This is a genomic window from Reyranella sp., assembly GCF_052439685.1.
Classification (GTDB): Bacteria; Pseudomonadota; Alphaproteobacteria; order Reyranellales; family Reyranellaceae; genus Reyranella.
Genome location: NZ_JBQVQG010000011.1, coordinates 1 through 55,260, shown reverse-complemented (window position 1 = coordinate 55,260; position 55,260 = coordinate 1). Strand labels below are relative to the sequence as shown.

Here is a 55,260-nt window from a genome sequence, read left to right as displayed (position 1 = left end):
GCGCCGGCCGTGTAGGTGCTGTTGCCGCCGCGCTCGTCCTCGGGAGCCGCCTCCAGCATGGCCACCGAGGCGCCCGTCTCACGCGCCGCCAGGGCCGCACACGCTGCGGCATTGCCTGCACCAACCACCAACACATCGACCTGAAAATCGTCCACGCCTCGCTCCTCGATTCCGGCACCAAACTTGCGTTACAATAGGCGCAATGGGTGATCGTTTCGACCGTCTTGCAGCCCGCCATGCAAATGTCGAGGTGCTGCTACGCCGTCCCGGCATCGGGCACAATAACGGGCCGACTTTTGACATGTCCTGGGGTGCCTGGGTATGGCGTCGCGCTGCGGCCAAGGCTTGGAAGTCACCCAGCCCGGAAGTCGCGAAAATGCGTGTCCGGCGGGCAGAACGTCTCGGGATCACCTACAAGGAACTCACTGCCTCGTTGATGAACACCGGCGCCAATTTGAGCGCCGCTGTGATGCCGCTTTCGCTGGCCGCACGGGTCCGCCGTGGACCAAACCGCGAGATCATAGTGGAGCCGCGTAATTCGGTGGCTGCACTCGTGGCCCGGTTCGGGGGGCGCCTGTTCCTGCTGAGCGACATTGATGCCGTGCCGGCCCTCACCGAGGATGAGCGCGCCCAGTTCCTGTCGACCGTCAACCGCGCCCTCGACGGCAAGGTCGAGGCGATCGGCTGGGGCCATGATAGTAAGGCGATCCGCACGATGCTCAAGGCGAATGCCGTCCCGCATCAGGAGACATTCCTCGTGGGCGCCGGCGTCGGCCATCAAGTGCTGGGCGAGGCGGCGGGCCTGCCGTTCACCAAGGATATCGATACGTGGCTCGCCCCGACGGGGTGAGGTATCTGGTGAGGCATGACCTCATCGTTTGAACCGCCGCTCAAGGGCGTCCGCGTCGTCGAGCTCACCCATACGATTCTGGGACCGTCCTGCGGCATGATCCTGGCCGATCTCGGGGCCGACGTGATCAAGGTCGAGCCGGTCGATGGCGACCGCACGCGCAAGCTGCGTGGCTTCGGCGCCGGCTTCTTCGGCTACTTCAACCGCAACAAGAAGAGTCTGGCGCTCGACGCCGATTCGCCCGAGGGCCGCAAGGTCCTGGTGAAGCTGCTCGAGAAGGCCGACGTCCTGATCGAGAATTTCGCTCCGGGATCGATGGCCAAGCGCAAGCTCGGCCCCGCGGATCTCAAGAAGATCAACCCGCGGCTCGTCTATTGCGCGCTCAAGGGCTTCCTTCCGGGGCCCTACGAGAAGCGGCCGGCGCTCGACGAGGTCGTGCAGATGATGGGCGGGCTGGCCTACATGACCGGCCCGAGCGGCCGGCCGCTGCGCGCCGGAACCTCGGTGATCGATATCGTCGGCGGCATGTTCGGGGCCTTCGGCACGGTGCTGGCGCTGAAGCAGCGCGACCGCACGGGGGAGGGCGGGCTGGTCGAAAGCGCGCTGTTCGAATCGGTCGTCTTCCTGATGGGCCAGCATTTGGCAATCACCGCGATCAACGGTGCCGCGCCGCCGCCGATGCCGGAGAGGGTGAGCTCGTGGGCGGTCTACGAAATCTTCAACACGGCCGACGATCTGCAGGTCTTCGTCGGCATCACCAGCGACGGGCAGTGGAAGCGCTTCTGCGAATTTTTCAAGCAGCCCGAGTTGGCGGCGGATCCCAAGCTTGCCACCAACAACCTCCGCATCGAAGCTCGGCCGTGGCTGGTGCCGAAAGTCGCCGAGGTGTTCAAGGCCTACACCAAGGACGCGCTCGAGCAGATGTGCCTCGAGGCCGACATCTCCTTCGCGCCGGTGGCGCGGCCGCAGGACCTGTTTGACCACCCGCATCTGCTGGCCAACGGTTCGCTGGCCCCGACCACCCTGTCGGGCGGCGTGCAGACCCGTCTGCCGCTGCTGCCGTTCCAGATGATGGGCTGGCGGCCGCCGCTCGTGTCCAATCCGCCGGAGATCGGCCAGCACAATGACGAGGTGCTGGCGGAGATCGGTTACGACGCGGCGGGCATCGACAGGCTGAAGATGGCTGGGCTGCTCGGACCCAAATAGGCGCGCGACGAGGCGCGCCTCAAGAATACACCGTCAGATTCTCCCGACGTCTTCCAGCGAGCGCACGATGTGGTCGTGCAGTCGGCGGGCCGGCGCGCCCAGGCCGCGCGCAGCGAGGAGGGCGATCTCGGTATCGTGCAGGTCAGGCAGCATCGAGCGCCGTTCCACCACGGTGAGTCCGGCCGGCACCATGTCCTTGGGCAGCACCGTCACGCCGAGGCCGGCTTTCACGGCGGCGTGCTGGCCGGCCAGGGAAGCACAGCTGTACGCGACCCGCCAACGGCGGCGCGCGCGGTTCAGACTATCCGTGGCGCGCTTGCGGTAGACGCAGGGCGGCGGCGAGACGACGAGGGGCAGGGGGCCTTCCTCGGGCAGCGCCAGCTGGCTGGCCGCGACCCAGACCAGTGGCTCGCGCCACACGCGGACGCCCCGGTTGGAGCGCTCCGGCTCGCGCTTGACCAGCACGAGGTCGAACGCGCCTTCCCGGAAACGCTCGACGAGGGTGAGCGTAAGGTCGCACGTCACCTCGAGTTGCACGGCGGGATAGGCCTGGGCGAACCGCGCTAGGACCTGCGGCAGGTAGCTGGTGGCAAAATCCTCCGGCGTGCCCAGGCGCACGGTCCCGGCAAGAGCGGGCTGCGACAGGCTCGCGACCAGGCGATCGTTCAACTCGAGCATCTGCCGGGCATGGGGTAGGAGAGCGTCGCCCTCGGCGGTCAGGCGGACGTGTCGCGTCGCGCGGTCGAGCAGGCGTTTGCCGAGCCCGTCCTCGAGACGCTTGATCTGGAGACTTAGCGTCGACTGGCGGCGCAGCAGCGTTTCGGCGCCGCGCGTGAAGCTGCCGAGGTCGGCAACCGTTACGAACGCCCGCAGGAGATCGACGTCGAGATTGTGCAGCCGGGCCATGATTTATCAATTTTCCTGAAGACTCTGTCGCCAACTATCAATTTCCCGCTCAAGGCGCCACCGCCTAATGGAGGGCACCGAAAACTTCCGGGGCCCTCATGTCCTTCTTCGATCTCGCCGGCCAGAACATCCTCTCGCCGATGGTGTTGTTCTTCGTCCTCGGCACTGCTCTCAGCCTTGCCCGCTCCGACCTCTCCATTCCGGGCTCGGTGGCGAAGCTGCTGTCGCTCTATCTGATGATGTCGATCGGCTTCCGTGGCGGCGTCGAGGTCGCCCATCACGGGTTATCGGCGACTTTGGCGGCTGCGCTGGCGGCAGGCGTGATGCTGTCTTTCGCCATCCCGTTCGTGGCCTTTGCGCTCTTGCGCGGCACCACACGGCTCTCGGTTCCCGATGCGGCATCGGTCGCGGCCCATTACGGCTCGATCTCCGCCGTGACGCTGGTCGCTGTCACGAGCGCCCTCGGGCAGCTCGGCATTCCGTTCGAGGGCTATATGATTGCTGTCGCCGCAGCGATGGAGACACCGGCGATCCTGAGCGCTCTCTTCCTCGCGCGGGGCGGACAGGCGCAAGGGCGGGGGAGCGAGTTGGTGCGCGAGATCCTGCTGAACGGCGCGGTCGTCATGCTGCTCGGCTCGTTTCTGATCGGTGTCATCACCGGCGACCGGGGACAGGTGCTGCTCAAGCCCTTCCTCGTCGATGCCTTTCCGGGCTTCCTTTGCCTGTTCCTGCTCGACATGGGACTCGTGGCCGGCCGGGGGCTGCGCGACGAGCGGCGCTCGCTCTCGCTTCGGCTCGCGGCGTTCGCGATCGTCATGCCGCTGATCGGAGGTACCTGTGCGGCGCTGCTGGCGCCCTGGATCGGATTGTCCGCTGGAGGGATGGCCGTCTTCATCACGCTCGCGGCCTCGGCCTCGTACATCGCGGTCCCGGCGGCGATGCGCCTTGCCCTGCCGCAGGCCAACGCGGCGATCCCGCTCACGCTCTCGCTCGGCGTGACTTTTCCCTTCAACCTGCTGCTCGGCATTCCACTGTACATCTCGGTGGCGCGCGCGATCGGGGAATGAGAGGGATATGCTGGATTTTATCCACAGGGCCATTTCGGAACGTATCTAGAACTCATGTCAAGAATATTAGTTCTTTCAATGGTTTGTTTGTCCCATTGCGGATCGGAACAAAATGGGTACATTGGCGCCACGGGATGACCAGATCCGCTGCGGACTTATCCGCATTGCCGCTCCTGACAGGGGCATGGGAAGAAGGAGAAAGCCAATGTCGGCGATGCTCAAGGTGGTCGAAAAAGAAGGCATGGAAAGCAAGAACAAGGCGCTGGACGCCGCTCTCGCCCAGATCGAGCGCGCCTTCGGCAAGGGTTCCATCATGAAGCTGGGCCAGCGCGAGGCGCTGGAGATCGAGGCGATCTCGACCGGCTCGCTGGGGCTCGATATCGCGCTGGGCATCGGCGGCCTGCCCAAGGGCCGCATCGTCGAGATCTATGGACCGGAAAGCTCGGGCAAGACGACGCTCGCGCTGCACGTCATTGCCGAGGCGCAGAAGAAGGGTGGTTCCTGCGCCTTCGTCGACGCCGAGCATGCGCTCGATCCGGGCTATGCGAAGAAGCTGGGAGTCGACATCGGCAATCTGCTGATCTCGCAGCCCGACGCAGGCGAGCAGGCGCTCGAAATCGCCGACACGCTGGTGCGGTCCGGCGCTATCGACGTGCTGGTGATCGACTCGGTCGCCGCCCTCGTGCCGCGCGCCGAGCTCGAAGGCGAGATGGGTGACTCCCTGCCGGGCCTGCATGCCCGCTTGATGAGCCAGGCGCTGCGAAAGCTCACCGCGTCGATCTCCAAGTCGAACACGCTGGTGATCTTCATCAATCAGATCCGCATGAAGATCGGCGTCATGTTTGGCAGTCCCGAGACGACCACGGGCGGCAACGCGCTGAAGTTCTACGCCTCGGTCCGCCTCGACATCCGCCGCATCGGCGCGCTGAAGGACAAGGACGAGGTCGTCGGCAATGCCACGCGCGTCAAGGTCGTGAAGAACAAGGTGGCGCCGCCGTTCAAGGTCGTCGAGTTCGACATCATGTACGGCGAAGGCGTCTCCAAGGCCGGCGAGTTGATCGATCTCGGCGAGAAGGCCGGCGTCGTCGAAAAGTCGGGCTCCTGGTATTCCTACGACGGCACCCGCATCGGTCAGGGCCGCGAGAATGCCAAGAATTACCTCAGGGAGCACCCCGAGGTCGCCAATGCGATCGAGAACAAGGTGCGCGCCAATGCCGGCATCCTCGCCAACGCCCTGATGGAAGGCGGCAAGGAAGACGACGACGACGAGGAATAGCGGACCCCGATCCCTGTCTCGGGGGCCCTAAGGGCGGTACCGCACCCCACGCGCGGTACCGCCCATTTCTTTGGGCGCCGTGGCGCCAAAGAAATGGGCGGTGGCGGGCGGCGGCGCCTGCAAGCGGCTTGCTACAAGCCGCGAGGCGCGGGAGCCTGCACGGTTCAGAAAGAATCCGAGCGCTGATACAGCCTTCTCAGGCGCGCTTGCTCGACATCCCCTTCAGGAATCGCTGGATCCACTCCGGTCCAGAGCGCCGCGAACCGGCCCCGGGACGGCGCTTCGCCCAGTCCATCAGCAGCGCCAGCGGGAACCATTCCTCGCGTTCGTCCTGCAGGCCGCGCGCCGCCAAGGAGACCTTGGGCACCGGCACCGGCGTCACGCCTTCCTGCTCGGGTCCGGCGCAGAGCTCGGGGGGCGAGGTGACGAGATATTCGCGACAGACCAGCGGCCGGTCGGGATGGATCGAGCAGCTCTCCTCCTCGAGGAACGGGCAGGGGATGCCCAGCGCGAAATAGGCGGTCGACAGCTCGCGGTCAGGGCGGCCCTTGCGTTCCTTGAGGTCCGCCGCCGCCAGCGCGGCCTCGGCGGCGGCGAAGCGGGCTTCGAGCACCGCTCGTCGTTCCGTGGGCAAGGCCAGCACCGTCGACAGCAATCGTTCACCCTCCGTGCGCGAGATCGGCACGAGTTGGCGGCAGCAGGCGCCGCAGCCCTTGCGGCAGGAGATCGCCTTTCCGGCCTCGGCGGCCGCGACCACGGCGTTCACCAGCCCCTGCAGGGCCGGCACCACGTCCGCCGCGAGCACCGGCCCGCTCGGTACGGTGATCGGATGGGCGATCCGGAGGTCGCCCACGGAGAGGCGAAGAGTGGCGGTAGAATGGGCCTCGGCGGCCATTTAGCCTGGGTTCCCTGTTCTGGACTTGACGGGCTGGCGCACGCTACAAGGCCGGCATGCAAAGCGTCAGCGAAATCCGTCGTACCTTCCTAGAGTACTTCCGCAAGAACGGCCACGAAGTCGTCGAGTCGAGCCCTCTGGTGCCGCGCAACGACCCGACGCTGATGTTCACCAACGCCGGCATGGTGCAGTTCAAGAACGTCTTCACCGGGCTCGAGACGCGTTCCTATTCGCGGGCTTCGACCTCGCAGAAGTGCGTCCGCGCCGGCGGCAAGCACAACGATCTCGAAAACGTGGGCTACACGGCCCGCCATCACACCTTCTTCGAGATGCTGGGCAACTTCTCGTTCGGCGACTATTTCAAGGAGCACGCGATCGAGCTGGCCTGGAACCTTCTGACGAAGGATTACGGCCTGCCCAAGGACAAGCTGCTGGTCACGGTGTTCCACACCGACGACGAGGCGGCCGGCCACTGGAAGAAGATCGCGGGCCTGTCGGACGACAAGATCATCCGCATTCCGACCTCGGATAATTTCTGGGCGATGGGCGATACCGGCCCTTGCGGCCCGTGCTCCGAAATCTTCTACGATCACGGCGAGGGCATCCCCGGTGGTCCGCCGGGCAGCCCCGACCAGGATGGCGACCGGTTCATCGAGATCTGGAACCTGGTCTTCATGCAGTTCGAGCAGGTGACCAAGGAAGAGCGCGTCGCGCTGCCCAAGCCGTCGATCGACACCGGCATGGGCCTGGAGCGGCTGGCGGCCGTCCTGCAGCACAAGCACAACAACTACGACATCGACCTGTTCCGGGCGCTGATCGAGGCGGTCGCGCACGAGACCGGCGTCGATCCCGACGGCAAGCAGGGCGCCTCGCACAAGGTCATCGCCGACCATCTGCGCGCGACGTCGTTCCTGATCGCCGATGGCGTCCTGCCGTCGAACGAGGGCCGCGGCTACGTGCTGCGCCGTATCATGCGCCGCGCCATGCGCCATGCCCACATCCTGGGGGCGCAGGATCCGGTGGTGTTCAAGCTGGTGCCGACCCTGGTGCGCGAGATGGGCGACGCCTATCCCGAACTGTCGCGCGCCCAGCCGCTGATCACCGAGACGCTGAAGCTCGAGGAGACGCGCTTCAAGAAGACGCTGGGCACTGGCCTGAAGCTGCTCGAGGACGAGACGCGGGAGCTGACCGCCGGCGGCACGCTGAAGGGCGAGGTCGCGTTCAAGCTCTACGACACGTTCGGCTTCCCGCTGGACCTGACGCAGGATGTGCTGCGCGCGCGCGACATCAAGGTCGACACCGAGGGCTTCGAGAAGTCCATGGACGAGCAGCGTGCCAAGGCGCGGGCCGCCTGGGCGGGCTCCGGCGAGACGGCGGACCAGGCGATCTGGTTCGACGTGCGCCAGAAGGCCGGCGCCACCGAGTTTCTCGGCTACGACACCGAGCGCGCCGAAGGCCAGATCAAGGCGATCCTGCTCGACGGCAAGGAAGTCCAGTCCCTGAAGGCCGGCCAGACCGGCTGGATCGTGACCAACCAGACGCCGTTCTATGCGGAGTCGGGCGGCCAGCAGGGCGATGCCGGGCGCCTGGCGAGTGGTGCCAACGAGGCGTCAGTCGCCGACGTCCAGAAGATGGTGGGCGATCTGCATGCCCATCACACCACGGTCGAGAAGGGCGAGCTCAAGGTCGGCGACGATCTGGTCATGACCATCGACCCGATCCGCCGCGCCCAGCTGCGCGCGCATCATTCGGCCACCCATCTGCTGCATGAGGCGCTGCGCCGCCATCTCGGCAAGCACGTCACGCAGAAGGGCTCGCTGGTCGCGCCCGACCGGCTGCGTTTCGACATCAGCCACACCAAGGCCGTCTCGGCCGAGGAGCTGCGCCGCATCGAGGACGAGGTGAACGACCGCATCCGCCACAACTCGGCGGTCGAGACGCGTCTCATGACCCCGGACGAGGCGATCGCCGCGGGCGCCATGGCGCTGTTCGGCGAGAAGTACGGTGACGAGGTCCGCGTGCTCACGATGGGCGGCGATGCCGACGTCCCGGGCGGCGAGAAATACTCGGTCGAGCTGTGCGGCGGCACGCATGCGAGACGGACCGGCGATATCGGCCTGTTCAAGATCGTGGGCGAGGGCGCGGTCGCGGCCGGCGTCCGCCGCATCGAGGCGCTGGCCGGCAATGCGGCCGAAACCTTCGTCCGTCATCAGGCCGACCTGCTGGCCGAGGCCGCCGCGACCTTGAAGGTGCGGCCCGAGGATCTGCCGGCCCGTCTGGCGGCGCTGGTCGAGGGCCAGAAGAAGATCGAGCGCGAACTGTCGGATGCGCGCAAGGCGCTGGCCCTGGCCGGCGGCGGCGCGGGCGGCGGTTCCGCGGCCGACGAGGTGCGCGAGGTCGGCGGGATCAAGCTGATCGGCCGCGTGCTGAACGGCGTGCCGGGCAAGGACCTCAAGGGCATGGCCGACGAGTTCAAGAAGAAGCTGGGCTCGGGCGTCGTGGCGCTGATCGGCGTCGAGGACGGCAAGGCCTCGGCGGTGGTCGGGGTCACCGAGGATCTCGCCAAGACCCACAGCGCGGTCGAACTCGTGAAGGCGGGCGTGGCGGCACTCGGCGGCAAGGGCGGCGGCGGCCGGCCCGACATGGCGCAGGGCGGCGGTCCCGACGGGACCAAGGCGTCCGACGCGCTGAAGGCCATCGAGGCGGCACTGGCCGGAACCGCATGAAAGTCGTGATCGCCCTCGTTCTGGTGGCGGTGGCGGCAATGACGGCTTGCGCGCCTCGGGACTTCAGCAAGGAAGGCGCCGACGCCGAGCAGTTCACCAAGGACCAATCGCAGTGCCGGACCCAGGTCCGCGCGAGGACCCAGCAGGACCGCGACATCGACGACCAGCGTCGGGCGATCTTCTCGGGCGAGCGCGAGCGTTTCGGTCAGCAGGAGCTGTACTCCGACATGGCCAACCAGGGGTACAAGTACAATTACGAGCGGCTGATGGCGCGCTGCATGGAAGCCCGCGGCTGGGCGCCGAAGCAGAACGGGCCGATTCCCATGCCGAAGCTATCGTGGTGAAATGGGCGTTCTGAACGTTTTCCTGCTCTATCTCGCCTGCGGCGCGGCGAGCTTTCCCCTCACCATCATGCTGGTGCGGGGGACCATCTCGGTCGCGGCGCCGTCGCGCGCGACACCCGCCTTTCATCGGCGGCTGGACAGTGCGATGGGCTGGTCGATCACGACCTGGATCCTGGGCGTCTTCGCCTTCTACGTGATCGCCCTGATGATCGAGCGGCAGAAGCCCTGCGAGGACCAGCGGACCAACCAGCTCACCTACGCGTGCAAGAAGTTCCTAGGCGCTACCCCGTAGCCCGGCGGTAGCGCGCCGCCAGCGTCCACAGTCCGCGCGCGACGAACTCGACGATCGTGCCGAACAACACCAGGATGAAGGCGTTCACCGGCACGGCATACTTGTGGCTGGGCAGGGCGAGGATCGCCTGGGCGAGGAACAGGCCGAGGAAGGCGAGCGCGACCGCCTCGATCTGCAGACCCTGCGGAACGCCAACGCGACGCCAGAGGCCGAACCATGTTGCCGCCAGCAGGTGCACCAGGCCGATCGCCAGGACGATTCCAAATGGCGGGCCGGGCTGCATGGTCGGCACGGCAAGCAACTGCAGGGCCTTCTCCCAATAGATGCGCGCCACCTCGGCCGGGTCCTCGGCGATGCGCCCGAGATAGAGCTTCCACATCATGCGGAAATACTCGGGCGAGCAGTAGAGAATCCCGGCCCGGTTCGCCAGGTCCGCGCCATACTCGTCGTCGTAGCGGATACCCCATTTGTTCTCGACGAATCCGAGGCCGAGATAGAGGGTATGCGACAGGCCGTGAGTCTGCAGCCGTTCGGCGGGCGCCATGGCAAAGGCCGCATCGCGCGCCATCACGACCCATTTGGGAGCAAGCAGCGCGCCCGTCGCGAGAACGGCGACGAGCGCCAGGCGAGGCAGGTGGCGGGCCTGGCGTGGCCGCTGCAGGGCGATCACCGCCAGGGCGCCGAGCGTGAGCGCGAACCCCATCAGACCGATCGATTCGCGGACCAGCGTCACCACGGCGAGGGCCGCGATCCCGCCGGCGATCCAGGCGCGGTGGCTGCGGGTCACGATCGCCAGCGGCAGGATGCCGGCCAGGCTCACCATGCCGATGAAGGCCCAATGCGGCGAGGTGCCCATCCACCCCAGGAACTCGATCGGCCCCTTCACCAGCAGCACGAGCGAGGTGATCCAGGCCCGCAGCGAGAACAAGAGCGCCGCCAGGGTCACGAGGCCGATCGTGTTGAGCAGCGTGTTGAGCCGCGCGACGTCGACCAGCGTGGCAGGCTCGCCCGTCATCGCGGCCCAGGCGCTCAGCAGCAGCGCGTGGCCGGGATCGTCGGCGATCGCATGTTCGGCGATCGGGCTGAGACGGCCGTCCCCGCAGATCGCGAGCCAGACGCCGCGGGATACGGTGCACGCCGTGCTGTCGAGCCAGATGTTGGTTGCAACCCACTCGGACTGCATGATGTCGGAGAAATGGCCGTAGCGCTGCCCATCCTCGAACGTGTGTCCGAACTGGGCCAGCACCAAACCCGCCACGCAAATCGCGAAGGCGAGCCACTTCAGCGCCGGTCCCATTCGTTCTCCCGCGTCCCCCAGCGGCCGTCTTCGGTCCGCCCGCCAGCGACATCTAGACCGGGACGTGAAAGCCAAGCAATAGCGCGCTAGGATATGAGCATGTTCACTAGGCCGCTCCTGGCGGTGATTGCCCTCCTGACGCTGCTGCCCGGCTGCGAGACGCGGGCGGAACGCGAAGCTGCGTTCGACAGCCAGCTGCGCGCCATGGCCGGGGCGCCGGAGGCCGGGCTGCTGAACAGCATGGGCCGCATCCCCGACAACAGCTATCAGCTCGAGGACGGTGCCAAGATCCTGCAATGGCGATGGGACACGTCGTACATCGATCCCGGCATGGCGCCGATGTATCAGCGCTTCGGCGGCTGGGGATGGGGCTGGGGTGGCGGCCTATGGATCCCGATGGGCGGCTTTCCGCCAACCCTGGTGCGGCAGAGCTGCATCGTCGAATGGACGATGGTGTCTGGTTCGGCCCGGGGCTACCGCTGGCAGGGCGCCGGCTGCCAGAAGGTCACGCCCTAAAAAACCGGCCCACCGCCCGGTGTGGGCAATGGGCCGGCATCGCGATGCTTCGTTGCCTTACCAGTAGGTCGGAACACCGTAGTACTTGTCGACCTGACGGCCGTAGTCGGGCGTCCAGCTGAAGTCCTCGGCATCGTCGTAGGTCGGCGCGCCTTCGAGGATCTTCCTGTCGAGGGCGACCACGTAGCCGCCCTGACGCTCGTCGTACTTCAGCGTCGACCACGGCAGGGGATGGTGCTTCTCGCCGATGCCGAGGAAGCCGCCGAACGACATCACGGCATAGATGGCACGGCCGCTCACCTTGTCGATCATGATGTCCTCGACGGTGCCGAGCCTGTCGCCCTGCAGATTGTAGACGTCGGTGCCGGTGACGCGCTCGGCGGCAATCAGGTTCTTCGGCGTGAGGGTCAGGTCGGTCATTTGCTCTCTCCTGCTTGGGAAGGGGTCGCCTGATGAACGCGGGCCTTCCCGGCCAGTTGCGGAGGTCGCAAACACTTCACATTGTCGCCGCCTAGTCCGTCGTCTTGCGCAGCCTGTCGCCGACCGCGGCGATCATCGCTTCCAGCGTGAGATCCTTGACGTCGGCCGCGCGGGGCAGGGCGCGGTAACGCTGGCGGCCAAACTCCGTGAGGCGCGGTACGCCGGCGTCGATCTCGACCAGCGACAGCGATGTCAGGCGCATGAGGTCGCGCGGCGCCAGATCCTTCATCGGCGAGATGCCGAGTGCGACCCGGCGCAACGTCACTTCCTCGTTCGGACTGAGTGGAGCATCCAGGCTGCGTGACATCGTCTTCCCCTCGCACAACAACTAGAGGCCCATTCCCGTCCGCAGGGCAAGATCAACTGGCCGCATCTCCGGTGCGGTTTCTGTTCTGAAGGTTAACTAGCTGACGGAAGGGGCGAGGGTATGACGTCTCCTGTGACTTTGCTGCGACCTCGGGACTGCCCTCAGGCGCGTGCGTGGGCGTGAAAGACCTTGCTGTCGATCCGCCACCCGTCCGCGCGCCGGACCATCACGAAGAAATCCGTGTAGCGCGTCCCCCGCCAGTCGAGCGCCTCGAGCCGGGCCATCGCGGCCCCGCCCGCCGCCTCGATCGCCACGATGCGGGCTTGCAGTCCGGGTGCCGGCCCGCCCTTGGCGACGGCATCGCAGAACTCTCCCAGGCTCCAGGTGACGGGCTTGCCGCCATAGCTGCCGCTCACGCGGGCGCCCTCGGCAAAAGCCGAGCGCAACAGGGCGATGTCGCCCGTTCGTGCGCCGTCGATGTAGCGCTGCAGCGTCTCGGCAATGGCGCCGGGGACGGAAAAACTCTCGATCTCGTCGTTCTGGGTCATGTGAGCCTCCTGTTAAGGGGCGCCACATTCCACCCAAGAGCCAGGGCATGTCCTTGCTTTCATGCCCTCAACAAACCGATGTGATGGCATGATGTTGCGGCAAATGAAGACGGGGAGCCGGCACATGCCAAACGACGATCTCGACGCCATCGACCGGCGAATCCTCGCAGCGCTGCAGGCCGATGGTCGCCTGAGCAACGTCGACCTCGCCGAAAAGGTCGGCCTCTCGCCATCGCCCTGCCTGCGCCGGGTCAACAGGCTAGAGCGCGAAGGCTATGTCGAGGGCTATCGTGGGGTGCTGGGGCGCAAGCGCATCGGGCTCGGCCTCACCGTGTTCGTCGGCGTGAAGATCGAGGGCCATGCCGACGACCGCGCCACGACCTTCGAGGAAGACGCCGTCGCCTTCCCGGAAGTCGTCGCCTGTCACATGGTCGCCGGCGACGCGGACTACCTGCTCGAAGTCACGGTGCCCGACCTCGACGCCTACCAGCGCTTCCTGGTGGGCAAGCTGCTCAACCTGCCGCTGGTTCGCGAGGTCAAGAGCACCATCGCGATCCAGACCCTCAAGGCCGGCGCGGTCCTGCCGCTGGGGCACTTGGCGCCGTAGAGTCTTCCTTCGCCTCGTCTCGGCCAATCCCCAGTCCACCTCACCCTGAGGAGGTCGCGAAGCGACCGTCTCGAAGGGTGGGCAACAGGCGTGGTGCTCGTTCCCATGCTTCGAGACGCGCTCCTGTGGAGCGCTCCTCAGCGTGAGGTTGAGGGTGAGGTGGAGGGTTGAGTCTCGGCGCGTCGTTACTCTGCCGCGCGGACTCCCTGCGTCGCACTCTGCGACGTCGGCGCGATGCCCTTCATCGTGCCGCCGTAGCGATCGGTGAAGGCCGTCGTGTCGATCTCCGCCAGGTCGATCTCGCGGTTGAGGACGCGCTCCTTCCACTTCAGCAGCTCGGGGTGCGCGCCCTGGAACTCGGGCATCACTTCCTTGGCGAACAACTCGAGCGATTCGCAGATATCCTCGTGGCGGTTCTTGCCGGCCTGGTTCAGCAGCACGACCTGGTCGATGTTCGACTCCTGGAACTTCTTGAGCTTGCGCCGGATCGTGTCGGGCGAGCCGATCAGGCCGCCGCGCAGCGAGGCCGCGTGCTGCTCCGGGTTGGCCTTCTTCCACTTCTCGTACTCTTCCCACATGTTGACCGTGCCGGCGGCCGGCCGGCGCCGGTCGGCCGACTGGCCGTAGAAGCGCAGCGCGAACTGGAAGAACGTGTCGCCGTCGGCGCGGGCGCGCGCTTCCTCGTCGGTCTTGGCGCACATGAAGAAGCTGACCAGAGCGATGTTCGGGTTGGTCTTGTAGTCGGCGAGCTTCTTCTGCCGCTTCACGAAGGCGTTGTAGTAGGCGTGCACCCAGGCATGCGCGGCATCGGCCGAGACGAACTGGAAGCCCAGCGCCCCCATGCCCCATTCGCCGGCCTTGGTCAGCGTCTGCAGCTGCGAGCAGGCGACCCAGAGCGGCGGGTGCGGCTTCTGCAGCGGCTTCGGCACGACCATGCGCAACGGGATGTTCCAGACCTTGCCCGCATGCTCGCTGGGCCCGTCCTTGAACATCGGCATGATGGCGCGGACCGCTTCCTCGAAGATCTCGCGCTTGTTCTCCATGGTGACGCCGAACGGCTCGAGCTCGGTGATCGAGGCGCTCTCGCCCATGCCGAACTCGCAGCGCCCGTTCGACAGCAGGTCGAGCGTGGCCACGCGCTCCGCGACCCGCGTCGGATGGTTGGTCGTCACCTGGAAGATGCCGTGACCGAGCCGGATGTTCTTGGTCCGCTGGCTCGCCGCCGCGAGGAAGGACTCAGGGGAGGGCGAGTGGGAATATTCTTCGAGGAAGTGATGCTCGACCTGCCACGCATGGTCGTAGCCCAGCCGGTCCGCCAGCTCGACCTGGTCGAGCGCGTTCTGATAGAGCCGATGCTCGTCGCCGGGCGCCCACGGGCGGGGCAGCTGCAGCTCGTAGAAGATGCCGAATTTCATGGCGTTCCCTCCTTTTGGAGAGAGCATGACGGACAATGGACCCGCCGCAAGAGGGGCGTCCTCTTATTTCGCTCCATGAAGCGACATTGGCGCGGTCCTGAACTAGAAGCGCTGCATGACCAGCAAGCCGATCACTCTCGCCGTCGCCGAGGCCGCCGACCTTCCCGCCTTCAAGAGGGAGTTGCAGGAAGCGTTCGCCGTGGCCGTCATCGAGGAATTCGGATCGCTGCCGAACGGCCCGATCCCCTCGGACGAAGACCTCGACGCCTCGATGGCCGCACCGGGCGCCGTCACCCTGCGTATCCTCTCCGAAGGCCGCAAGGTCGGCGGCGCGGTCGTCACGATCGACGAAGCCACGCACCGCAATTCGCTGGACCTCTTCTTCATCGCGCTCGGCGGTCATGGAAGAGGTGTCGGGCACGCGGCCTGGCAGGCCATCGAGGAGCGGTATCCCGAGACCCTCGTGTGGCAGACGCACACGCCGTACTTCGAGAAGCGCAACATCCACTTCTACGTGAACAAATGTGGCTTCAGGATCGTCGAGTTCTTCAACCGGCATCACCCGGACGCGCATCGACCGGGCCCCGATGACCTGCCCGGCGACGGGGAGGGCTTCCGCTTCGAGAAGGTGATGGGTTAGGGCGGCCCGCCCGGCGCAAGGGGTTCCAACGGGTCGGGGGAGTGGGTTTTTGCACGCACCGGTGGGACAAATCGGCCCGGCAGCGGTATCAGAGTACCTGTCTCGGACGTGCGACATTCATTTCGAATGTTTCGTTTATTGCGTTTATTTCAGTTAGTCGCCGCCACACCCCTAAAATAGTCCACTGATCGCAATTTCCGTGCATGATACGTAATATCGTTCAGCCATCGTACAGCTCGTGATCCGAGACGTCCCGGAAGCCCTCATCCTGGTGCTCGAGAAACGCGCCGCCGCCAACCGCCGCAGCGCCAAGGCTGAGCACTGATCTTGGGCGGCCGCCGGCCACGCGCTTCTAGCCTACCGCGTCCTCTTGCTTGGCCTTCTTGAAGGTACGCAATCCCTTCTCAATCTCCTTCTGGTAGCCGGTGAGGTCCATCCAGTGCGCGATAGCCTCTCCTGTCTTAATGTCCCAGCCGGGCTCCGTTCTTGGCACGAAGTTAACCGTATGATGCAGCTCCAAGAACTCAGTCAGCATGATCCGGTAGAGAGGGGCGGCGAATTGAGTCAGATCGTAGTTGCTGTCCGGCAATGAGAGCCGATCATCGCCAACAGGGTTTCCGTGCAGGTAATCGTTACGAGCATCGTATAGCTGCCTGTAGATTGCTGTTCTGAGCTTCTTGTCAGGGCGCTCCAAAGGCTCTTGACGCGGTGCTCTCGACTTCTGACCGCGCAAGATTTCTAAGACGTGATTCTCCGTTACGCGCACCTTGGTTCCGGTATGTGCCAGGATTTCAAATGCGCTGACCCAGAGGGCGACCAATCGGCCTTGGTCATAATAGCTGCCCGCAGTGGAGAACGGCATACGCGCTGCATGGTAGGCCATGTTCAGTGACCTGAAGAGGGCTGTATCGCTCCATAGGGGCTTGTCAGTAGCGTAGCGGCGTTCCCACCGTTCAATCAGGGAGTCTAGCAGCGGTTGGTCGAGGTGGCTCAACTGGGAGCGCGGCACGCCAGGCGAAGACTGACCGACGAATTTGGTTATCCCGTGGACATTATGAAGCGCGGGACTCATCAGCACTATGCGCTCGTAGTTCCGGTCCAGCATCCACGGATAGAAGTCGAAACTGTCCGCAAAGAAGGGACCGCCGCCACCGCGAATCTCTTGAGCAAGGAGCTGCGCTCGCTTGTACGGGATCGTGGACATAGCCAAGAGATCTCGGAGAGACGCAACGGCTCGGCCTTGCCTGTATGTCTCGGGCGATCCCTCTTTCAGTAGAACCATGCTGGGAGGGTGTTTGATCTTGAACTCATCGCAGAACTTCGCCAGGAACCGCTTGAGCATGAGATGCTTCGCCTGAAGCACCTTCCAGCGCTCGTCGCGAGGTCCAACGATCGCGGCATGCTCGGCATCCACCTTGCAAAGAATTTCGACATTCGGCATGACGACGAGAGGTATCCAGCTCATCGGACAACTCTAGGTGGCCAGCTGCTCTCTCTCAATCCCGGTTGCGCTTCTAGCACTAACTCGCGAATACTGGTTGGGTAGCAGTGGTAGAGTAGTGCAAGCACGCTATGCAGTCAGAGGTCATTGTGTCAGCACCTAAGCTTTTTATATCGTATAGTTGGTCAACTCCAGATCACGAGGCGTGGGTTCTGAATCTGGCAACCGAGCTGCGTGAGTCAAACGTGGATGCAATCCTGGACAAGTGGGATTTGCGAGAAGGCCACGACGCCAATGTGTTCATGGAAAAGATGGTTACCGACCCTCATATCAAGAAGGTCTTGCTCATCTGCGATAAGGTCTACGCACGGAAAACCGACGGCAGAAGTGGAGGCGTTGGTACGGAAGCTCAGATAATTTCTGGCGAAATCTACAAACAGCAGGAGCAAGATAAGTTTGTGGCAGTAGTTGCTGAGCGCGACGAACACGGCGCCGCCTATCTGCCAGCTTACTACAAGTCCAGGATCTACATCGATCTGAGCGATCCAAATACATACTCAGAAAATTTTGAGAAGTTGCTCAGATGGGTGTTTGACAAGCCGCTCTATCAGAAGCCGGAATTGGGTAAAGCGCCAGGGTTTCTAAACACAAGCAACAACACTCTTGCCCTTGAAACTTCATCGCGGTTCCGCCGTGCACTGGAGGCAATAAGAAACAATAGAGACTACGCCATTCCGTCGGTTGTCGAATACTTCACCATTTTAGTAGCTGAACTTGAGAAAATCCGAATTGTGGAAGGGGGAGATCCTTTTGATGAAGCTGTTCTCAAAAGCATCGAGCAATTTGTGCCTTACCGCAACGAGGCGATTGAGATCTTTTGGAATTTGGCTTTGTACCGCGATGACGCCGAAGCACGCGTTGCCCTGCACAACTTCTTTGAGCGGCTGATTCCATATTTGGATAAGCCTCCGCATCTTATGCAATGGTCGGAACGGAGCGCAGATAACTATCAATTCATTGTACAGGAACTGTTTGTCTATGCTGTGGCTTGCCTGCTCAAGCAGGGGCGATTCGATACAGTGCGTTACTTGCTGGCAATGGAGTATTATATTGAGGGGCAATCTGAGTACGGTCGAGATTCGATGGTCCCATATGTTGTGATGAAGCAACATATAAGATCGCTGGAATTCCGGAACCGTCGACTAGAATTGCGGATGCTGTCACTTCATGCGGCTATCCTTAAGGAGCGGTGTGTGGGATTGGCTATCAGCTTTCGCGACTTCATGCAGGCTGATTTCGTGCTCTTTCTTTATTCGGAACTGCATCTGCGAGAGGGCTATCGCAGTTGGTGGCCAGATACGCTTTTGTACGTGGGCCGCTATTCTGGACCCTTTGAGATTTTCGCTCGGTCAAGCTCACTAGCATACTTCGAGAAGACGAAAGCTCTTCTCGGCTTGGCATCGATTAAACCACTGCAAGAGTTGATAGCCTCTTACGCCGAGAACCGAAGGCGACTTCCTCGGTGGGAATTCGAGACTGTTAACGTCTCCGCCTTACTGGGTGTCGAGAAGATCGGCACTAAGCCTTAGATTCTCACAGATAACCACAGTAACCACTACTCCGCCGCCGCCTTCATCGCCTCCGGGTTGCGCCACTGGTGGAGCAGGTCGGCCTCCTTCTTCTTGGCCTTCGCCAGGTGCGCGTCCTTCACGTGGCCGTAGCCGCGGATATCGTCGGGGATGCTCGCGAGCTTGATCGCCAGGGCGTGGTTCTGGGCTGACAGGCCGCCCAGCAGTTCGGCGACCAGCGCCTCGTAGTCGGCGATCAGCTTGCGCTCGGTCTTGCGTTCCTCGGTGTAGCCGAACAGGTCGAACCGGGTGCCGCGCAGGCCCTTGAGCTTCGCCAGCATCCGGAAGGCGGGCAGCATCCAGGCGCCGAATTCCTGCTTGATGAGCTGGCCGGTCTGCGGGTCGCGGCTGGAGAAGAGCGGCGGGGCGAGGTGGAACTTGAGCTTGTAGTCGCCGTCGAACTGCCGGCTGAGGCCGGCCTGGAAGGCGGCCTCGCTGTAGAGCCGCGCGACCTCGTACTCGTCCTTGTAGGCGAGCAGCTTGGCGTAATAGAGCGCGACGGCTTCCGCGAGACCGGTCTGGCCGATCTTCTGTTCAGTGGCGCGGACCTTGTCGACCAGCGCCTTGTAGCGCTGGGCAAGGGCTGCGTTCTGGAAGCCGGTCAGGTGCTTCGTGCGCGAGGCCACGATCTCGTCGAGGGTCTTCGGCTGGCTGCGCGTGAAGGCTAGGACGTTGGCCTTGGTCGCCTTGGGCGCGACCATCTTCTCGACGGCGGCGCGGTCGTGGGCGGCGCGGCGGCCCCAGCGGAAAGCGGCGAGGTTCATCGGCACCGCGGCGCCGTTCAGCTCGATGGCCCGCTCGATCGATTCGTGGGAGAGGGGGATGAAGCCCTTCTGGTAGGCGTAGCCCAGCACGAACATGTTGGTGGCGATCGAATCGCCCATCAGCGATGTGGCGATGCCGGTGGCGTCGAGGAACTCGACCCCGTCGGCGCCGGCCGCGGCTTCGACCGAGAGCTTCAGCGTGTTGGCCGGGAAGGCGAGGTCGGGATGGCGGGTGAATTCGCCGGTGATGGTCTCGTGCGTGTTGACGACGGCATGCGAGACGCCGGGCTCGAGGCTGGCCAGCGCGTTGGGGCTGGCGCTGACGACCAGGTCGCAGCCCAGCAGCACGTTGGCGCCGCCGGCGGCTAGGCGCACGGCGTGCAGCGCCTCGGGGCTGGCGCCGATGCGGACATGGCTGATCACCGCGCCGCCCTTCTGCGCCATGCCGAGCTGGTCGAGCACGGTCGCCCCCTTGCCCTCGATATGGGCGGCCATGCCCATGATGGCGCCGATGGTGACGACGCCGGTGCCGCCGATGCCGGTGATGAGGACGCCATAGGGCTTGTCCTCGATCGACGGCAGGGTCGGCGCGGCCGGCATCTCCGGCTCGGGTGGCGCGACGCCGTCGGTCTTCTTAGCGGTCACCGCCTTGCCCTTCTTCAACGTACCGCCCTCGACGCTCACGAAGGAGGGGCAGAAGCCGTTCTGGCAGGAGAAGTCCTTGTTGCAGGACGACTGGTCGATGGCGCGCTTGCGGCCAAATTCGGTCTCGACCGGCACGACCGAGAGGCAGTTCGACTTCACCGAACAGTCGCCGCAGCCCTCGCACACCGCCTCGTTGATGAAGAGGCGCTTGTTGGGATCGGGGAAGGTGCCGCGCTTGCGGCGGCGGCGCTTCTCGGCGGCGCAGGTCTGGTCGTAGATCAGGACCGACACGCCCTTGTAGTCGCGCAGTTCGCGCTGGACCTCATCGAGCTGGTCGCGGTGATGGAAGCTGACATGCGGCGCCCATTCGGTGCCGAGCGGATACTTGTCGGGCTCGTCGCTCACCAGCGCGATGCGCCGCACGCCCTCGGCATGGACCTGCTGGCTGATCGTCCAGGGATGGACGTTACCGTCATGCGGCTGGCCGCCGGTCATGGCGACGGCGTCGTTGTAGAGGATCTTGTAGGTGATGGTGGTGTTGGTCGCGACCGCGTGACGGATCGCGAGATAGCCGGAATGGAAATAGGTGCCGTCGCCCAGGTTCTGGAAGACGTGCGGCATGTCGGTGAAGTGGCTGGCGCCGACCCACGGCGCGCCCTCGGCCCCCATGTGGGTGAAGGTCTTGGTGTTGCGCTCCATGCCGATGGCCAGCGTATGGCAGCCGATGCCGGCCATCGCCATCGAGCCGTCGGGCACCTTGGTCGAGCTGTTGTGCGGGCAGCCGGAGCAGAAATAGGGGACGCGGGCGAGGCCGGCCTCGTTGCGCACCTGGCGGCCGGCGCGGCGCTTCAGCGCCTCGAAGCGCTCCTTCGTGCGGCTGCTGAACGAGTCGAGGCCGAAGCGGGCGACGATGGCCGAGGCGATCTCGAACGGCGTCAGCTCGCCGTCGGTCTTGAGCAGCATCTGGCCGCGCTCGTCGATCTTGCCGACCACGACGGGGCGGCGGTCGGCCGGGGCGTTGAACAGCGCTTCCTTGAGCTGCTGCTCGATCAGGTTGCGCTTCTCCTCGATGACCAGGATCTCGCGCTTGCCGGCGGCGAAGGCGATGGCACCCTCGGTCTCCAGCGGCCACACCATGCCGACCTTGTAGATGGCGAGGCCGAGGCGCTCGGCCTCCGCGTCGGCGATGCCCAGCTCGTCCAGCGCCTGGCGCACGTCGAGATAGGATTTGCCGACCGTGACGATGCCGAAGCGGGCGTCGGGGCGGCCCAGCATCAGCCGGTCGAGCTTGTTGGCCCGCCAGTAGGCCAGCGCCGCGGGCTGCTTCACCGTGACGACGCGGCGTTCCTGGCCCAGCCAGTCGTCGGGCCAGCGGATGTGGACGCCGTCGGGCGGCAGGACGAAGTCGGTGGGGGTGTGGATCTCGACCCGGTGCGGGTCGATGTAGACCGAGGCCGAGCTGTCGACGGTCTCGCTGAGCACCTTGAAGGCGACCCACAGGCCCGAATAGCGCGACATCGCGAAGGCATGGAGGCCCCAGTCGAGATATTCCTGGACGCCGGCGGGGTGGATGACCGGCATGCCGGCCGACATGAATGCCGGCTCGCTCTGATGGGCGACGGTCGAGGATTTCGCCATGTGATCGTCGCCCGCGAGGGCCACGACGCCGCCGTGCTTGGAGGTGCCGGCATAGTTGGCGTGCTTGAAGACGTCGCCCGAGCGGTCGACGCCAGGGCCCTTGCCGTACCACATGCCGAACACGCCGTCGTAGCGCGCGCCGGGATAGAGATGGATCTGCTGGGTGCCCCACAGGGCCGTCGCGGCCAGGTCCTCATTGGTCCCCGGCTGGAACTCGATATGGCTCTTCTTGATGAATTTCTTGGCCTGCCACAGCGCCTGGTCGAAGCCGCCCAAAGGCGAGCCGCGATAGCCGGAAATGTAGCCGCCGGTGTTGAGGCCGGCCGCCAGGTCGCGCTGGCGCTGCATCATGGGGAGGCGCACCAGCGCCTGCGTCCCGGTCAGATACACGCGTCCGCGTTCGAGAACGTACTTGTCGTCTAGGGTTACCGCGAGGGGCATGGCAACCTCCCTGACATTTCAATATGGGGACGGTAGCGACGTTTGCACGCGGCAGGCAATGCGGAAGGCGGTCCCGTCGGAAAAACGACGGTTTACGTCAGGCCGGGCCGCCGGCACCCCGTTGGTGTTTCACAGTGTCACCCTGATGTGAAATGTTGTAAGCGTCCGCCGCCATGACTTCAGTCCTTGTTACAGGCGTTGCCGGGTTCGTCGGCTCTCACGTTGCCCGGGCCCTGCTCGCGCGCGGCGATAGGGTCGTCGGAATCGACAATTTCAGCGATTATTACGATCCGGTGCTGAAGTTCGCCCGGCTGAAGCCGCTGCGCGAGATGGCCGGCTTCACCTTCGTCGAGGGCGACATATCGGACCGTGAGGCGATGATGGGGCTGGCCGGCCGCCACGACGATCTCGACCGGATCGTCCATCTGGCAGCCCAGCCGGGCATCCGCCATTCGAAGATCGACCCCTACATCTACGTCCAGACCAACGTGATGGGGCATCTCGTGATGCTGGAGCTGGCGCGCCGGTTGGGATCGCAGCTCAGGCACCTGGTCTATGCCTCGTCGTCGTCGGTCTATGGCGGCAACAACAAGATCCCCTTCGCCGTCGGGGACCGGGTCGACCAACCGGTGTCGCTGTACGCCGCCACCAAGCGGTCCGGCGAACTGATGACCGAGACCTACGTGCACCAGTACGGGCTCAAGGCGACGGGCCTGCGCTATTTCACGGTCTACGGGCCGTGGGGGCGGCCCGACATGTCGCCCTATATCTTCGCCCGCGCGATCCACGAAGGCCGCACGATTCCGCTCTATCATCACGGCAAGCTGAAGCGCGACTTCACCTACATCGACGACATCGCGGCCGGCACGCTGGCGGCGCTCGACCGGCCGCCGGCGACGGCCGGGCACCGGCTCTATAATCTCGGCGGTTCGCGCAGCGAGGAAATCCTCGACGTCATCGCCCTGTTCGAGAAGGCGCTGGGCCGCAAGGCCGTCATCGAACTGAAGCCCGGCGAGCCGGGCGACATGCCGGAAACCGCCGCCGACATCGACGCCACGACCCGCGACTTCGGCTGGACCCCCAAGGTGACGATCGACCGGGGCATCCCGCTCTTCGTCGACTGGTTCAAGGAATACAACCGGCTTTAGATTAGCCCTCATCCTGAGAGGCTGGCCGGAAATGAATTGAATAGGTTCAAACACTTACCTCATCCTGAGGAGCGCCGCGAAGCGGTGCGTCTCGAAGGATGGGCAACAGGCAAGGTGCGCGTTCCCACCCTTCGAGACACATCGCGGAGTTTACCCCGAGGTAATCGAGGGGCGATGTTCCTCAGGGTGAGGTTATTGGGGCTATTCATAGCTTCTTGTTTTAGCGGCATTCATTTCCGGCCAGACTCTGAGGAGCGCCGCCCCTCGATTACCTCGGGGTAAACTCCGCAGCGCGTCTCGAAGGATGGGCCAAGGTCGATCTGCTGGAACCATGGACAACGAAAACGGAGCAGGTCTGAGGAAGGGCAGATTCATCCTCACCGGCGCGCCGGGGGCGGGGAAGACGGCGGTGGTGCGGCAGCTCGAGATCGACGGTTTCGCCGTGGTCGAGGAAGCGGCGACCGACGTCATCGCACTCGAACAGGCCAAGAGCGTTGGCGAACCCTGGACCGATCCGGGATTCATCGACCGGATCGTGGCGCTGCAGCGGCAGAGGAGACTGGCCGCGTCGGGAGACGTCCAGTTCCACGACCGGTCCGCCCTCTGCACCGAAGCGCTGGCGACGTTCCTCGGGCATCCGCCTTCGGATTTGCTTCTTGAGGAGATCGCGGCGCTGAAGCGCTCGGGCTTCTACGACCGCCGCGTCTTCTTCGTTCGGCTGATGGGGTTCATTGAGGCCACGGCGGCGCGGCGGATCGGGCTGGAGGACGCAAGGCGTTTCGAGGAAGTCCATGAGCGCACCTATCGTGCGCACGGTTTCGAGCTGGTCCCCGTCGAACCGGGAAGCGTGGTAGATCGGGTGGCTGCGATCCGCCGCCGTCTCGAGGCCCCATCCCTCTAGCCACGTCGCGGGTCGCGCCCCATATCGGGGTGGACGCAAGGAGTGCCGAATGAACGTTGTGCTGGGCGATCTTCCCACCTGGAACCTGTCCGACCTCTATTCCAGCCCGGGCGGGGCGGATCTCGGCGCCGACCTGAAGCGCGCCGCGGCGGAAGCCGGATCGTTCGAGAAGGACTACCAGGGCAGGATCGTCGGCCTCGACGGCAAGGCGCTGGGCGACGCGATCGTCCGCCTCGAGGCGATGAGCGACCTGCTGGGCCGCATCGGCTCCTATGCCCAGCTCTATTCCGCCCAGGACCTGTCCGATCCGGAGCGCAACCGCTTTTCACAGGACATTTCCGAGAAGCTGAACGATATCGGCTCGAAGCTCCTGTTCTTCCGGCTGGAGATCAACAAGATCGAGGATGCCGATCTCGCCGAGAAACTGAAGGCGCCGGAACTCGCCAAGTACGGTCCGTGGCTGCGCGACGCGCGCCTGTTCCGGCCGCACCAGTTGTCCGACGAGCTGGAGAAGTTCCAGCACGACCAGTCGGTGGTCGGCGGCAGCGCCTGGTCGCGCCTGTTCGACGAGACGATCGCGCGGCTGCGCTATCCGTTCGGCAACGAGATGCTGAGCGAGCCGCAGATCCTCGACAAGCTCTCGAACAAGGACGCCGCGGTACGCAAGGAGGCCGCCAAGTCGTTCGGCAAGGTCCAGGGCGATAACATCGCGGTCTTTTCGCTGATCACCAATACGCTGATCAAGGACAAGGAGATCGACGACCGGTGGCGCAAGTACGCACGCCCGCAATCGTTCCGCAACCTTGCCAACGTGGTCGAGGATGAGGTCGTCGATGCGCTCGCGGCCTCGGTGAAGGCAGCCTATCCGAAGCTCTCGCACCGCTACTACAAGCTGAAGGCCAAGTGGTTCGGCGTCGAGACGATGCCCTACTGGGATCGCAACGCGCCGCTGCCCGAGCATGACGACCGCACGATCCCGTGGCCCGAGGCCGAGAAGATCGTGCTCGACGCCTACAACGCCTTCTCGCCGGAGCTGGCCGATGTCGGCCGGAAGTTCTTCGGCACCGGCTGGATCGACGCGCCGGCGCGGCCCGGCAAGTCGCCGGGCGCCTTCGCCCATCCGACCGTGCCCTCGGCGCATCCCTACCTGCTGCTGAACTACCAGGGAAAGGTCCGCGACGTGATGACCCTGGCGCACGAGCTAGGCCATGGCGTGCACCAGGTGCTGGCGGCCAAGCAGGGCCCGCTGATGGCCGACACGCCGCTGACGCTCGCCGAGACCGCGTCGGTATTCGGCGAGATGCTGACCTTCCAGTCGCTGCTCAGGACCGCGCCCGACAAGGCGACGCGCAAGGCGATGCTGGCCGGCAAGGTCGAGGACATGCTGAACACGGTGGTGCGCCAGATCGCGTTCTATGATTTCGAATCGCGTATCCACATGGCGCGGCGCGAGGGCGAGCTAACGCCCGACGCGATCGGCGAGATCTGGATGGCGGTCCAGAAGGAGAGCCTCGGCCCGGCCTTCACCTTCGACGACGAGTACAAGCACTACTGGTCGTATATCGGCCACTTCATCCACTCGCCGTTCTACGTCTACGCCTACGCGTTCGGTGACTGCCTGGTGAACTCGCTCTATGCCGCTTACCAGGCCAGGCCCGACGGCTTCCAGGAGAAGTATCTCGACATGCTGCGCTCGGGCGGCGTGAAGCGGCACAAGGAATTGCTGGCGCCGTTCGGCCTCGACGCCTCCGACCCCGCCTTCTGGGACAAGGGCCTTGACGTCATCTCGGGCTTCATCGACGAGCTGGAGAAGCTGTAGGCCGCGATGGCAGATGAAGGTGACTCCCTCGGCGGGCGGCTCGGGCGCTATGCACGGGTCGGCACGTCGGTCGGCGGGCTGGCGGTCAAGCTGGCGGGGCAGCGCTATCTTGGCCTCAGTCTCGACCGCGACAAGCACGCCGGCGAGCTGAAGGCAGCGCTGGGCGGGCTGAAGGGCCCGCTGATGAAGGCGGCGCAGTTGCTCGCCACCATCCCGGACGCACTGCCGCCGGAATATGCCCGCGAGCTGGCGCAGCTACAGGCCAATGCGCCGGCCATGGGCTGGGCTTTCGTGCGCCGCCGTATGGCCTCGGAACTCGGGCCTGACTGGCAGGCCAGGTTTGCGCGCTTCGACAAGGAGGCGTCGTTCGCCGCCTCGCTGGGCCAGGTCCATCGCGCGACGCTGCTCGCGGATCATCCAATGGGTGGTCGCGAGGTCGCGGCCAAGCTGCAGTATCCCGACATGTCCTCGGCGCTGGAGGCCGACCTCAATCAGCTCAAGCTCGTGTTCGCGATCGGCCAGCGCGTCGATCCGGCGATCCGCACCGACGAGATCCATGCCGAGATCACCAACCGGCTGCGCGAGGAGCTCGACTATCGCCGCGAGGCGAAGCACGCGGCGCTCTACCGCCACATGCTGCGCGACGAGAGCCAGGTCCATGTGCCCGGTGTCGTGGCCTCGCATTCGACCGAACGGCTGCTCACGATGGACTGGCTGCAGGGCGCGCCGCTGCTCGAGTGGAAGACCCGCTCGCAGGAAGAGCGCGACGCGCTGGCCATCGCGATGTTCCGCGCCTGGTACGTGCCGTTCTATTTCTACGGCGCCATCCACGGCGATCCGCATCTCGGCAATTATTCGGTGCGGCCCGACGGTTCGGTGAACCTGATGGACTTCGGCTGCATCCGCATCTTCCCGCCACGCTTCGTGCGCGGCTCGATCGAGCTCTATCGCGCGCTGATGACCGACGACGAGGCGCGCGCCGTCGCGGCCTACGAGGATTGGGGGTTCACCGGCCTCAGTAAGGAGATGATCGCCATCCTCAACCGCTGGGCTGCCTTCCTCTACGGGCCGCTGATGGACGACCGCCCGCGGCGCCTCACCGAGGGAATGGCCGAGGGCTATGGCCGCGACATGGCGCAGAACGTGTTCGGCGAGCTGCGCAAGATGGGCGGGGTACGGCCGCCGCGCGAGTTCGTGTTCATGGACCGCGCCGCGATCGGCCTCGGCTCGGTGTTCATCCATCTCCGCGCCTCGATCAACTGGCACCAGCTGTTCGAGGGCCTGATCGAGGGCTTCGATGTCGACGCGCTGACAGAGCGCCAGGCGCTCGCGCTGAAAGAGGCCGGGCTCGAGGACGCGGGCCAGCCGTGAACATCCTGGTGACCGGTTCCTCGGGCTGGCTCGGCCAGACCCTGGTGCCGAGACTCGCGCGCGACGGACACAGGGTCGTGGGCCTCGATCCCGATCCGTCCGCCACCACGAGCGTCGTGGGCTCGGTCGTCGATCGCGCGCTGGTGCGTCGTGTCATCCGCGACGAGGGCATCACCGCCATCGTGCATGCCGCCGCGCGCCACAAGCCGCATATCGAGACTCACGACAATTCCGAGTTCGTCGCCGTCAACGTGCAGGGCACCTTGAACCTGCTGGAGGAGGCGGTGGCGCCGGGCTCGCCGGTCGACCGCTTCGTCTTCACCTCGACGACCTCGCTCATGATCTCGCAGGAGATCCGCGACGGGAAGGCGGGCGGGGCGAAGGAGGCAGTGTGGATCGACGAGACCATGGCGCCGCTCAAGCCGCGCAACATCTACGGCGTCACCAAGCTCGCGGCGGAAGAACTGTGCCGCCTGTTCAATCACCTGCACAAGCTACCGGTCCTTGTGCTGCGAACCTCGCGCTTCTTTCCTGAGGAAGACGACATGGCGCACGCGATCAAGCAGTCGGGTGAGAACACCAAGGCCAACGAATTCCTGTTCCGCCGCCTCAGCGTCGAGGATGCGGCCGAGGCGCATGTCGTGGCGCTGGCCAACGCGCAGGAGATCGGCTTCGACACCTTCATCGTCTCGGTACCGACACCGTTCACGCGCGACGATTGCCACGACTTGATCACCGATGCGCCCTCGGTGGTCGCTCGTCTGTTCCCCGAGTACCACACGCTCTATGAACGGCGCGGCTGGACGATGTTTGATACGATCGACCGCGTCTACGACGCCGGCAAGGCGGAGCGTGTTTTGGGTTTCAGGTGCCGGACGGACTTTGGCGCGATCCTCGAGGGGTTGCGCTAGCGGCAACTAAATTTGCGTCCCGGCGTTTGATCGGCATGCGTACTTCATTTCCAAGACGCCTCGTCCCGGTCGCTGTCCTGATTGCGGTGGCGATGGGGCTGACCGGCTGCGGTGTGGTGGCCTTTCCCGTCCGCGTGACCAGCGCGACGGCCAAGATCGTCCCGGTGGCGGGCGACGTCGTCGCCTATCCCCTCGACAAAACCGCGGACGCTATCGACTGACCAGGCGGCGAACGGCGTGGAGATCGGGCACGACCAGCGCACACAGTTCGCGGATTTCCTCGGTCGCCTCCAGAAGGTCGGGCACCATGATCGTCATCATGCCGGCGGCGGCGGCCGACCTGACGCCGTTGTGTGAATCCTCCAGCGCAACACAGGAATAGGCATCGATGCCCAGCAATCCGGCCGCCTTCAGATAGGGGTCTGGGGCGGGCTTGCCGTTTGCGTAGTCACCGTGCGCCACGACGTGATGAAAGCGCCCGGTGAGATTGTGCGCACTCAAATGATGCTGAACGGTGTGATGGGCCGAAGAGGTCGCAATGGCGCGAGGAAGGGCGAGCTGATCCAGGGCATCCAACAGTTCGAGGACGCCCGGCTTCAACGACAGTCGGGTATCCACGATCAAGTTGAAGTGCCGATTCCAGGCCGCCCTGAAGTCGTCGACAGCGAAGGCAGGCCCGTAGTGTTCCACGAGGAACTCGCGCGACCGCAGCCAGGGGCGGCCGATCATGGCGCGGAAGATGTCCGGAGTCATGGGCTGCCCGACTTCATCCGCGGCCGCCATGATCGCTTCCTGGTAGAGTTGCTCGGTGTCGAAGATGAGGCCATCCATGTCGAACACAACGGCCTGCGGGCGGCGGGGGAGCATCATCATCCTCGTACTTTCGGCATCATGATGAGATCCCACGGGCTGGGGACGTCGCCATGCGGGACCCAGACCAGGGCGGGCGCATCTAGGGCAAACGCCTTGTGCAGTGCGTCTTCCAGCTGCTTTGCGTCGAGTGCCTTGAAGGAGGCGATGCCGAAGGAATCGGCCAGCTTGCCGAAATCCGGATTCTGAAGGTCCGAGGCGATCAGCCGGTTGCCGTAGCGCTCCTGCTGGATGCGCTTCACGTTGCCGAAGGCGCCATTGTCGAACACCACGACGACGACTGCGAGATTGTGCCGAACGGCGGTCGCCAGCTCTCCCACCTGGTACATGAAGCCGCCGTCGCCGGCGATCGCCAGCACCTTGCGGTCGGGCATCGCGGCCTTGGCGCCCAAGGCGGTGCCGAACCCCCAGCCGAGATTGTCCTGGTAGCCAGGCGACAGGAACGTGCGCGGCTTCTCGATGGGCAGCGCGACGCGCGAGGCGAAGCCCATCTGCGAGACCTCGTCGACGAAGATGCCGTCCTCGGGCAGCGCGTTGCGGATCGCCTTCAGGAAGGAGAGCTGCGGTTCGAGCGTCGACAGGCGCTGGGCGAACCACGCGCGATGGCCGTTCAGCTCCTCGGCGCGGGAAGCCCGCTTGCGGTTGTGGCGGGCGAGCGCCGCGATCAGCGCCCGAAGCTGCGGAGCAGCGTCGCCGACCAGCGCGGCATCGGGCTTGTGGAAACGCTCGGGCTCGTCGGGATCGATGTCGACCCGCACCACCTTGAGCTTGTCGTCGATGCCCCAATTGCCGTTCTGGATGAAGAAGCGCGTGCCGACCGCCAGCACGGCGTCGGCGTCCTTCCACAGGCGATGGCCGATCGGCATGTCGACGGCCAGCCGGTGCGAGGAGGGGACGATGCCGCGACCGCGGCGGTAGGAGCTGACCGGCGCTTCGAGCAGCTCGGCCAGCGTGATGATCTCGGCCGTGGCATCCATGGCGCCGCCGCCCAGCACGATGATCGGGCGCTCGGCCTGGCCGAGGATCTTTGCCGCCGTCTCGACCGCCTCGTCGTCGATCGACTCCGGCGGCAGGGGCAGCGGCCCCTCGGGGATCACCACCTCGCTGCGCTTCGCCCATGTATCGAGCGCGCATTCCAGCGCGACGGGGCGCGGGCGGCCCGACGTGGCGTGCCAGATCGCCTGGCTCACCAGGATCGGCGCTTCCTGCGGGCTGCGGATGCGCTCGGCCCACTTCGTGATGTGGCGCATGAGGCCCAGCTGATCGTGGATCTCATGCAGGTGGCCATGGCCCTTGTCGATGTCGGCCTGCGGGATCTGGCCGATCAGGCCGATCACCGGCGCATTCATGCCGTAGGCGGTGAGCAGTGCCGCGCCGGCATTGAGCAGGCCCGGACCGGGCACGACGCCGAAGGCCTGCGGTTTGCCGGTGGCCAGCGCCGCGCCCAGCGCCATGTAGGCCGCCGTCTGCTCGTGGCGCGGATGGATCACCCGCAGCCGGTCCGAAGCATGATAGAAGGCGTCGAACAGTGGATCCTGATGCAGGCCGGGCAGGGCATAGACCGTGTCGAGACCGTGCAGCAGGAGGGTTTCGACCGTGGCTTCGGCGGTGCTGAGGCGGGGCATGCTGGGCTCTCTACGGATGGCGGGGAGTGTGATCAAGGCGATGACATGCGGTTGATGTTGTACGCGGTGCTCGCACTCGGCGCGATGGCCGTCCTGATGTCCCTGCTGTCATGGCTGGCCGAGCGCCGCCTCGAAACGCTGGCCGCGGCGTACATCACCGACGATCCGGCGAGGCTCCCCGACGTGCCGGTGGCGCTCGTGCTGGGGGCCGCGCCGATCGGCCCCGAGGGCGGGCCCAATCGCTACTTCGTCTACCGGCTCGATGCGGCGGCCGCGCTCTACAAGGCCGGCAAGGTGAAGTACCTGCTGGTCAGCGGCGACAACAGCCGCCCCGACTATGACGAGCCGACGGCGATGCGCGAAGGGCTGATCAAACGCGGTGTGCCGCCCGAGGCGATCTACCGTGATTTCGCGGGGCTTCGCACACTGGACTCGGTCCTGCGGGCGGAATCGGTCTTCGGCCAGACGCGCATGATCATCGTGTCCCAGCGCTTCCACCTCTCGCGCGCGATCTTCCTGGCACGCGAGCAGGGGATCGAGGCCTGGGGCTTCGAGGCGCAGGACGTGAAACGCGCCTACAGTCTCATGACCGAACTGCGACGCTATCCGTCGGCCCTGCGCGCCTATTTCGACGTCTGGTTCGACACGCCGCCGAAGTACACGGGCGCACGTATCGTCATAGGCAAGGACCCGCCGAACTAGCGTCTCTCCGCTTCAACTCGCCACGCACCACCTCATCCTGAGGAGCGGCCGCAGGCCGCGTCTCGAAGGATCGGCAACAGGCTCGGTGCGCGTGCCCATCCTTCGAGACGGCCCTGAGTTTACCCCGAGGTACTCGAGGGGGGCCTCCTCAGGATGAGGTCGGTGAGAGTCCAGAAGGACAAGCGCTAACGCGGCCTCGGCGCGTCCTTCGAGTTTGCCCAGTCGCGCAGTTCGGGCACCGGGGAGACGACCGGCTTGCCGGCGAAATGATTGTCGAGGTTGCGGCAGACGAGGTCGGTCATGCGGCGCTGGGCGTGCTGCGTGCCGCCGCCGAAATGCGGCGTCATCACCAGTTTGTCGAGTTCGAGCAGCTCGGTGCCGGTGTAGGGTTCCTCGTCGAACACGTCGAGCGCCGCGCCTTCGATGACGTCGTTACGCAGCGCATCGGCCAATGCCGCCTCGTCGACTGCCCAGCCGCGCGAGATGTTGACCACATGGCCGCGCGGACCCAGCGCCTTCAGCACGTCGGCGTTGATGATGTGCCGGTTGGAGGAGTCCGAGCGGAGGCAGACGATCAGGTAGTCGCACCAGGTGGCGAGCGCCATCACGTCCGGGAAATACGGGAAGTCGACGTCGCTGCGCTTGTTGCGGTTGCAGTAGCCGATCTCGACATCGAACCCCTTGAGGCGCCTGGCGACCTCCAGGCCGATGGCGCCGAGGCCCAGGATGCCGACCCTGCCGCCGGTCAGGCCGGCGATGGCCCCGAAACGATTGGGGATGCGCTGCTTCCACTCGCCGCGACGGATCATCTTGTCGGCGCGCACCAGACGGCGGGTCGAGGCGAGCAGGATGCCGACCGCGAGTTCGGCCACGTCGGGCGCATTGGCGTCGGCGCCGTGCGTGACCATGATGTTGCGTCGCCGCGCCGCATCGAGATCGACGCGCTCGTAGCCGGTGCCGTAGCAGCAGAACAGCGAGAGTCTCGGCAGGGCCGCCATCATCGCGTCGGAGATACCGACACTGCCGGTGCTGACGATCGCCTGCACCGTGGCCGCGGTGCCGGGCGGGATGTCGGCGGCGGTGGGCGTGGGATTGTCCATCTGCCCGATGATCTTGCAGCGCTCACTGAAGGAAGCCAGCGTCGCTTTTGTGAAATGGAAGCCGGTCAGGATGTGCGGTTGGTCAGCCATGGTCGAGCCGTAGCATGCGGCAAGTGAGCGGGTAAGCGGGAGGCGTCCGCGCGGCGAAAAACCGGCTTGGCAAAGAACGGAACGCTGTGCAAGGTGCAGCGCACGAAGCGTCCCGCCGCGTTCTAACGGATCTGAAGCGCTCCATGAAAATCGCCCCATGAAAATCGCTATTGTAAAAGAACGCAGGCCCCACGAAACGCGTGTGGCCGCCACTCCCGAGACCGTCAAGAAGCTGAAGGCGCTGGGCGCGGAGGTCACGATCGAGGCGGGTGCCGGAACGGCCGCTGCCTACACCGACGAGGCCTATTCCGAGGCCGGCGCGACGATCGTGCCGGATGCGGCTGCGGCCTTCGCGGCGGGTGACATCGTGTTCAAGATCCAGCGGCCCATGTCGGCCGAGGAAGGGCTCGACGAGCTCGCTCTGCTGCGCCAGGGGCAAACCTTGATGTCGCCGCTGGGGGCGCTGACCAACCGGGAGCTGGTGCAGGCGCTGGCGTCGCGCGGTGTGACCTCGTTCGCCCTCGAGCTGATCCCGCGCATCACGCGCGCCCAGTCGATGGACATCCTCTCGTCGCAGGCCAATCTGGCAGGCTACAAGGCGGTGCTGCTGGCGGCGAACAATTACGGCCGCATCTTCCCGCAGATGATGACGCCGGGTGGCACCCTGGCGCCGTCGCGCAGCTTCATCATGGGTGTCGGCGTCGCCGGCCTGCAGGCCATTGCCACGGCGCGGCGTCTCGGTTCGATCGTCACCGCGACCGACGTGCGCCCGGCGACCAAGGAGCAGGTGCAGTCGCTCGGCGCCAAGTTCGTCGCGATCGAGGACGAGGAATTCAAGGCAGCCGAGACCGCGGGCGGCTACGCCAAGCAGATGAGTGCCGAGTACCAGGCCAAGCAGGCTGCCCTCGTCGCCGACCACATCAAGCTGCAGGACATCGTGATCACCACCGCGTTGATCCCCGGCCGCAAGGCCCCGGTGCTGGTGACCGAGGACATGGTCAGGACCATGAAGCCCGGCTCGGTGATCGTCGACATGGCGGTCGAGCAGGGCGGCAACTGCCCGCTGTCGGAGTTCGGCAAGGTGGTCGAGAAGTACGGTGTGAAGATCGTCGGTCCGGCCAACCTTCCGGGCGAGCTGGCGACCGACGCCTCGGCATTGTTCTCGCGCAACCTGCTGAATTTCATCACGCCGATGGTCGACAAGGAGACCAAGGCGCTCACGATCAACCTCGAGGACGAGGTCGTGAAGGGCACGCTGGTGACCCGCGACGGTCAGATCGTGCATCCCTCGCTGACCCAGGCTTAGGAGCGGCCCATGGACGACAAGATCGCAGGCGAGGCCTCCAAGCTCGCGACCCAGGCGCAGGACGTCGCCTCCCAGCTCAAGGTCATGGCGCAGCAGATCACCGACGCCGCGGCGGTGGGCCCGATCGCCATCCCCGACGGGCACATGCCGTTCGTCGCGCTGCTCACCATCTTCGCGCTGTCCTGCTTCGTGGGCTACTACGTGGTCTGGCGGGTGACGCCGGCGCTGCATTCGCCGCTGATGGCCGTTACCAACGCCGTCTCGTCCGTGATCATCGTCGGCGCGCTGCTGGCGGCGGGCCTCAAGGGTCTGGGCGCGGCGCAGCTCTTCGGCTTCATCGCCGTGGCGCTGGCCGCGGTGAACATCTTCGGCGGGTTCATCGTCACGCACCGGATGCTGTCGATGTTCAAGAAGAAGCCGGTCAAGAAGTAGTCGGCGGGAGCAAGGGATGTTCACCCAGGAACTGGCCGCCTACGGCTATCTGATCGCCGCCATCTGTTTCATCATGGCGTTGCGCGGCCTGTCCTCGCCGACGACCTCGCGGCAGGGCAACCTGTTCGGCATCGTCGGCATGGTGGTGGCCATCGGCGTCACCGTCCTGTCGCCCGGCGTCCTCTCGCCGTGGCTGATCGTGGCCGGCCTGGTGATCGGCGGCGCGATCGGCACTTTCGTGGCGCTGCGCATCCAGATGACGGCGCTGCCTCAGCTCGTGGCGGCCTTCCATTCGCTCGTCGGTCTCGCCGCGGTCTTCGTGGCCGCCGCCGCATTCCTCTCACCCGAGGCCTTCGGGATCGGCCTGCCCGGCAAGATCAAGGCGCAGAGCCTGATCGAGATGGGGCTGGGCACGGTCATCGGCGCCATCACCTTCACCGGCTCGGTCGTGGCCTTCGCCAAGCTGCAGGGCCTCGTCTCGGGCTCGCCGCTGGTCTTCAAGGGCCAGCATCCGCTGAACGCGCTGCTGGGCATCGCGCTGGTCGTGCTGCTGGTGTGGTTCGCCATGCGCGGCCACACCTCGACCTTCGTGCTGCTGGTCGTGCTGTCGCTGGCGTTGGGCTTCCTGCTGATCCTGCCGATCGGCGGCGCCGACATGCCGGTCGTGGTGTCGATGCTGAATTCCTATTCGGGATGGGCGGCGGCCGGCATCGGCTTCACTCTGGGCAACACGGCGCTGATCGTGACCGGCGCGCTGGTCGGTTCCTCCGGCGCGATCCTGAGCTACATCATGTGCAAGGGCATGAACCGCTCGATCTTCAACGTGATCCTGGGCGGCTTCGGTACCGACAGTGCGGCGGCCGGCGGCCCGGCGGTGAAGAACGACAAGCCGGTCAAGGCCGGCTCGGCCGAGGACGCCGCGTTCCTGATGAAGAATGCGCAGTCGGTGATCATCGTGCCGGGCTACGGCATGGCGGTGGCGCAGGCCCAGCATGCGCTGCGCGAGATGGCCGACCTCCTGAAGAAGGAGGGCGTGCAGGTGCGCTACGCCATCCATCCGGTGGCCGGCCGCATGCCCGGCCACATGAATGTGCTGCTGGCCGAGGCCAACGTGCCCTACGACGAGGTCTTCGAACTCGACGACATCAACCGCGACTTCGCCTCGACGGACGTGGCCTTCGTGATCGGCGCCAACGACGTCACCAACCCGGCCGCCAAGACCGACCCCAAGAGCGCGATCTACGGCATGCCGATTCTCGACGTCGAGAAGGCGCAGACCGTGCTGTTCGTGAAGCGCGGCATGTCCTCGGGTTATGCCGGCGTCGACAACGAACTGTTCTTCCGGGACAACACCATGATGCTCTTCGCCGACGCCAAGGTGATGTGCGAGAACATCGTGAAGTCGCTCGAGGGCTCCGCGCATTAGCAAACCGGCGCAAGCCGCCGCACCGCCGGGGGAAGGGCCAAGCCTTCCCTGCCAGAGACAATCACCATCCGTCAGAGGATGCCGCTCGGCTCGCGGTTCGTGGGCGGGACGATCGCCATCGCATTGGCCATCGGGTTCTCGGGACTCGGCTGGTGGCTGTGGCGGTCGTTCGTACCGACGCACCCGGTCGCGGCCTATGTGTACGGCTTCATTGTCCTTGCGACCGGCGCGTTTGGTCTTTTCCTCGTTATCAGGAATCTATTCCGGCCCGTGCCTTTCGCGATCGAGATCTCCGCCAAGGGGATCACGGCCTACCGGGGGCGCTCGCCCGATCTCATCCTGTGGTCCGATATCAAGGGCGCGCATGCCGCGATCGAGGGCAGTCAACGGGTAACCGTCCCGATAATCGCACTGGAACTTGTCGATCCTCGGTCCGTCTACGCACGGCTGGATTCCGACAAGCCACGATGGCTGGGCCCAGACACCGGATTGCGCCCAAAGTACTATCCGCTTGCGTCCACCGGCCTCGACATGAAGCCGGAGCAGATACTCCTGGCGGTCACCGGGGCCATCCGTCGATGGGGGGCAGCCGATCCCGATCCTTCGCCCGAAACGAACTACTCTCCTGTGTTCACTCGTTTGCCAGGGCGAGCGCCGTTCGCGATAGGCTTGATACTGCTCGTTGGTCTTTTCACGGCACCCTTTGCCCTTCTCAGTCCTCCGCGCTGGGTCGAAGCGGCGGAAAATTGCGAAGTCCGCAATCGATATGACGTCCACAGTCGATTTGATGGCAGGCAGTGGAGGGCCGCGAAAACGACGACCGCCACCTGGACCGGGCCCTGTGTCGACGGGCGCGCACAGGGCCAAGGCGTGCTCGAGTGGTATCGCGATGGCGTGTTGACGGTGCGCTATTCGGGAGAAATGGAAGGAGGCCGGATCACCGGGCGCGGGGTGTTGACCGAATCCCAAATCCGCTACGAAGGCACGTGGGAGGACGGGGGACTGCGCGAGGGCATGGCGACCTATCCCGGCGGCTGGCGATATAGCGGCAAATGGGACAGCGGAGATTGGACAAGGGGCGTACTGACGGTGCCGGGCGGCTATCGCCTGGAAGAGCGCTGGTATCGAAAACAGCTCACCGGCAAGAACATCGCCCGGGGACCGCAGGGACAGTACGAAGGCAACTGGACCGACGGCGTTCCTGAAGGCATGGGCGTCTTCGTGACCAGTGACGGTCGGCGCTTCGAAGGAAAGTGGCGTGCCGGTCGGCCCGTCGATCCCGAAGTGGCTCGTCTCCAGGATCAGGAAAGATGGGATTGCTTGTGGGAGATCACGTCGAGACGATTGAGTGCCAGAACGGCGATATGCAGAAGCCGGTAATGCCCACAAATCCAACCTATCGCGCCGTCATCTTCGACATCGGCGGCGCGGTCGATCTCGAATTCGCCTGGGAGATGGCACTCGACGGCGCCGTCGCCTCGGCCTGCGGGATGGACGGCATTCGCGTCGACCCCGCGATGGTCGAGGAGGCGTCCGAGCAGGCAGTGGCCGCCTTCGCCCCTGATGTCGTGCTCTACATGATCGAGACTCTGTGCGGCGGCGAGCCCGCGACGGTCTCGCGTGTGGCACGGCGGGTCGAGGCGATGACGGGGCAGCTCGATGCCTTCCAGCTCCGGCCGGGCATTGATGACCTGCTGAAGCGCCTCCAGGGGCAAGGCTTGGTGCTGGTCGCGCGCGAGCCGCGCTGGGAGCGCCTGGAGCGGGCCGGGATCGCGGAACTGTTCACGCGCGATCACGAGGTACCGCCGGCCGAGTGCATCCTGGTCGGCGACCGCATCGATGCCGACATCACGCCCGCCAAGGCCGCCGGCATGGCAACCATCCAGTTCCGCTCAGGACGCTGGCGCCGGCAGCGCCCGCGCTCCGCAGCGGAGACGCCCGATGCCGTCGTGACCGATGTCGCCGAACTTGAGAAGGCAATCCTGGAACTGTTGAACGGCTGACAAACAAAAACCCCCGGGAATGCCGGGGGTTGTCGTCTCGTGCGAGTGGGGGAGGACTAGTAGCCCTCGCGCTCCATACGCTTGCGCATCAGCTTGCGGGTGCGGCGGATGGCCTCGGCGCGCTCACGGGCGCGGCGCTCGGACGGCTTCTCGTAGTTGCGGCGGAGCTTCATCTCGCGGAAAATGCCCTCGCGCTGCATCTTCTTCTTCAGGACGCGCAGCGCCTGATCGACGTTGTTTTCACGAACGAGAACCTGCACTTCGATCGCTTCCTTCCAATGCGGCTTGGCCCACGAATGTCCCGGGGCCTGAATTCCAGAGGCCGGGTAGGTATCACAGGCGGATACCCTTGGGAACCCCCCGATTGCGGCCTATATTCCACAGATGACCGAGCAAAATACCCCGAATTCCGCGGAAATGGACCCGGACGCCGCCGTCCGGGACCGGCTGGCGGACGAGTTCATGGCCGAAGCGGCCTTCGACGGCTGGACGCGGGCCGCCCTGGCCGCGAGCGGTCGGGCGCTCGACCTGCCGCCGGGCGAGGCCGACCGGCTGTTCCCGGGCGGGCCCCTCCAGGCGCTGACCTATGTCAGCGAGCGTGCCGACCGGCGCACCGTCGAGGACATGGAGAAGGAGGGCGCTTCGGCCCTCAAGATCCGGGACCGCATCACATGCGCGGTCCGCATCCGGCTGGAACGCCATATCGGCCCGCGCGAAGCCGCCCGCCGGGCGCTGTCGACCCTGTCCCTGCCGCTCAATGCCGGGCTGGCGCTGAAGCTGCTCTACAAGACGGTCGACGCCATGTGGTACGCCGCCGGCGACACCAGCACCGACTTCAATTTCTACACCAAGCGCGCCACCCTGGCGGGGGTCTATTCCTCGACGCTGCTCTACTGGCTGAACGACCGGTCGCCCGGCGCGGAGGCAACCTGGGCCTTCCTCGACCGCCGTATCGACGACGTGATGAAGTTCGAGAAGCTGAAGGGGCAGGTCAGGTCGTGGACGGGCCCGAAGCGGGCGGGCGCGCGGCCGTCAGCACGCCCGGTAGCACGTAGGTGACGTGACCCATCTTGCGGCCGGGGCGGGCCTCCGCCTTGCCGTAAAGATGCAGCCGCGCCGTCGGCTCCGCGAGATAGCGCAGCCAGTCGTTTGCTTCGTCGCCGATCAGGTTTTCCATGCGCGACGGCACCAGGACCTCGACCGAGCCCAGCGGCAGGCCGCAGATGGCGCGCACCAGCTGCTCGAACTGGCTGGTCGCGCAGGCATCCATCGTCCAGTGCCCCGAATTGTGCGGCCGCGGCGCCATCTCGTTGGCCAGCACCTGCCCGTCCTTCGTCACGAACATTTCCAGTGCGACCAGGCCCACCAGGTCGAGGCCCTGGGCCAGTTCGACGCCGAAGCGCTCGGCGGTCGCCAGCGTCGCCGCCGGTAGGCCGGAGGGCACGGTCGTGGTGCGCAGGATGCCGTCGCGATGGCCGTTGATGCCGATGGGGAAGCAGCGCGTGGCGCCGTCCTGCCCACGGGCGACGATGGCCGAGACCTCGCACTGGAAGTCGACCATCGCCTCGAGGATACACTCGCGCCGGCCGAGCCTCGCCCAGGCGGCCGAGAGTTCGGCCCGGTCGGCGACGCGGGCCTGGCCCTTGCCGTCATACCCCTCGGTGCAGGTCTTCAGGATGCCGGGCAGGGCGGTGGCCGTGGCAATATCGGCCTCGGAGCGGATGGGCTGATAGTCGGCGGTGCCGATGCCGAGCTTGCGCAGGAAGTCCTTCTCGCGGAGCCGGTGCTGGGCGAAGTGGATGGGCTTCACGCCCGGCCGCACCGGCTTCAGCTTCTCGCACGCCAGGACCGCGCTCTCGGGCACGTTCTCGAATTCGTAGGTGACGACATCCACCTGGGCGGCGAAGCGGGTCAGGGCCTCACCATCCTCATAGGCGCCCCGGACATGGCCGGCGCAGACCTGGGCGGCGACCGGATGGTCATCCGGGGCGTAGACGATGCACGGGTAGCCGAGGCGCGCGGCCGCCAGCGCCGTCATACGGCCCAGCTGGCCGCCGCCCAGGATGCCGATGGTCGATCCCGGCGGCAGAGGTCGGAAGGCCGCCATCAGCGATGGGCCGGGGCGTCGTCGGTCGGGATCTTGGCGACGGCCAGTGATTGGTGGGTGCGCCAGGCTTCCAACGCCGCCATGATCTTGGCGTCGCCAAGGCCGACGATAGAGGTCGCCAGAAGGGCAGCATTGATCGATCCGGCCCGTCCGATCGCCAGGGTGCCGACGGGAATGCCGGCTGGCATCTGGACAATGGAAAGAAGACTGTCTTGGCCCTTGAGGGCGGCGCTTTCGACCGGAACGCCCAGAACGGGCAGCGGGGTCATGGCGGCGGTCATGCCCGGCAGGTGGGCGGCGCCCCCGGCACCGGCGATGATGACCTTCAGGCCACGTCCCTTGGCGCTCGAGGCATAGTCCATCATGCGCTTCGGCGTTCGATGGGCGGAAATGATGCGCGCCTCGAAGGGGACGCCGAGCGCTTCGAGCGTTTCGGCGGCATGGCGCATCGTCGACCAGTCGGACTGGCTGCCCATGATGACGCCGACCACCGGCTTGGCAGCCGGGTGCTTGGTTGTTTTCTTGGCCATGACTCTCTCAGGCGATGATATCGGGAATGAGCTGGCTTTCCAGCCGCAGGATCTGGTCCTTCAGCCCAAGTTTGCGCTTCTTCAGGCGCTGGAGCTGGAGCTGGTCGAACGGCGGTTTATCGATCAGGCGATCGATCACCTCGTCGAGGTCGCGATGCTCGCTCTTCAGGGCCTCAAGCTTGGCCTTGATGGTCTGGGCGTCCGGCGGATCCGACGACGTCAAGTCATTCATACGGGGCGCACTCGTCCAGGCAGGCTAGCCACGTCGCTCCCGGCCGTGTACCCCGGAGCCCGCCCAAAGGGAAGCGCCCAAAAGCCCCCCAGCAAGTCATAGGCAACCGTGTCGGATTTTCTCCCCCACCCGTTCTGGAACTTCTCGCTCGAACTCTATGCCGGCGAGGGCGTCTCGGAAGCCTGTCTCGATTTGCAGGAACGCCGCGGCTGCGACGTCAACGTCCTGCTGTTCTGCTGCTGGCTGGGAGCCTCGGGGCGGCCGACTCTGACCGCCGAGCGGCTGCGCACCATCCTGGCCGCCAGCGAGGCCTGGCAGTCCGAGGTCGTGAAGCCGCTGCGCGAGATGCGGCGGCGGCTGAAGGACAAGGTCTGGCCCGGCGCTTTGCCCGAAACCGTCGATGCCGTCCGACGGCGCGTTGCCGATGCCGAACTGGCGGCCGAGCATGCCGAGCAGCTCAAGCTGGCGAGCCTCCATTCACCGCCCGCCGACCGGGAGCGTTCGACCGAGAAGCGCCTGCGGGCGGCGGTCGGCAATCTGGGCGTCTATGCGGTGTGCCTGGGCGTGGTGCCGAACGAGGCGGATCGCCGGTCCGTGGCGGCGCTGATGCGCGCCGCGTTTCCCGTCTTCGCCCCCATCGAAGTCGCGGAGGCCGTCGGCCTCGCAGCTTGAACGAATGGTTCAATGCTGCTGACGGGTTATTCACATTCTTGATGTGGCCGTTCGTTTACGGGTTGATTCGACGTGACACCACCCAATGTCAGAGTCAGACTTCCATCGTCCCGTCAACAAACTCGGAGGCATCCGACTATGAGCACCGTGGACCACATCGAAGCTCTGAAGAACAAGCACGAGACTCTTGAGCAGGCGATCCATCAAGAGACGACCCGGCCGCATCCCGACGACGATGCGCTCTGCAGCCTCAAGAAACGAAAGCTCATGATCAAGGACCAGATCGTCCGGCTGAGCGAGCCTACCTCCCACTAGTCTTCAGGTGAGGCCCGCCCAGCGGGCCAGCGCCACGGCGCCCACGGCGCCGAACAGGCCGGCGGTGAAGCCTCCGACTGTTCGTGTCAGAGCGGCGCCGACCACCGCGCCGACGATGAAGGCGCCGCCGCCCTGCGTGAGCGGGACGATGGCGGCCGACACCAGCACGGCGCCGGGTGCGTGATCGAGCAGCGCGTTCACGAAACGGTGGCGCCCGAGCCAGCGCATGGCGATGAAGCCGCCGCCTTTGGCGGCCATCGCGGCGAGTGCCATCACGAAGATGGCGACGAGATTCTCAGGACTGGCGGACATGGCCGCTCCTGAGGTCTCGCAGCGCGCCGAAGAGGCCGCCGGCCAGTCCGCCGATCACGATGTACCAGTTGCCGCCGATCGCCCACTTGGCGGTGAGCGCGGCGGCGATCGCCACCGCCCACGGCGCGATATCCCGCTTGCCGCGAAACAGGATGGTGGCCACGACGACGAACACCGCCACGCCGACGAAATCGAGGCCGAGTCGTCGCGCCATGGTGGGATCGGACAGGATGCCACCGGCCGCGAGGTGGCCGGCCAGGGTCGAGCCGGACCAGATACAGGCCATGACGAAGCCGCCGCCCAGGAACTTGCCGAGATCGCCATGACCGCGGCGATACTCCGCGATGTTGACCGCCCAGTTCTGGTCAACCGTCACGTACCAGACGGGAGGCTGGAGCCACCAGGGAAGGTGCGGCATCTGCGGCTGCAGGGCCGCGCCCATCACGAAATAGCGCAGGTTGGCCACGAACACCGACACGGCCAGCGCGATCAACGGCAGCGGCTGGGCCCAGATGTCGAGTGCCACCATCTGGCTGGTGCCGGCCATGACGGTGAAGCTCATCAACGTCGTCTCGAAGGCGCTGAGGCCCTTCTGGGCAGCGGCGACACCGAAGCCGATACCGAAGGGAAGCGAGGCGAGGCCGGGCAGGATCATGCGCAAGGCACCGGCCTGGAAACTGCGCCACGTCACGCGCGCGGAAAGGGACACGGATGCTACCGGATGAGGAAGGGGCCCGGCACTCTATGGGACGCGTCGTGGTGCCGGTACCGAGTTTAACTCAACCGGCCATTAGGCGGGTCAGTTGAGCTTGTGGAGATTGACCGACCAGCGCACCGGCGCGCCGTAGGCATTGCGCGACTGGCCGCTGCAGATCGCCACGTTGTCCGCACCGCGCTGGCAGACGAGTTGGTCGGCGAACCAGCGCGAGCCGTCGTTGCAGGTCGAATCGGCGTCGCGCAGGCGCAGCACCGCGCCCTCGAACCTCGCCTGGGCGCGCGTGCGGCAAGCGGTGCGGCCGCGCCGCCATTCGAGCTGGCCCGCACCGCTCGCATCGAAACAATAGGACGAGACGCCCGGCTGCATCTGCAGCGTCTCGTGCCGGAACGGATCTGTCCGCCAGCAGCCCTGCATGAAGGAATAGTCGTTGGTGGGCGCATTGGGCAGGCGCAGGCGGTTGTCGGCCGGATTGCGCGGCTGCGGTGCCGGGGCCGGCGCTGGTTTCGGCGGCGCCACCTTCGGTGGTGCAGGCGCGGGCGGCGGCGGGGCGACGGCGACCTGCGGCGGCTTGGGCGGTTCGGGCGGCTTGCAGTCGGCGATCCGCCGCTTCAGTTCCGCTTCGGCCAGAGCGAGTTCGACCTTGAGCACGCGCTCGCGCGATTGTTCGGCCGAGAAGGCGGCCTTCAGCGCCGGCAGGGTATCGGGCGGCGCTTCCGGTGCCGGCGGGGCAGGCGGCCCTTCGCGCGTCGCAAGGGCGACGTCGGGCTGGACGGGTAGCAGGCCGCGCAGGGCCCACGCGCCCGCCAGAAGCAGCAGGAGGAGCGGCAGCGCGGCGGCGAGCGTGCGCCACCACGGAATGCCAGCGGCGGGAACGACCGCCGGCAGGGACGATACCGGCGCCCTCTGGGCCGCTTCGAGGACCGGCCGCCGTTCCAATGGCCGCGCATCCGCCGCGCGCGCGTCGGGCACCCGCGGCAGAGTGAGCGGCAGCAGTGCGTTGGCGGCTTCCGTCTCGTAGCCCCAGGCGACGATGACCGGCCGGTCGCCGACCAGAAAGACGAAGTTGGGCGACGGCGCACGCGCCGCGAGTTTCAGCGACAGGCCGACGACGCCGGTCTCTTCCTTGGGACCGTGGCCGGCGAGCAGGTCGCCCAGCCGTCGGATGTCGGCCAGCCTGCGCTCGACGCCGGCCAGCACGGCATCACGCTCCGCCGGCGGCAGGTCGGTGACGGCGCGAACCGGGCCCGACCAGCCGGCGTACCAGTCGATGCCATGGTCGTTCTCGTGGAGTTGCGGATCGGCCAGCAGGTCGGCGGTTTCGTCACCCAGCCGCCGGCGGACCACGCGGCGAAGCTGGGGGGCGGCATTGTGCAACGGCTCGCCACGCACGCCCAGCGGGCGCACGCCGCTGCGGGTCGTCACGATGAGCGTTGCTTCGCCGGGCATGGGATACGGAAACTAGCCCGGCGATTATGGCGGCGCGATGGTCTGCCGTCGTTGCCGCAGGGGCCGCGTCAGTTTGGTCACCCGTTGGCCACGTGCTGCGTTCAGGCCGCCTTCGCCCATTCGCGCAGGACGTACTTCTGCACCTTGCCGGTCGAGGTCATCGGCAGGTCGCGGAACAGGACGTAGCGCGGGCATTTGAAGCCGGCGAGGTGGACGCGGCAGTGGGCGATGATGTCTTCCGCACTGGCGGTGGCGCCGGGCTTCAGCATCACGAAGGCGCAGGGCGTCTCGCCCCATTTCTCGTCGGGCTTGGCGACGACGGCGGCGTTGGCGACGGCGGGATGGGCGATGATCACGCCCTCGACCTCGATGGTCGAGATGTTCTCGCCGCCCGAGATGATGATGTCCTTGGAACGGTCGCGCAGCTCGATATAGCCGTCCTCGTGCATCACGCCGAGATCGCCGGAATGGAACCAGCCACCGGCGAAGGCGTCGCGCGTGGCGGCGGGATTTTTGAGATAGCCCTTCATGGTGATGTTGCCGCGGAACATCACCTCGCCCATCGTGGTGCCGTCGCGCGGCACTTCCTTCATGGTCCTCGGGTCCATCACGGTGACGCCGTCCTGGGCGGCATAGCGCACGCCCTGGCGCGCCTTCAGACGTGCGCGATCGTGGGCGGGGAGCGCATCCCATTCCTCGTGCCACGAGCAGATCGTGGCCGGACCGTAGACCTCGGTGAGACCGTAGACGTGCGTGACCCGGAAGTTCTGCTTCTCCAGCGCCTCGAGCACGGCCGCGGGCGGCGGTGAGGCGGCGGTCATGAACTCGACCTTGCGGCCGAGCGGCCGGCGTTCGGCCTCGGTCGCGCCGATGATGAGCTGCATGATGATCGGCGCGCCGCACATGTGGCTCACGTCGTTGTCGGCCAGCGCGTCGAAGATCGCCTTGGCCGCGGGCCGGCGCAGGCACACCGACGTGCCGGCGACCAGCGCCAGGGTCCAGGGGAAGCACCAGCCGTTGCAGTGGAACATCGGCAGGGTCCAGAGATAGACCGGGTGCAGGCCGATCGGCCATTGCGTGGCGTTGCCGTAGGAAGAGAGGGTCGCGCCGCGGTGGCTGTAGACGACGCCCTTGGGATTGCCGGTCGTGCCCGACGTGTAGTTGAGCGTGATCGCGTTCCATTCGTCGGACGGATAGGCCCAGGCGAAATCCGGATCGCCGTCGGCGATGAACTCCTCCCAGGTCGTGTCGCCGATCTGTGCGCGGTCTTCGCATTCGGGATCGTCGATGTCGACGACCAGCGGCTGGGTCCTGGCGATCGCCAGCGCCTCGGTGACGACGCGATGATACTCGCGGTCGACCAGCAGCACCTTGGTCTCGCTATGGTCGATGATGAAGGCGACCATCGCCGCGTCGAGCCGGGTGTTCAGCGAGTTCAGCACGCCGCCGGTCATCGGCACGCCGAAATGCGCCTCGTACATCTCGGGAATGTTGGGGGCCATGATCGCCACCGTGTCGCCGGTGCCGATGCCGACCTTGACCAGCGCCGAGGCGAGGCGCCGGCAGCGCGCATAGGTCTCGGCCCAGGTCTGGCGGCGCTCGCCATGGATCAGTGCGACATGATCGGGATAGACGCTGGCGGTGCGCTCGATGAACTGCAGCGGGGTGAGGGCTGCGAAATTCGCAGGCGTCCTGTCGAGGTCGCGCTCGTAGATGTTGTGCGCGGCGAGGGCGGTCTTGTGCGAGACCGGACGGGGGGCCGCGAGGCGGGCGACCGATGTGCGACTCTTGACCGAGCGACGAAGGCCCGGGCGCACGATCGGCTTGGGAGCAGCGACTTTCCTGGATGCAGGGGCCTTCTTCGGCGCCAGGGCCTTCTTTGGCGAGGCAGCCTTCTTCGGCGAGACAGCCTTCTTCGGGGGGGCCTTCGCGGCCCGGCGGACAGCTTTCTTCGCCTTGGCGACGACCTTGCGCTTGGCCGGCGCCTTCGACTTGCTGCTGCCTTTTCCCGTCTTGCGCTTGGCCATGATCTCTTTCCGTTCGACTCCCTGAGCGGCGGCACTCTCTCACAGGGCGGCTCGCCTATTCCAGCTTGATATCCAGGTCCTTCAGCAGCTGCGCGAAATAGATCTGGTCGTCGCGGACCTGGCGCGCGAAGTCGACGTTCGACTGATAGTCGACGTTCTGCGCCACGAGCAGCAGCTTCTCCTTCATGTCCGGCAGGGCGGCCGCCTGCGCCGCGGCCCCGGACAGGCGCGCGAGGACCGGTTCCGGCGTGCCCCGAGGCGCGAACAGACCGAACCAGCTGCGGGCGCGGAAACCCTTGAGATCGAGGCCGACCTCCGTCGCTGTCGGCGTGTCTGGCAGATCGGGCAGGCGGGCGGGCTGGTCGACCAGGGCGGCGAGCACCTTGCCGGCCTTGGCGTAGGGCACGAAGGAGGGATCGAACACCATCTGGATGCGGCCGTCGAACACGTCGCCGGTGGCATCGACGATGGTCTTGTAGGGCGAATGCTGCATCTGGATGCCGGCGGCCCGCGTCAGCACTTCGCCGGTGAGATGGGTGATCGTGGCGAGGCCCGAGGAGCCGAACCAGTATTTGCCGGGGTTGGCTTTCGCCAGCGCCACGAATTCGGCCCAGTTCCGCGCACCCAGAGCCTTGGTGAGGGTGACGACCAGGATCGGGGTCGAGAGCCGCGCGACGGCGACGAGGTCGTTGGGATTGTAGGGCACCTTTCGTGCGGCGGGCGTGATCGCCATGATTGCGGTCGGCGACAGGAGCAGCGTGTAGCCGTCGGCCGGTGCCGTCGCGACCATCTGCGCGCCGACGCCGCCCGAGGCGCCGGGCTTGTCCTCCACGATGATCTGCTGACCGAGCGTTGCGCTCATCTTCTCGGCATAGAGGCGGGCCACCTGATCGGCCGAGCCGCCGGGCCCGTAGGGCACGATCAGGCGGATCGGCTTGGTGGGCCAGTTTGTGGATTGAGCCTGCACACGCGTCGACGCCAGCGCGGCAAGCCCGCCCAGCGTCACCTCACGGCGACCGACCATCGTTCCCTCCCAGGAACATGTTGTTGCCGGAAGGATAGCGGGAAGGGGCGCGGGGCGACAGCCCGTGGTGGCAGGCCCTATTGGACCATCGCGAAGGAGTCGAGGAACTGGCGGGTCGCGGGCTGGGTCTCGATGCCGGCCTTGCCGTCCACCACGAGCGTGAACAGGCGGCCGCGCGACCAGTAGGTGCGGGTGACGGCGACATTCCCGTTGCCTTGCACGACCGTGTATTCGCGGCCCTCGAGCCGGCCAAGCTGCAGCTTCCTCTCGTCGCGATAGGAACCACCGGCCGCCGCCCCGTCGCGCACCTTGGTCAGGATCACCTCGGCCGAGGCGCCTTTCGTGATGGCGGGTGGATAATCGACATACGAGGCGATGTAGGCGACCCGCGAGACCATCGAGGTCGCCTCGGTCATGGGCACGCTGTTGCCGTTGCCGATCGGGACCTGGACGATGGCGATCTTCGGCAGCGCCGGCAGCTCGACCTTGAAGCGGCCGCCCTCGGGCTTGTACTCCATCCACCCCTGGGCACGGGCCACCGTCGGCAGCAGCGCCGCCGCGCCGCCCGTCATCAGCAATGCCAGGAAACGTCTCCGCATCGAAATACTCCTTTGCCGCCCGTCACCTCACGAATACGTCGACAAGGCTCGGCGGGACAGGCCATTTTAGGTCGAGTCACGTCGTCGACCGGTGGTCTTCGGGAACTCGTACCTTGTCTGAAGGCATCGCATCATGTCGCTGAATGAACCGGTTCCCCAACCGCCCCTGAAACCCATCATCGGCAATCTCACCGAGCTGCAGGGCGGCTGCCCGGTCCAGAGCCTCATGGCGCTCGCCCGCACCTACGGGCCGTTCTTCAAGCTCACCATCATGGACCACGACGTCCACGTCGCGAGCTCGCAGGAACTGGTCGACGAACTGTGCGACGAGACCCGGTTCGGCAAACGCATCCAGGGAGCCCTGAAGGAAATCCGGGCGGTTGCCGGCGACGGCCTGTTCACCGCCTACAGCCACGAACCCAACTGGGCGAAGGCGCATCGCATCCTGGTCCCGGCTTTCGGGCCGATCGCCATTCGCGGCATGTTCGACAGGATGCTCGACATCGCCGACCAGATGTTCGTGCGCTGGGAGCGGTTCGGGCCGAGCGCCGTCATCGAGGTCGCCGACAACATGACGCGGCTCACGCTCGACACGATCGCCCTCTGCGCGTTCGACTACCGCTTCAACAGCTTCTACCAGGACGACATGCATCCCTTCGTGTCGGCCATGGTCGGCACGCTGCAGGAAGCCTCGAACCGCGCGCGCCGACCGAAGCTGCTGAGCAACCTCATGCTGGCCAAGGGCCGCCAGTTCCAGGCCGACAAGGAGCTGATGGACAAGGTGGCGCGCGAGCTCATTGCCGAGCGCCGGCGCGATCCCAAGGGCAACGAGAAGAACGACCTGCTCAATCTGATGCTGAACGGCGTCGATCCCGTCACCGGCGAGAAGCTGAGCGACGAGAATATCGGCTATCAGATGATCACCTTCCTGATCGCCGGGCACGAGACCACGAGCGGGCTTCTGTCCTTCGCGACCTATCTGCTGCTCAAGAATCCGGAAGTGCTCCAGAAGGCTCGGGCCCTCGTCGACGAGGTGCTGGGCGCTGAGGCGCCGCGGGTCGAGCATCTCGCGCAGCTGCGCTACATCGAGCAGATCCTGATGGAGACGCTGCGCATCTGGCCGACCGCCTCGGTGTTCTCGGTCAGCCCGCACAAGGACACGGTGCTCGCCGGGAAGTATCCGCTCACGACCAAGGACATCGTGATGGTCCTGGAGCCGATGCTGCATCGCGATCCCAAGGTCTGGGGCGACGACGTGGAGGCCTTCAGGCCCGACCGCTTCGCGCCCGAGAAGGCCAGCCAGTTGCCGCCCAATGCCTGGAAGCCGTTCGGCAACGGCGCGCGCGCCTGCATCGGCCGGCCCTTCGCCATGCAGGAAGCGCAGCTCGTCCTCATCCTGATGCTGCAGCGCTTCGATTTCGTGCTCGACGACCCGTCCTACATGCTGAAGATCCACGAGACGCTGACGCTCAAGCCCGAAGGGCTGCGTATCCGCGCCCGGGCGCGCCGCACGGGAACCTCGCTGCGACGCAGTGCCGTGCCGTCGACACCGCAGAAGCCGCTGACGCCGCAGCCCGCGCAACGGCCCGCCTCGGATGTCGCCGCGACGCCGCTGCTCATTCTCTACGGCAGCAATACCGGCTCGTCGGAGGCCTTCGCCAACCGCATCGCCGACGAGGCACCGGCCAACGGCTTCGCGCCGACCGTGGCGGCGATGGACGACTTCGCCGGGAACCTGCCGCGCGAGGGCGCGATCGTGGTGGTCACGGCCTCCTACGAGGGCCAGCCACCGGACAATGCCCGCCAGTTCGTCTCCTCTGTCGAAGCGCTGCAGGAGGGCGCGTTGACCGGCGCGCGGTTCGCGGTGTTCGGGTGCGGCAACCGGCAATGGGCACGCACCTACCAGGCGATCCCCAAGCGGGTCGACGCAGCTCTCGCCAAAGCGGGCGCCACCCGACTCGCCGAGCGCGGCGAGACCGATTCCGGTGGCGACTTCTTCGGTGCCTTCGACGAATGGTGGGCGGGTTTCCTGCCGCGGCTGCGCGAGGCGCTGGGCAAGGAGGCCGCTGCCGCGCCGGCCGCGTCCGGTCTGCAGGTCGAGTTCGTCAAGGACGGTCGCGAGGGCGCGCTGCGGCTGGGCGACCTGCAACGCGGCATCGTGGTCGAGAACCGCGAGCTGGTGGATATGAGCGCCGCCAACGCGAGGTCCAAGCGGCACCTGGAGTTCTCGCTGCCAGACGGGATGACCTATCGAGCCGGGGACTATCTGACCGTGCTGGCGACGAATCCTCAGGAGCTGGTCGATCGCGTGCTGCGCCGGTTCGGTCTGGCGCGCGACACGCTGGTGGTGCTGCGCCGCGAGGGTGCCGCCAGCCTGCCGATCGGCCGACCGGTCAGCTGCGGCGAATTGCTGTCGAACTACGTGGAACTGGCCCAGCCGGCGACGCGCGCCCAGGTGGCCGCGCTCGCCGCGGCGACGCCCTGTCCGCCCGAGCGGGCCGAGCTCGAAGCCATGACGGGCGAAGATTATGGAACGCTCGTGCTCAAGCCGCGCTGCAGCGTGCTCGACCTGCTCGATCGCTTTCAGTCCTGTGCGCTGGGCTTCGGTCCCTATCTCGACATGCTGCCGCCGATGCGAGCGCGGCAATATTCGATCTCCTCGTCGCCGCTGTGGAAGCCCGACCATGTCACGCTGACGGTCGCCGTCGTCGAGGCGCCGGCGTTCTCCGGGGCAGGCAGGTTCCAGGGCGTGGCCTCGACCTATCTGGCGCATCTGCAGCCGGGCGACCGGATTTCCCTCGCCGTGCGTCCCTCCAATGCGCGCTTCCATCCGCCGGCGGATCCCCGGACGCCGATCATCCTGATCTGCGCCGGCTCCGGCATCGCGCCGTTCCGCGGCTTCCTGCAGGAGCGCGCCACACAGAAGGAGGCCGGCCAGGGCGTCGGACCGGCCTTGCTCTTCTTCGGCACCAACCATGCCGACGTCGACTATCTCTATCGCGACGAACTCGAGCGCTGGGAGGCGGCGGGCGTCGTCACGGTTCTTCCAGCCTTCTCGCTGCAGCCCCGCGGCGAGATCTCCTTCGTCCAGCATCGGGTCTGGGAAGAGCGCGCCCGCATCGTGGAACTGTTCCGGCAGGGTGGCACCGTCTTTGTCTGTGGCGACGGGCAGCACATGGCGCCGGGCGTCCGCGAAACGCTGGTGGGGATCTATCGCGAGGCATCGGGCGTCAGCGAGGCCGATGCGCAGAAGTGGGTCGAGGCCGTCGAGCACGAGCACGGGCGCTACGTTTCCGACGTCTTCGCCTGAGTAGGGGGGGCGGCCGGGCAGATAACCACATTGCGACGGGCCGGGGCCGGGGCTAAGCCAGGAACGGAAACGCAAAGGATGCCGGTCATGGCTGTTGGCGACGAATATCGTGCGCTGCATGCGCGGTCGCTCCAGGATCCCGAAGGATTCTGGGCCGAGCAGGCGGTGGCGATCGACTGGACGAAGCGCTGGGACAAGGTGCTCGACGGGACGAACCCGCCTTTCTATCGCTGGTTCGAGGGCGGTGAACTCAACGCCTGCCACAATGCGCTCGACCGCCATGTCGACGGCGCCAGTGGGACAAACAGGGCGGAGCAGGCGGCGCTGATCTACGATTCGCCGCTCACCGACACCAAGAAGACCTTCACCTACCGCGAACTGCGCGACCAGGTGGCGCGCATCGCCGGGATGATCGCGGCACAGGGCGTGGGCAAGGGCGATCGCGTCATCCTCTACATGCCGATGATCCCCGAAGCGGTGATGGCGATGCTCGCCTGCGCGCGACTGGGCGCGATCCATTCGGTGGTGTTCGGCGGCTTTGCGGCCAAGGAACTGTCGAGCCGCATCGACGATTGCGCGCCGAAGCTCATCCTCACCGCCTCGTGCGGCATCGAGCCATCGCGGGTCGTGCACTACAAGCCGCTGGTCGATCAGGCGATCGAGCAAGCCAAGCACAAGGTGCCGCGGGTCATCCTGCTGCAGCGGCCGCAATCTGCGGCGACGATGACGCCCGGTCGCGACCTCGACTGGAACGAGGCGCTTGCTACCGCGCAGCCCGCTCCTTGCGTGCCGGTCAAGGCCACCGATCCGCTCTACATCCTCTACACGTCGGGGACGACCGGCCAGCCCAAGGGCGTGGTGCGCGACACCGGCGGCTACTGCGTGGCGCTCGCCTGGTCGATGAAGAACCTCTACGGCGTCCAGCCGGGCGAGGTATACTGGTGCGCCTCGGACGTGGGCTGGGTGGTGGGCCACAGCTACATCGTCTATGGGCCGCTGATCCACGGCGCGACCTCGATCCTCTACGAGGGCAAGCCGGTCGGCACGCCCGACGCCGGTGCCTTCTGGCGCGTGATCTCCGAGCACAAGGCGATGGCGCTGTTCACCGCGCCGACGGCCTTCCGGGCGATCAAGCGGGAGGACCCCGAGGGCAAGCTGCTGAAGAACTACGACCTCTCGAAATTCCGCACGTTGTTCCTCGCGGGCGAGCGCGGCGATCCGCCGACCGTCGAATGGGCGCAGAAACTTCTAGGCGTGCCGGTGGTCGATCACTGGTGGCAGACCGAGACCGGCTGGGCGATCTGCGGCAACTTCCAGGGCCTCGACCCGATGCCGGTGAAGCTCGGCTCGACCTCGGTGCCGTCGCCGGGCTGGCATCTCGACGTGCTGGACGAGAACGGGCATCCGATGAAGCCGGGCGAGGTCGGCGCGCTGGCCGGCAGGCTGCCGCTGCCGCCGGGAACCTTCCCGACGCTGTGGAATGCCGACGAGCGTTACAAGCAGAGCTACATGAGCGAGTTCCCTGGCTACTACAAAACCGGCGATGCGGGCTTCATCGACCCGGATGGCTACGTCTCGGTGATGACCCGCGTGGACGACGTGATCAACGTCGCGGGCCATCGCCTCTCGACCGGTCAGATCGAGGAAGTGCTGGGCGCTCATGCCGACGTCGCCGAATGCGCCGTGATCGGCATCGCCGACGAGCTGAAGGGGCAGGTGCCGCTCGGCTTCCTGGTGCTGAAGGCCGGCGTCAACCGGCCGCCGCAGGAGATCACCGCTGAGGTCGTGCAGATGGTGCGCGACCGCATCGGTCCCGTCGCCTTCTTCAAGAGCGCGCTGGTCGTGCAGCGGCTGCCCAAGACGCGCTCGGGCAAGATCCTGCGTGGCACCATGCAGAAGATGGCCGACAGCCAGCCGTGGACCCTGCCGGCCACCATCGAGGATCCAGTGGTGCTGGATGAAATCAAGGACGGCCTGAAGACGGCCGGCTTCGCAAACAAGTAGGAGTTAAGATGAGTCTCGACATCAACCGCCCCGATCTCACCGTCGGCGTCGTGGGAACCGGCGCCATGGGCCGCGGAATCGCTCAGGTCACTGCGGAGGGGGGCATGAAGGCGATCATGTATGACGCGGCGCCGGGCGGTGCGGCGAAGGCCAAGGCCGCAATTCTCGACACGCTCAAGGGTCTGGTTGCCAAGGGGCATAAGACCGATTCCGATCTTGCCAACGCCGACGCCAATCTCGGCGTTGCCGAGAAGATCGAGGACCTCAAGGGCTGCCACGTCGTCGTCGAGGCGGTGTTCGAGAATCTTGAGGTGAAGCAGAAGCTGTTCGGCGAACTCGAGGCGGTGATCGCGCCCGACGCCATCCTGGCCTCCAACACCTCTTCGATCCGCATCGCCTCGATCGCGCGTGCGCTGAAGCATCGCGACCGCGTCTGCGGCATGCACTATTTCAATCCCGTGCCGCGGATGAAGCTGGTTGAGGTCATCCGCGCCGCCGACACTGCGCAATGGGTGGTCGACGCCATGGTGGCGCTGGGCAAGCGCCAGACCCGCGTGCCCGTGGTGGTCGGCGACACGCCGGGCTTCCTGGTCAATCTCGGCGGCACCGCGATCGGCACCGAAGGCCTGCGCATCATGCAGGAGGGCAGGGCGACGCCGTCGCAGGTCGACGCCGTGATGCGCGACACCTGCTGCTTCCGCATGGGCCCGTTCGAGCTGATGGACCTCACAGGCATCGACGTGAATTTCCCGGCGCGCAAGATCATCTATGAGGGCTTCTTCCACGACCGGCGCATGACGCCGAGCCCCTATCACGAGAGCCTCTATGCAGCGGGCAAGCTCGGCCGCAAGACCGGCGGCGGCTGGTACGGCTATGACGAGAAAGGCACCAAGATCGACGCCGGGGCCGATCACCCGACCTCGCATGTGCCGGCGTCGAGCGTCGTCATCATGGACACGCACAACACCAAGCTGATGAGCCTGCTGAGCGGTGACGGCGCGAAGATGCTGGCGGCCGACGACGGCAAGAGCCCGATCCTGGTGGCGCCGATCGGCAAGGACTGCACCACGACGGCGATCGAACTCGGGCTCGACCCGAAGCGCACCGTGGCGGTCGATCTTACCGGCGACACGGCCAAGCGGATCACGATCATGATGGCGCCGGGCTTCGATCCCGCCATCCGCGACGCCACCGTGGCGCTGCTCGCCAAGTCCGGCACCAAGGTGACGGTGATCAAGGACTCGCCGGGCTTCATCGCCCAGCGCATGTGCGCGATGATCGCCAACCTCGGCTGCGAGATGGCGATGATCGGCATCGCCTCGGCCGCCGACGTCGACACGGCGATGACGCTGGGCCTCAACTATCCGCACGGGCCGCTGGCCCTGGCGGACTGGCTGGGCGTCAAGGAGTGCCACGATATCCTGGTGCAGATCCAGGCGATCACCGGCGACGACCGCTACCGCCCGAGCCAGTGGCTGCGCCGCCGCGCAATGCTGGGACTGAGCGCGACGACGGTCGAGTAGGGCGGTCGAGCAGCGATTGTCGTGGAACAGTGAAGTTGAATCATCGTTCAATCCCCTGCGGTTTTTGCAGGGGAGCCCGATGACGATGCGGAGCAAATGGATGGCAGCCGGTGTGGCCCTGCTGATGGGCTTCACCGGCGGCGCGTTGCAGGCGCAGCAGCTGAAGAACGAGAACCTGCTCGTCGGCATGCCGCAGGGCTTCAAGCTGGGCTTCAAGGACTCGAAGAACGGCATGAACATGCAGGAGTTCGTGCCGGCTTCGGAGACCGTGGAGAACTGGACGGAGATGGTCACCGTCCAGGTGTTCCTCAGCCGCAAGGACCTGCAGCCGGCGCAATTCCTTGGCGCGATGCAGCAACAGTGGGCCGGTTCGTGCAAAGGCAGCGCCGCGACGCCGGTGGTGACCGGCAAGGCGAATGGCTACGAGTCCGCCTCGATCCTGCTGCGCTGTCCGCTGGTCGCCTCGACCGGCAAGCCCGAGACCACGATGCTGACGGCGATCAAGGGCAACGACAGCTTCTACGTCGTGCAGCGTGCGGTCCGGTCGATCCCGACGCGCGAGCAATTCGAGACCATGAAGAAGTACATCGAGAGCGTTAGCGTCTGCGATTCACGCCTGCCGACGCGGGCCTGCCCAACCGTCAAATAGAGCGATATGACGTAAGGGCGACCTACACGAAAACCCGTCGTCTCGACCGGAGCGCGAAGCGCGGAGCGGAGAGACCTTCTCTCTTCCAAAAGCCGGCAGATCGTGGAGAGAAGGTCTCTTGTGTCTTTGAGATTGGGTAAACGCAGACCGGGTCGTGGC

54 protein-coding genes (1 of these 54 only partly in view) are annotated in these 55,260 nt (G+C 65.9%); 31 read left to right on the top strand and 23 right to left on the bottom strand.

What is annotated here, in order from left to right; translation table 11 throughout:
* On the bottom strand, positions 1-155 hold the 5' end (the start) of the coding sequence (gene tcuA / locus ACT6UX_RS15790; RefSeq protein ID WP_444776114.1) for an FAD-dependent tricarballylate dehydrogenase TcuA. Its footprint begins 1,336 nt before the window's first position; 155 of the gene's 1,491 nt are visible here — the first part of the coding sequence; it begins with the start codon at positions 153-155; the stop codon falls past the left edge of the window.
* 47 nt (positions 156-202) lie between these two features.
* Here tcuA and ACT6UX_RS15785 point away from each other — a divergent pair, with 47 nt between their 5' ends.
* Positions 203-850, top strand: a complete 648-nt coding sequence (locus tag ACT6UX_RS15785; RefSeq protein ID WP_444776113.1) for a hypothetical protein — start codon at positions 203-205, stop codon at positions 848-850.
* A 15-nt stretch (positions 851-865) separates the two neighbouring features.
* Positions 866-2,056: a CaiB/BaiF CoA transferase family protein gene (locus ACT6UX_RS15780; RefSeq protein WP_444776112.1), complete on the top strand. Its 1,191-nt coding sequence runs from the start codon at positions 866-868 to the stop codon at positions 2,054-2,056.
* 33 nt (positions 2,057-2,089) lie between these two features.
* Here ACT6UX_RS15780 and ACT6UX_RS15775 read toward each other — a convergent pair whose 3' ends face one another.
* Positions 2,090-2,962 (bottom strand): LysR substrate-binding domain-containing protein, encoded by an 873-nt coding sequence (locus ACT6UX_RS15775; RefSeq protein ID WP_444776111.1) that lies wholly within the window; start codon positions 2,960-2,962, stop codon positions 2,090-2,092.
* Between the two features lie 98 nt (positions 2,963-3,060).
* Here ACT6UX_RS15775 and ACT6UX_RS15770 point away from each other — a divergent pair, with 98 nt between their 5' ends.
* Both ACT6UX_RS15770 and recA read left to right on the top strand, forming a co-directional pair.
* Positions 3,061-4,029: a sodium-dependent bicarbonate transport family permease gene (locus ACT6UX_RS15770; RefSeq protein WP_444776110.1), complete on the top strand. Its 969-nt coding sequence runs from the start codon at positions 3,061-3,063 to the stop codon at positions 4,027-4,029.
* Between the two features lie 205 nt (positions 4,030-4,234).
* Positions 4,235-5,305 (top strand): recombinase RecA, encoded by a 1,071-nt coding sequence (recA, locus tag ACT6UX_RS15765; RefSeq protein WP_444776109.1) that lies wholly within the window; start codon positions 4,235-4,237, stop codon positions 5,303-5,305.
* Between the two features lie 196 nt (positions 5,306-5,501).
* Here the strand turns inward: recA and ACT6UX_RS15760 are convergent, their stop codons facing one another.
* Complete coding sequence (locus ACT6UX_RS15760) at positions 5,502-6,200, bottom strand: YkgJ family cysteine cluster protein (protein WP_444776108.1); 699 nt, start codon at positions 6,198-6,200, stop codon at positions 5,502-5,504.
* A 56-nt stretch (positions 6,201-6,256) separates the two neighbouring features.
* On the opposite strand from ACT6UX_RS15760, the gene alaS reads away from it, so the two are divergent.
* The 3 genes from alaS to ACT6UX_RS15745 are packed head-to-tail and all read left to right on the top strand — an operon-like array spanning position 6,257 to position 9,562.
* Positions 6,257-8,926: an alanine--tRNA ligase gene (gene alaS, locus ACT6UX_RS15755; RefSeq protein ID WP_444776107.1), complete on the top strand. Its 2,670-nt coding sequence runs from the start codon at positions 6,257-6,259 to the stop codon at positions 8,924-8,926.
* On the top strand, positions 8,923-9,270 hold the full coding sequence (locus tag ACT6UX_RS15750) for a hypothetical protein (protein WP_444776106.1): 348 nt from the start codon (positions 8,923-8,925) through the stop codon (positions 9,268-9,270). The genes alaS and ACT6UX_RS15750 overlap by 4 nt, the downstream gene beginning before the upstream one ends.
* Position 9,271: 1 nt before the next feature.
* Positions 9,272-9,562: a hypothetical protein gene (locus tag ACT6UX_RS15745; protein WP_444776105.1), complete on the top strand. Its 291-nt coding sequence runs from the start codon at positions 9,272-9,274 to the stop codon at positions 9,560-9,562.
* Here ACT6UX_RS15745 and ACT6UX_RS15740 read toward each other — a convergent pair.
* The gene (locus ACT6UX_RS15740) at positions 9,552-10,859 is read right to left on the bottom strand and encodes a hypothetical protein (protein WP_444776104.1); all 1,308 of its coding nucleotides are present in this window, start codon (positions 10,857-10,859) and stop codon (positions 9,552-9,554) included. The two genes, ACT6UX_RS15745 and ACT6UX_RS15740, sit on opposite strands and share 11 nt — an antisense overlap.
* A gap of 99 nt (positions 10,860-10,958) precedes the next feature.
* Here ACT6UX_RS15740 and ACT6UX_RS15735 point away from each other — a divergent pair, with 99 nt between their 5' ends.
* A complete protein-coding gene (locus ACT6UX_RS15735) occupies positions 10,959-11,375 on the top strand; it encodes a hypothetical protein (protein ID WP_444776103.1) in 417 nt (138 codons plus the stop codon).
* A 57-nt stretch (positions 11,376-11,432) separates the two neighbouring features.
* Here the strand turns inward: ACT6UX_RS15735 and ACT6UX_RS15730 are convergent, their stop codons facing one another.
* The 3 genes from ACT6UX_RS15730 to ACT6UX_RS15720 all read right to left on the bottom strand — a co-directional run bounded on the left by ACT6UX_RS15730 (position 11,433) and on the right by ACT6UX_RS15720 (position 12,710).
* Complete coding sequence (locus ACT6UX_RS15730) at positions 11,433-11,795, bottom strand: PRC-barrel domain-containing protein (RefSeq protein ID WP_444776102.1); 363 nt, start codon at positions 11,793-11,795, stop codon at positions 11,433-11,435.
* Between the two features lie 91 nt (positions 11,796-11,886).
* Positions 11,887-12,162 carry a hypothetical protein gene (locus ACT6UX_RS15725; protein ID WP_444776101.1) on the bottom strand — a complete coding sequence of 92 codons (276 nt, stop codon included), beginning with the start codon at positions 12,160-12,162 and terminating at the stop codon, positions 11,887-11,889.
* A 161-nt stretch (positions 12,163-12,323) separates the two neighbouring features.
* Positions 12,324-12,710, bottom strand: a complete 387-nt coding sequence (locus tag ACT6UX_RS15720; protein ID WP_444776100.1) for a nuclear transport factor 2 family protein — start codon at positions 12,708-12,710, stop codon at positions 12,324-12,326.
* A gap of 124 nt (positions 12,711-12,834) precedes the next feature.
* Here ACT6UX_RS15720 and ACT6UX_RS15715 point away from each other — a divergent pair, with 124 nt between their 5' ends.
* Complete coding sequence (locus tag ACT6UX_RS15715; RefSeq protein WP_444776099.1) at positions 12,835-13,317, top strand: Lrp/AsnC family transcriptional regulator; 483 nt, start codon at positions 12,835-12,837, stop codon at positions 13,315-13,317.
* A 185-nt stretch (positions 13,318-13,502) separates the two neighbouring features.
* Here the strand turns inward: ACT6UX_RS15715 and ACT6UX_RS15710 are convergent, their stop codons facing one another.
* Positions 13,503-14,732 carry an LLM class flavin-dependent oxidoreductase gene (locus tag ACT6UX_RS15710; RefSeq protein ID WP_444776098.1) on the bottom strand — a complete coding sequence of 410 codons (1,230 nt, stop codon included), beginning with the start codon at positions 14,730-14,732 and terminating at the stop codon, positions 13,503-13,505.
* Positions 14,733-14,847: 115 nt separating this feature from the next.
* On the opposite strand from ACT6UX_RS15710, the gene ACT6UX_RS15705 reads away from it, so the two are divergent.
* Both ACT6UX_RS15705 and ACT6UX_RS15700 read left to right on the top strand, forming a co-directional pair.
* Complete coding sequence (locus ACT6UX_RS15705; RefSeq protein WP_444776097.1) at positions 14,848-15,372, top strand: GNAT family N-acetyltransferase; 525 nt, start codon at positions 14,848-14,850, stop codon at positions 15,370-15,372.
* Between the two features lie 238 nt (positions 15,373-15,610).
* Complete coding sequence (locus tag ACT6UX_RS15700; RefSeq protein ID WP_444776217.1) at positions 15,611-15,697, top strand: FitA-like ribbon-helix-helix domain-containing protein; 87 nt, start codon at positions 15,611-15,613, stop codon at positions 15,695-15,697.
* A 27-nt stretch (positions 15,698-15,724) separates the two neighbouring features.
* Here the strand turns inward: ACT6UX_RS15700 and ACT6UX_RS15695 are convergent, their stop codons facing one another.
* Positions 15,725-16,837, bottom strand: a complete 1,113-nt coding sequence (locus ACT6UX_RS15695; RefSeq protein ID WP_444776096.1) for a hypothetical protein — start codon at positions 16,835-16,837, stop codon at positions 15,725-15,727.
* A 107-nt stretch (positions 16,838-16,944) separates the two neighbouring features.
* Between ACT6UX_RS15695 and ACT6UX_RS15690 the strand changes: the two genes are divergently transcribed.
* Positions 16,945-18,402: an SEFIR domain-containing protein gene (locus ACT6UX_RS15690; protein ID WP_444776095.1), complete on the top strand. Its 1,458-nt coding sequence runs from the start codon at positions 16,945-16,947 to the stop codon at positions 18,400-18,402.
* A gap of 26 nt (positions 18,403-18,428) precedes the next feature.
* Here the strand turns inward: ACT6UX_RS15690 and ACT6UX_RS15685 are convergent, their stop codons facing one another.
* On the bottom strand, positions 18,429-21,929 hold the full coding sequence (locus ACT6UX_RS15685) for an indolepyruvate ferredoxin oxidoreductase family protein (protein ID WP_444776094.1): 3,501 nt from the start codon (positions 21,927-21,929) through the stop codon (positions 18,429-18,431).
* Positions 21,930-22,102: 173 nt separating this feature from the next.
* Here ACT6UX_RS15685 and ACT6UX_RS15680 point away from each other — a divergent pair, with 173 nt between their 5' ends.
* The 6 genes from ACT6UX_RS15680 (at position 22,103) to ACT6UX_RS15655 (ending at position 28,300) form a co-directional block, all read left to right on the top strand.
* A complete protein-coding gene (locus tag ACT6UX_RS15680) occupies positions 22,103-23,077 on the top strand; it encodes an NAD-dependent epimerase/dehydratase family protein (RefSeq protein ID WP_444776093.1) in 975 nt (324 codons plus the stop codon).
* A gap of 331 nt (positions 23,078-23,408) precedes the next feature.
* Entirely contained in the window at positions 23,409-23,978 is a 570-nt protein-coding gene (locus tag ACT6UX_RS15675; protein WP_444776092.1) for an AAA family ATPase, read from the top strand.
* 49 nt (positions 23,979-24,027) lie between these two features.
* On the top strand, positions 24,028-25,797 hold the full coding sequence (locus tag ACT6UX_RS15670; RefSeq protein WP_444776091.1) for a M3 family oligoendopeptidase: 1,770 nt from the start codon (positions 24,028-24,030) through the stop codon (positions 25,795-25,797).
* Between the two features lie 6 nt (positions 25,798-25,803).
* Complete coding sequence (locus tag ACT6UX_RS15665; RefSeq protein WP_444776090.1) at positions 25,804-27,168, top strand: ABC1 kinase family protein; 1,365 nt, start codon at positions 25,804-25,806, stop codon at positions 27,166-27,168.
* Positions 27,165-28,079, top strand: coding sequence for an NAD-dependent epimerase/dehydratase family protein (locus tag ACT6UX_RS15660; RefSeq protein WP_444776089.1), 915 nt, complete (start codon positions 27,165-27,167; stop codon positions 28,077-28,079). Before ACT6UX_RS15665 ends, ACT6UX_RS15660 begins: the two co-directional genes overlap by 4 nt.
* A 35-nt stretch (positions 28,080-28,114) precedes the next feature.
* Positions 28,115-28,300, top strand: a complete 186-nt coding sequence (locus ACT6UX_RS15655; protein WP_444776088.1) for a DUF6726 family protein — start codon at positions 28,115-28,117, stop codon at positions 28,298-28,300.
* Here ACT6UX_RS15655 and ACT6UX_RS15650 read toward each other — a convergent pair.
* Together ACT6UX_RS15650 and ACT6UX_RS15645 are read right to left on the bottom strand one after the other, a co-directional pair.
* The gene (locus ACT6UX_RS15650) at positions 28,290-28,946 is read right to left on the bottom strand and encodes an HAD family hydrolase (RefSeq protein ID WP_444776087.1); all 657 of its coding nucleotides are present in this window, start codon (positions 28,944-28,946) and stop codon (positions 28,290-28,292) included. The genes ACT6UX_RS15655 and ACT6UX_RS15650 overlap by 11 nt on opposite strands.
* A gap of 2 nt (positions 28,947-28,948) precedes the next feature.
* Entirely contained in the window at positions 28,949-30,574 is a 1,626-nt protein-coding gene (locus ACT6UX_RS15645; RefSeq protein WP_444776086.1) for a thiamine pyrophosphate-dependent enzyme, read from the bottom strand.
* 45 nt (positions 30,575-30,619) lie between these two features.
* Between ACT6UX_RS15645 and ACT6UX_RS15640 the strand changes: the two genes are divergently transcribed.
* The gene (locus ACT6UX_RS15640) at positions 30,620-31,276 is read left to right on the top strand and encodes a SanA/YdcF family protein (protein WP_444776085.1); all 657 of its coding nucleotides are present in this window, start codon (positions 30,620-30,622) and stop codon (positions 31,274-31,276) included.
* A 185-nt stretch (positions 31,277-31,461) separates the two neighbouring features.
* On the opposite strand, the gene ACT6UX_RS15635 is transcribed toward ACT6UX_RS15640, so the two are convergent.
* Complete coding sequence (locus ACT6UX_RS15635; RefSeq protein ID WP_444776084.1) at positions 31,462-32,466, bottom strand: 2-hydroxyacid dehydrogenase; 1,005 nt, start codon at positions 32,464-32,466, stop codon at positions 31,462-31,464.
* Positions 32,467-32,623: 157 nt separating this feature from the next.
* Here ACT6UX_RS15635 and ACT6UX_RS15630 point away from each other — a divergent pair, with 157 nt between their 5' ends.
* The 5 genes from ACT6UX_RS15630 to ACT6UX_RS15610 all read left to right on the top strand — a co-directional run bounded on the left by ACT6UX_RS15630 (position 32,624) and on the right by ACT6UX_RS15610 (position 37,633).
* Positions 32,624-33,772, top strand: coding sequence for a Re/Si-specific NAD(P)(+) transhydrogenase subunit alpha (locus ACT6UX_RS15630; RefSeq protein ID WP_444776083.1), 1,149 nt, complete (start codon positions 32,624-32,626; stop codon positions 33,770-33,772).
* Between the two features lie 9 nt (positions 33,773-33,781).
* A complete protein-coding gene (locus ACT6UX_RS15625) occupies positions 33,782-34,204 on the top strand; it encodes an NAD(P) transhydrogenase subunit alpha (protein ID WP_444776082.1) in 423 nt (140 codons plus the stop codon).
* A gap of 16 nt (positions 34,205-34,220) precedes the next feature.
* Positions 34,221-35,630, top strand: coding sequence for an NAD(P)(+) transhydrogenase (Re/Si-specific) subunit beta (locus ACT6UX_RS15620; RefSeq protein WP_444776081.1), 1,410 nt, complete (start codon positions 34,221-34,223; stop codon positions 35,628-35,630).
* Positions 35,631-35,708: 78 nt separating this feature from the next.
* Entirely contained in the window at positions 35,709-37,010 is a 1,302-nt protein-coding gene (locus ACT6UX_RS15615; protein ID WP_444776080.1) for a hypothetical protein, read from the top strand.
* Complete coding sequence (locus tag ACT6UX_RS15610; protein WP_444776079.1) at positions 37,010-37,633, top strand: HAD family hydrolase; 624 nt, start codon at positions 37,010-37,012, stop codon at positions 37,631-37,633. Before ACT6UX_RS15615 ends, ACT6UX_RS15610 begins: the two co-directional genes overlap by 1 nt.
* A gap of 56 nt (positions 37,634-37,689) precedes the next feature.
* Here ACT6UX_RS15610 and rpsU read toward each other — a convergent pair whose 3' ends face one another.
* Positions 37,690-37,893 carry a 30S ribosomal protein S21 gene (gene rpsU / locus ACT6UX_RS15605; RefSeq protein ID WP_020696578.1) on the bottom strand — a complete coding sequence of 68 codons (204 nt, stop codon included), beginning with the start codon at positions 37,891-37,893 and terminating at the stop codon, positions 37,690-37,692.
* 157 nt (positions 37,894-38,050) lie between these two features.
* On the opposite strand from rpsU, the gene ACT6UX_RS15600 reads away from it, so the two are divergent.
* Positions 38,051-38,692 carry a COQ9 family protein gene (locus tag ACT6UX_RS15600; protein ID WP_444776078.1) on the top strand — a complete coding sequence of 214 codons (642 nt, stop codon included), beginning with the start codon at positions 38,051-38,053 and terminating at the stop codon, positions 38,690-38,692.
* Here the strand turns inward: ACT6UX_RS15600 and ACT6UX_RS15595 are convergent.
* The 3 genes from ACT6UX_RS15595 to ACT6UX_RS15585 are packed head-to-tail and all read right to left on the bottom strand — an operon-like array spanning position 38,625 to position 40,502.
* Positions 38,625-39,740, bottom strand: coding sequence for a 5-(carboxyamino)imidazole ribonucleotide synthase (locus tag ACT6UX_RS15595; RefSeq protein WP_444776077.1), 1,116 nt, complete (start codon positions 39,738-39,740; stop codon positions 38,625-38,627). The genes ACT6UX_RS15600 and ACT6UX_RS15595 overlap by 68 nt on opposite strands.
* A complete protein-coding gene (purE, locus tag ACT6UX_RS15590; protein ID WP_444776076.1) occupies positions 39,740-40,270 on the bottom strand; it encodes a 5-(carboxyamino)imidazole ribonucleotide mutase in 531 nt (176 codons plus the stop codon). Before purE ends, ACT6UX_RS15595 begins: the two co-directional genes overlap by 1 nt.
* 7 nt (positions 40,271-40,277) lie before the next feature.
* Entirely contained in the window at positions 40,278-40,502 is a 225-nt protein-coding gene (locus ACT6UX_RS15585; RefSeq protein WP_444776075.1) for a YdcH family protein, read from the bottom strand.
* Between the two features lie 108 nt (positions 40,503-40,610).
* Between ACT6UX_RS15585 and ACT6UX_RS15580 the strand changes: the two genes are divergently transcribed.
* Both ACT6UX_RS15580 and ACT6UX_RS15575 read left to right on the top strand, forming a co-directional pair.
* Positions 40,611-41,174: a TIGR02444 family protein gene (locus ACT6UX_RS15580; protein WP_444776074.1), complete on the top strand. Its 564-nt coding sequence runs from the start codon at positions 40,611-40,613 to the stop codon at positions 41,172-41,174.
* 138 nt (positions 41,175-41,312) lie between these two features.
* Positions 41,313-41,489, top strand: a complete 177-nt coding sequence (locus tag ACT6UX_RS15575) for a YdcH family protein (RefSeq protein WP_444776073.1) — start codon at positions 41,313-41,315, stop codon at positions 41,487-41,489.
* A 3-nt stretch (positions 41,490-41,492) separates the two neighbouring features.
* Here ACT6UX_RS15575 and ACT6UX_RS15570 read toward each other — a convergent pair whose 3' ends face one another.
* The 6 genes from ACT6UX_RS15570 to ACT6UX_RS15545 form a co-directional block, all read right to left on the bottom strand.
* Positions 41,493-41,801: a hypothetical protein gene (locus ACT6UX_RS15570; protein WP_444776072.1), complete on the bottom strand. Its 309-nt coding sequence runs from the start codon at positions 41,799-41,801 to the stop codon at positions 41,493-41,495.
* A complete protein-coding gene (locus ACT6UX_RS15565) occupies positions 41,785-42,510 on the bottom strand; it encodes an AzlC family ABC transporter permease (protein WP_444776071.1) in 726 nt (241 codons plus the stop codon). The genes ACT6UX_RS15570 and ACT6UX_RS15565 overlap by 17 nt, the downstream gene beginning before the upstream one ends.
* Before the next feature lie 90 nt (positions 42,511-42,600).
* The gene (locus ACT6UX_RS15560) at positions 42,601-43,965 is read right to left on the bottom strand and encodes an SrfA family protein (protein WP_444776070.1); all 1,365 of its coding nucleotides are present in this window, start codon (positions 43,963-43,965) and stop codon (positions 42,601-42,603) included.
* 101 nt (positions 43,966-44,066) lie between these two features.
* Complete coding sequence (locus ACT6UX_RS15555; RefSeq protein WP_444776069.1) at positions 44,067-45,992, bottom strand: acyl-CoA synthetase; 1,926 nt, start codon at positions 45,990-45,992, stop codon at positions 44,067-44,069.
* Between the two features lie 55 nt (positions 45,993-46,047).
* Positions 46,048-47,016: a Bug family tripartite tricarboxylate transporter substrate binding protein gene (locus ACT6UX_RS15550; protein ID WP_444776068.1), complete on the bottom strand. Its 969-nt coding sequence runs from the start codon at positions 47,014-47,016 to the stop codon at positions 46,048-46,050.
* Between the two features lie 77 nt (positions 47,017-47,093).
* Positions 47,094-47,615, bottom strand: coding sequence for a hypothetical protein (locus ACT6UX_RS15545; protein WP_444776067.1), 522 nt, complete (start codon positions 47,613-47,615; stop codon positions 47,094-47,096).
* Positions 47,616-47,748: 133 nt separating this feature from the next.
* Between ACT6UX_RS15545 and ACT6UX_RS15540 the strand changes: the two genes are divergently transcribed.
* The 4 genes from ACT6UX_RS15540 to ACT6UX_RS15525 all read left to right on the top strand — a co-directional run bounded on the left by ACT6UX_RS15540 (position 47,749) and on the right by ACT6UX_RS15525 (position 55,101).
* Positions 47,749-50,925 (top strand): bifunctional cytochrome P450/NADPH--P450 reductase, encoded by a 3,177-nt coding sequence (locus ACT6UX_RS15540; RefSeq protein WP_444776066.1) that lies wholly within the window; start codon positions 47,749-47,751, stop codon positions 50,923-50,925.
* An 87-nt stretch (positions 50,926-51,012) separates the two neighbouring features.
* A complete protein-coding gene (locus tag ACT6UX_RS15535) occupies positions 51,013-52,929 on the top strand; it encodes a propionyl-CoA synthetase (protein WP_444776065.1) in 1,917 nt (638 codons plus the stop codon).
* 8 nt (positions 52,930-52,937) lie between these two features.
* The gene (locus tag ACT6UX_RS15530; protein WP_444776064.1) at positions 52,938-54,452 is read left to right on the top strand and encodes a 3-hydroxyacyl-CoA dehydrogenase; all 1,515 of its coding nucleotides are present in this window, start codon (positions 52,938-52,940) and stop codon (positions 54,450-54,452) included.
* A 79-nt stretch (positions 54,453-54,531) separates the two neighbouring features.
* Positions 54,532-55,101, top strand: a complete 570-nt coding sequence (locus ACT6UX_RS15525) for a hypothetical protein (RefSeq protein WP_444776063.1) — start codon at positions 54,532-54,534, stop codon at positions 55,099-55,101.
* Positions 55,102-55,260 lie beyond the last annotated feature (159 nt).

Bases quoted from the DNA above. Each gene is read 5' to 3' on its own strand.
- ACT6UX_RS15610 (WP_444776079.1), top strand. From the start codon at position 37,010: ATGCCCACAAATCCAACCTATCGCGCCGTCATCTTCGACATCGGCGGC.
- ACT6UX_RS15740 (WP_444776104.1), bottom strand. From the start codon at position 10,859: ATGGGACCGGCGCTGAAGTGGCTCGCCTTCGCGATTTGCGTGGCGGGT.
- ACT6UX_RS15720 (WP_444776100.1), bottom strand. From the start codon at position 12,710: ATGACCCAGAACGACGAGATCGAGAGTTTTTCCGTCCCCGGCGCCATT.
- ACT6UX_RS15595 (WP_444776077.1), bottom strand. From the start codon at position 39,740: ATGGCGGCCTTCCGACCTCTGCCGCCGGGATCGACCATCGGCATCCTG.
- ACT6UX_RS15760 (WP_444776108.1), bottom strand. From the start codon at position 6,200: ATGGCCGCCGAGGCCCATTCTACCGCCACTCTTCGCCTCTCCGTGGGC.
- ACT6UX_RS15775 (WP_444776111.1), bottom strand. From the start codon at position 2,962: ATGGCCCGGCTGCACAATCTCGACGTCGATCTCCTGCGGGCGTTCGTA.
- ACT6UX_RS15600 (WP_444776078.1), top strand. From the start codon at position 38,051: ATGGACCCGGACGCCGCCGTCCGGGACCGGCTGGCGGACGAGTTCATG.
- ACT6UX_RS15615 (WP_444776080.1), top strand. From the start codon at position 35,709: ATGCCGCTCGGCTCGCGGTTCGTGGGCGGGACGATCGCCATCGCATTG.
- ACT6UX_RS15620 (WP_444776081.1), top strand. From the start codon at position 34,221: ATGTTCACCCAGGAACTGGCCGCCTACGGCTATCTGATCGCCGCCATC.
- ACT6UX_RS15575 (WP_444776073.1), top strand. From the start codon at position 41,313: ATGAGCACCGTGGACCACATCGAAGCTCTGAAGAACAAGCACGAGACT.
- ACT6UX_RS15715 (WP_444776099.1), top strand. From the start codon at position 12,835: ATGCCAAACGACGATCTCGACGCCATCGACCGGCGAATCCTCGCAGCG.
- ACT6UX_RS15570 (WP_444776072.1), bottom strand. From the start codon at position 41,801: ATGTCCGCCAGTCCTGAGAATCTCGTCGCCATCTTCGTGATGGCACTC.
- ACT6UX_RS15545 (WP_444776067.1), bottom strand. From the start codon at position 47,615: ATGCGGAGACGTTTCCTGGCATTGCTGATGACGGGCGGCGCGGCGGCG.
- ACT6UX_RS15650 (WP_444776087.1), bottom strand. From the start codon at position 28,946: ATGCTCCCCCGCCGCCCGCAGGCCGTTGTGTTCGACATGGATGGCCTC.
- ACT6UX_RS15725 (WP_444776101.1), bottom strand. From the start codon at position 12,162: ATGTCACGCAGCCTGGATGCTCCACTCAGTCCGAACGAGGAAGTGACG.
- ACT6UX_RS15530 (WP_444776064.1), top strand. From the start codon at position 52,938: ATGAGTCTCGACATCAACCGCCCCGATCTCACCGTCGGCGTCGTGGGA.
- ACT6UX_RS15585 (WP_444776075.1), bottom strand. From the start codon at position 40,502: ATGAATGACTTGACGTCGTCGGATCCGCCGGACGCCCAGACCATCAAG.
- ACT6UX_RS15745 (WP_444776105.1), top strand. From the start codon at position 9,272: ATGGGCGTTCTGAACGTTTTCCTGCTCTATCTCGCCTGCGGCGCGGCG.
- ACT6UX_RS15550 (WP_444776068.1), bottom strand. From the start codon at position 47,016: ATGGTCGGTCGCCGTGAGGTGACGCTGGGCGGGCTTGCCGCGCTGGCG.
- ACT6UX_RS15630 (WP_444776083.1), top strand. From the start codon at position 32,624: ATGAAAATCGCTATTGTAAAAGAACGCAGGCCCCACGAAACGCGTGTG.
- ACT6UX_RS15525 (WP_444776063.1), top strand. From the start codon at position 54,532: ATGACGATGCGGAGCAAATGGATGGCAGCCGGTGTGGCCCTGCTGATG.
- ACT6UX_RS15730 (WP_444776102.1), bottom strand. From the start codon at position 11,795: ATGACCGACCTGACCCTCACGCCGAAGAACCTGATTGCCGCCGAGCGC.
- ACT6UX_RS15695 (WP_444776096.1), bottom strand. From the start codon at position 16,837: ATGAGCTGGATACCTCTCGTCGTCATGCCGAATGTCGAAATTCTTTGC.
- ACT6UX_RS15685 (WP_444776094.1), bottom strand. From the start codon at position 21,929: ATGCCCCTCGCGGTAACCCTAGACGACAAGTACGTTCTCGAACGCGGA.
- ACT6UX_RS15635 (WP_444776084.1), bottom strand. From the start codon at position 32,466: ATGGCTGACCAACCGCACATCCTGACCGGCTTCCATTTCACAAAAGCG.
- ACT6UX_RS15780 (WP_444776112.1), top strand. From the start codon at position 866: ATGACCTCATCGTTTGAACCGCCGCTCAAGGGCGTCCGCGTCGTCGAG.
- ACT6UX_RS15560 (WP_444776070.1), bottom strand. From the start codon at position 43,965: ATGCCCGGCGAAGCAACGCTCATCGTGACGACCCGCAGCGGCGTGCGC.
- ACT6UX_RS15655 (WP_444776088.1), top strand. From the start codon at position 28,115: ATGCGTACTTCATTTCCAAGACGCCTCGTCCCGGTCGCTGTCCTGATT.
- ACT6UX_RS15640 (WP_444776085.1), top strand. From the start codon at position 30,620: ATGCGGTTGATGTTGTACGCGGTGCTCGCACTCGGCGCGATGGCCGTC.
- ACT6UX_RS15705 (WP_444776097.1), top strand. From the start codon at position 14,848: ATGACCAGCAAGCCGATCACTCTCGCCGTCGCCGAGGCCGCCGACCTT.
- ACT6UX_RS15680 (WP_444776093.1), top strand. From the start codon at position 22,103: ATGACTTCAGTCCTTGTTACAGGCGTTGCCGGGTTCGTCGGCTCTCAC.
- ACT6UX_RS15645 (WP_444776086.1), bottom strand. From the start codon at position 30,574: ATGCCCCGCCTCAGCACCGCCGAAGCCACGGTCGAAACCCTCCTGCTG.
- recA (WP_444776109.1), top strand. From the start codon at position 4,235: ATGTCGGCGATGCTCAAGGTGGTCGAAAAAGAAGGCATGGAAAGCAAG.
- ACT6UX_RS15750 (WP_444776106.1), top strand. From the start codon at position 8,923: ATGAAAGTCGTGATCGCCCTCGTTCTGGTGGCGGTGGCGGCAATGACG.
- ACT6UX_RS15690 (WP_444776095.1), top strand. From the start codon at position 16,945: ATGCAGTCAGAGGTCATTGTGTCAGCACCTAAGCTTTTTATATCGTAT.
- ACT6UX_RS15785 (WP_444776113.1), top strand. From the start codon at position 203: ATGGGTGATCGTTTCGACCGTCTTGCAGCCCGCCATGCAAATGTCGAG.
- ACT6UX_RS15770 (WP_444776110.1), top strand. From the start codon at position 3,061: ATGTCCTTCTTCGATCTCGCCGGCCAGAACATCCTCTCGCCGATGGTG.
- ACT6UX_RS15540 (WP_444776066.1), top strand. From the start codon at position 47,749: ATGTCGCTGAATGAACCGGTTCCCCAACCGCCCCTGAAACCCATCATC.
- purE (WP_444776076.1), bottom strand. From the start codon at position 40,270: ATGGCCAAGAAAACAACCAAGCACCCGGCTGCCAAGCCGGTGGTCGGC.
- alaS (WP_444776107.1), top strand. From the start codon at position 6,257: ATGCAAAGCGTCAGCGAAATCCGTCGTACCTTCCTAGAGTACTTCCGC.
- ACT6UX_RS15670 (WP_444776091.1), top strand. From the start codon at position 24,028: ATGAACGTTGTGCTGGGCGATCTTCCCACCTGGAACCTGTCCGACCTC.
- ACT6UX_RS15675 (WP_444776092.1), top strand. From the start codon at position 23,409: ATGGACAACGAAAACGGAGCAGGTCTGAGGAAGGGCAGATTCATCCTC.
- ACT6UX_RS15710 (WP_444776098.1), bottom strand. From the start codon at position 14,732: ATGAAATTCGGCATCTTCTACGAGCTGCAGCTGCCCCGCCCGTGGGCG.
- ACT6UX_RS15665 (WP_444776090.1), top strand. From the start codon at position 25,804: ATGGCAGATGAAGGTGACTCCCTCGGCGGGCGGCTCGGGCGCTATGCA.
- ACT6UX_RS15625 (WP_444776082.1), top strand. From the start codon at position 33,782: ATGGACGACAAGATCGCAGGCGAGGCCTCCAAGCTCGCGACCCAGGCG.
- ACT6UX_RS15555 (WP_444776069.1), bottom strand. From the start codon at position 45,992: ATGGCCAAGCGCAAGACGGGAAAAGGCAGCAGCAAGTCGAAGGCGCCG.
- ACT6UX_RS15535 (WP_444776065.1), top strand. From the start codon at position 51,013: ATGGCTGTTGGCGACGAATATCGTGCGCTGCATGCGCGGTCGCTCCAG.
- ACT6UX_RS15735 (WP_444776103.1), top strand. From the start codon at position 10,959: ATGTTCACTAGGCCGCTCCTGGCGGTGATTGCCCTCCTGACGCTGCTG.